64 protein-coding genes, 2 pseudogenes and 1 riboswitch (2 of these 67 only partly in view) are annotated in these 55,973 nt (G+C 45.4%); of the genes and pseudogenes, 22 read left to right on the forward strand and 44 right to left on the reverse strand.

The genetic code is table 11. The features are described 5' to 3' along the window. Both G3255_RS20310 and G3255_RS16015 read left to right on the forward strand, forming a co-directional pair. A protein-coding gene (locus G3255_RS20310) for a MerR family transcriptional regulator (protein WP_211655383.1) crosses the window boundary here: on the forward strand, positions 1 to 110 show its 3' portion. 637 nt of this gene lie to the left of the window's left edge; 110 of the gene's 747 nt are visible here — the last part of the coding sequence; its start codon lies off the left edge, out of view; the stop codon is at positions 108 to 110. Beyond that, positions 107 to 694, forward strand: a complete 588-nt coding sequence (locus G3255_RS16015) for a VC0807 family protein (RefSeq protein WP_211655384.1) — start codon at positions 107 to 109, stop codon at positions 692 to 694. The genes G3255_RS20310 and G3255_RS16015 overlap by 4 nt, the downstream gene beginning before the upstream one ends. A 165-nt stretch (positions 695 to 859) precedes the next feature. On the opposite strand, the gene G3255_RS16020 is transcribed toward G3255_RS16015, so the two are convergent. From G3255_RS16020 to G3255_RS16085, 14 genes are all read right to left on the reverse strand, one after another. Then, the gene (locus tag G3255_RS16020) at positions 860 to 1,423 is read right to left on the reverse strand and encodes a GNAT family N-acetyltransferase (protein ID WP_211655385.1); all 564 of its coding nucleotides are present in this window, start codon (positions 1,421 to 1,423) and stop codon (positions 860 to 862) included. 51 nt (positions 1,424 to 1,474) lie between these two features. Further along, entirely contained in the window at positions 1,475 to 2,311 is an 837-nt protein-coding gene (gene nikE / locus G3255_RS16025) for a nickel import ATP-binding protein NikE (RefSeq protein ID WP_211655386.1), read from the reverse strand. Positions 2,312 to 2,341: 30 nt separating this feature from the next. Beyond that, positions 2,342 to 3,169, reverse strand: coding sequence for a nickel import ATP-binding protein NikD (gene nikD, locus G3255_RS16030; RefSeq protein WP_211655387.1), 828 nt, complete (start codon positions 3,167 to 3,169; stop codon positions 2,342 to 2,344). Between the two features lie 13 nt (positions 3,170 to 3,182). Beyond that, entirely contained in the window at positions 3,183 to 4,016 is an 834-nt protein-coding gene (nikC, locus tag G3255_RS16035) for a nickel ABC transporter permease subunit NikC (protein WP_442757082.1), read from the reverse strand. Then, positions 4,013 to 4,957 (reverse strand): nickel ABC transporter permease subunit NikB, encoded by a 945-nt coding sequence (gene nikB / locus G3255_RS16040; RefSeq protein ID WP_211655389.1) that lies wholly within the window; start codon positions 4,955 to 4,957, stop codon positions 4,013 to 4,015. Before nikB ends, nikC begins: the two co-directional genes overlap by 4 nt. 18 nt (positions 4,958 to 4,975) lie before the next feature. After that, positions 4,976 to 6,595: a nickel ABC transporter substrate-binding protein gene (nikA, locus tag G3255_RS16045; RefSeq protein WP_211655390.1), complete on the reverse strand. Its 1,620-nt coding sequence runs from the start codon at positions 6,593 to 6,595 to the stop codon at positions 4,976 to 4,978. A gap of 184 nt (positions 6,596 to 6,779) precedes the next feature. Beyond that, entirely contained in the window at positions 6,780 to 7,574 is a 795-nt protein-coding gene (locus tag G3255_RS16050) for an aminoglycoside adenylyltransferase domain-containing protein (protein ID WP_211655391.1), read from the reverse strand. A 29-nt stretch (positions 7,575 to 7,603) separates the two neighbouring features. After that, entirely contained in the window at positions 7,604 to 8,017 is a 414-nt protein-coding gene (locus G3255_RS16055) for a GNAT family N-acetyltransferase (protein ID WP_349291451.1), read from the reverse strand. A 29-nt stretch (positions 8,018 to 8,046) separates the two neighbouring features. After that, a complete protein-coding gene (locus G3255_RS16060; protein ID WP_211655392.1) occupies positions 8,047 to 8,511 on the reverse strand; it encodes a GNAT family N-acetyltransferase in 465 nt (154 codons plus the stop codon). Positions 8,512 to 8,544: 33 nt separating this feature from the next. Further along, complete coding sequence (locus G3255_RS16065; protein WP_211655393.1) at positions 8,545 to 9,039, reverse strand: GNAT family N-acetyltransferase; 495 nt, start codon at positions 9,037 to 9,039, stop codon at positions 8,545 to 8,547. A 56-nt stretch (positions 9,040 to 9,095) separates the two neighbouring features. Further along, on the reverse strand, positions 9,096 to 10,337 hold the full coding sequence (locus G3255_RS16070; RefSeq protein ID WP_211655394.1) for an MFS transporter: 1,242 nt from the start codon (positions 10,335 to 10,337) through the stop codon (positions 9,096 to 9,098). Positions 10,338 to 10,376: 39 nt separating this feature from the next. Continuing rightward, positions 10,377 to 11,084, reverse strand: a complete 708-nt coding sequence (locus G3255_RS16075; protein WP_211655395.1) for a class I SAM-dependent methyltransferase — start codon at positions 11,082 to 11,084, stop codon at positions 10,377 to 10,379. A gap of 31 nt (positions 11,085 to 11,115) precedes the next feature. Beyond that, on the reverse strand, positions 11,116 to 11,592 hold the full coding sequence (locus tag G3255_RS16080; protein ID WP_211655396.1) for a GNAT family N-acetyltransferase: 477 nt from the start codon (positions 11,590 to 11,592) through the stop codon (positions 11,116 to 11,118). A 135-nt stretch (positions 11,593 to 11,727) separates the two neighbouring features. Further along, a complete protein-coding gene (locus tag G3255_RS16085) occupies positions 11,728 to 12,162 on the reverse strand; it encodes an Rrf2 family transcriptional regulator (protein WP_211655397.1) in 435 nt (144 codons plus the stop codon). A gap of 187 nt (positions 12,163 to 12,349) precedes the next feature. Here G3255_RS16085 and G3255_RS16090 point away from each other — a divergent pair, with 187 nt between their 5' ends. Then, entirely contained in the window at positions 12,350 to 13,207 is an 858-nt protein-coding gene (locus G3255_RS16090; protein WP_211655398.1) for an SDR family oxidoreductase, read from the forward strand. Positions 13,208 to 13,261: 54 nt separating this feature from the next. Here the strand turns inward: G3255_RS16090 and G3255_RS16095 are convergent, their stop codons facing one another. From G3255_RS16095 to G3255_RS16135, 9 genes are all read right to left on the reverse strand, one after another. Further along, positions 13,262 to 14,893: a hypothetical protein gene (locus G3255_RS16095; RefSeq protein ID WP_211655399.1), complete on the reverse strand. Its 1,632-nt coding sequence runs from the start codon at positions 14,891 to 14,893 to the stop codon at positions 13,262 to 13,264. Positions 14,894 to 14,920: 27 nt separating this feature from the next. Continuing rightward, entirely contained in the window at positions 14,921 to 15,100 is a 180-nt protein-coding gene (locus G3255_RS16100; protein ID WP_121299001.1) for a hypothetical protein, read from the reverse strand. A 33-nt stretch (positions 15,101 to 15,133) separates the two neighbouring features. Next, complete coding sequence (locus G3255_RS16105) at positions 15,134 to 15,481, reverse strand: ASCH domain-containing protein (RefSeq protein WP_211655400.1); 348 nt, start codon at positions 15,479 to 15,481, stop codon at positions 15,134 to 15,136. Positions 15,482 to 15,542: 61 nt separating this feature from the next. Next, positions 15,543 to 16,967, reverse strand: a complete 1,425-nt coding sequence (locus tag G3255_RS16110) for an anion permease (RefSeq protein ID WP_211655401.1) — start codon at positions 16,965 to 16,967, stop codon at positions 15,543 to 15,545. Between the two features lie 548 nt (positions 16,968 to 17,515). Beyond that, positions 17,516 to 18,361 (reverse strand): DUF2785 domain-containing protein, encoded by an 846-nt coding sequence (locus tag G3255_RS16115; RefSeq protein ID WP_211655402.1) that lies wholly within the window; start codon positions 18,359 to 18,361, stop codon positions 17,516 to 17,518. A 55-nt stretch (positions 18,362 to 18,416) separates the two neighbouring features. Continuing rightward, complete coding sequence (locus tag G3255_RS16120; RefSeq protein WP_211655403.1) at positions 18,417 to 20,012, reverse strand: GNAT family N-acetyltransferase; 1,596 nt, start codon at positions 20,010 to 20,012, stop codon at positions 18,417 to 18,419. Next, positions 20,005 to 20,574, reverse strand: coding sequence for a glycerol-3-phosphate acyltransferase (locus tag G3255_RS16125; RefSeq protein WP_249222354.1), 570 nt, complete (start codon positions 20,572 to 20,574; stop codon positions 20,005 to 20,007). The genes G3255_RS16120 and G3255_RS16125 overlap by 8 nt, the downstream gene beginning before the upstream one ends. A 135-nt stretch (positions 20,575 to 20,709) precedes the next feature. Next, entirely contained in the window at positions 20,710 to 21,258 is a 549-nt protein-coding gene (locus G3255_RS16130) for a GNAT family N-acetyltransferase (protein WP_211655404.1), read from the reverse strand. A 33-nt stretch (positions 21,259 to 21,291) separates the two neighbouring features. Beyond that, complete coding sequence (locus G3255_RS16135; RefSeq protein WP_211655405.1) at positions 21,292 to 21,924, reverse strand: histidine phosphatase family protein; 633 nt, start codon at positions 21,922 to 21,924, stop codon at positions 21,292 to 21,294. A gap of 157 nt (positions 21,925 to 22,081) precedes the next feature. On the opposite strand from G3255_RS16135, the gene G3255_RS16140 reads away from it, so the two are divergent. The 3 genes from G3255_RS16140 (at position 22,082) to G3255_RS16150 (ending at position 24,224) form a co-directional block, all read left to right on the forward strand. Continuing rightward, entirely contained in the window at positions 22,082 to 22,849 is a 768-nt protein-coding gene (locus G3255_RS16140) for an alpha/beta fold hydrolase (protein ID WP_211655406.1), read from the forward strand. 2 nt (positions 22,850 to 22,851) lie between these two features. Beyond that, positions 22,852 to 23,703 carry an alpha/beta fold hydrolase gene (locus tag G3255_RS16145; RefSeq protein WP_211655407.1) on the forward strand — a complete coding sequence of 284 codons (852 nt, stop codon included), beginning with the start codon at positions 22,852 to 22,854 and terminating at the stop codon, positions 23,701 to 23,703. Positions 23,704 to 23,813: 110 nt separating this feature from the next. Continuing rightward, on the forward strand, positions 23,814 to 24,224 hold the full coding sequence (locus G3255_RS16150; RefSeq protein WP_211655408.1) for a GNAT family N-acetyltransferase: 411 nt from the start codon (positions 23,814 to 23,816) through the stop codon (positions 24,222 to 24,224). A gap of 90 nt (positions 24,225 to 24,314) precedes the next feature. Here the strand turns inward: G3255_RS16150 and G3255_RS16155 are convergent, their stop codons facing one another. The 5 genes and pseudogenes from G3255_RS16155 to G3255_RS16175 form a co-directional block, all read right to left on the reverse strand. After that, positions 24,315 to 24,854, reverse strand: coding sequence for a GNAT family N-acetyltransferase (locus tag G3255_RS16155; protein ID WP_211655409.1), 540 nt, complete (start codon positions 24,852 to 24,854; stop codon positions 24,315 to 24,317). Next, positions 24,855 to 26,081 (reverse strand): glycosyltransferase family 2 protein, encoded by a 1,227-nt coding sequence (locus G3255_RS16160; RefSeq protein ID WP_211655410.1) that lies wholly within the window; start codon positions 26,079 to 26,081, stop codon positions 24,855 to 24,857. It lies immediately after the preceding gene. Further along, positions 26,078 to 26,839 (reverse strand): hypothetical protein, encoded by a 762-nt coding sequence (locus G3255_RS16165; protein ID WP_211655411.1) that lies wholly within the window; start codon positions 26,837 to 26,839, stop codon positions 26,078 to 26,080. Before G3255_RS16165 ends, G3255_RS16160 begins: the two co-directional genes overlap by 4 nt. 169 nt (positions 26,840 to 27,008) lie before the next feature. Then, positions 27,009 to 27,104: pseudogene (locus G3255_RS16170) on the reverse strand (zinc-binding dehydrogenase); the annotation flags it as partial. Between the two features lie 39 nt (positions 27,105 to 27,143). Continuing rightward, on the reverse strand, positions 27,144 to 27,656 hold the full coding sequence (locus tag G3255_RS16175) for a GNAT family N-acetyltransferase (protein WP_211655413.1): 513 nt from the start codon (positions 27,654 to 27,656) through the stop codon (positions 27,144 to 27,146). A gap of 257 nt (positions 27,657 to 27,913) precedes the next feature. Between G3255_RS16175 and G3255_RS16180 the strand changes: the two genes are divergently transcribed. From G3255_RS16180 to G3255_RS16195, 4 genes are all read left to right on the forward strand, one after another. Further along, on the forward strand, positions 27,914 to 28,615 hold the full coding sequence (locus tag G3255_RS16180) for a response regulator transcription factor (protein WP_211655414.1): 702 nt from the start codon (positions 27,914 to 27,916) through the stop codon (positions 28,613 to 28,615). After that, on the forward strand, positions 28,612 to 29,559 hold the full coding sequence (locus G3255_RS16185) for a sensor histidine kinase (RefSeq protein ID WP_211655415.1): 948 nt from the start codon (positions 28,612 to 28,614) through the stop codon (positions 29,557 to 29,559). The genes G3255_RS16180 and G3255_RS16185 overlap by 4 nt, the downstream gene beginning before the upstream one ends. Before the next feature lie 70 nt (positions 29,560 to 29,629). Then, the gene (locus G3255_RS16190; RefSeq protein WP_211655416.1) at positions 29,630 to 30,562 is read left to right on the forward strand and encodes an ABC transporter ATP-binding protein; all 933 of its coding nucleotides are present in this window, start codon (positions 29,630 to 29,632) and stop codon (positions 30,560 to 30,562) included. Next, a complete protein-coding gene (locus tag G3255_RS16195; protein ID WP_211655417.1) occupies positions 30,546 to 31,238 on the forward strand; it encodes an ABC transporter permease in 693 nt (230 codons plus the stop codon). Before G3255_RS16190 ends, G3255_RS16195 begins: the two co-directional genes overlap by 17 nt. A 103-nt stretch (positions 31,239 to 31,341) precedes the next feature. Here G3255_RS16195 and G3255_RS16200 read toward each other — a convergent pair whose 3' ends face one another. The 4 genes from G3255_RS16200 to G3255_RS16215 all read right to left on the reverse strand — a co-directional run bounded on the left by G3255_RS16200 (position 31,342) and on the right by G3255_RS16215 (position 34,212). Then, positions 31,342 to 31,788 carry a DUF7878 domain-containing protein gene (locus G3255_RS16200; RefSeq protein ID WP_211655418.1) on the reverse strand — a complete coding sequence of 149 codons (447 nt, stop codon included), beginning with the start codon at positions 31,786 to 31,788 and terminating at the stop codon, positions 31,342 to 31,344. A gap of 38 nt (positions 31,789 to 31,826) precedes the next feature. Continuing rightward, positions 31,827 to 32,174, reverse strand: coding sequence for a cupin domain-containing protein (locus G3255_RS16205; RefSeq protein ID WP_211655419.1), 348 nt, complete (start codon positions 32,172 to 32,174; stop codon positions 31,827 to 31,829). 353 nt (positions 32,175 to 32,527) lie between these two features. Further along, a complete protein-coding gene (locus tag G3255_RS16210) occupies positions 32,528 to 33,094 on the reverse strand; it encodes a GNAT family N-acetyltransferase (RefSeq protein ID WP_211655420.1) in 567 nt (188 codons plus the stop codon). A 20-nt stretch (positions 33,095 to 33,114) separates the two neighbouring features. Beyond that, complete coding sequence (locus tag G3255_RS16215; protein ID WP_211655421.1) at positions 33,115 to 34,212, reverse strand: hypothetical protein; 1,098 nt, start codon at positions 34,210 to 34,212, stop codon at positions 33,115 to 33,117. A gap of 263 nt (positions 34,213 to 34,475) precedes the next feature. Here G3255_RS16215 and G3255_RS16220 point away from each other — a divergent pair, with 263 nt between their 5' ends. Further along, a complete protein-coding gene (locus G3255_RS16220; RefSeq protein WP_211655422.1) occupies positions 34,476 to 35,681 on the forward strand; it encodes an MFS transporter in 1,206 nt (401 codons plus the stop codon). 59 nt (positions 35,682 to 35,740) lie between these two features. On the opposite strand, the gene G3255_RS16225 is transcribed toward G3255_RS16220, so the two are convergent. From G3255_RS16225 to G3255_RS16240, 4 genes are read right to left on the reverse strand one after another with little or no spacing between them, the layout of a single operon-like run. After that, complete coding sequence (locus G3255_RS16225; RefSeq protein ID WP_211655423.1) at positions 35,741 to 36,136, reverse strand: hypothetical protein; 396 nt, start codon at positions 36,134 to 36,136, stop codon at positions 35,741 to 35,743. A gap of 38 nt (positions 36,137 to 36,174) precedes the next feature. Next, complete coding sequence (locus G3255_RS16230; RefSeq protein WP_211655424.1) at positions 36,175 to 36,636, reverse strand: NUDIX domain-containing protein; 462 nt, start codon at positions 36,634 to 36,636, stop codon at positions 36,175 to 36,177. Next, positions 36,626 to 37,279: a zinc dependent phospholipase C family protein gene (locus tag G3255_RS16235; protein WP_211655425.1), complete on the reverse strand. Its 654-nt coding sequence runs from the start codon at positions 37,277 to 37,279 to the stop codon at positions 36,626 to 36,628. Before G3255_RS16235 ends, G3255_RS16230 begins: the two co-directional genes overlap by 11 nt. A gap of 22 nt (positions 37,280 to 37,301) precedes the next feature. Continuing rightward, on the reverse strand, positions 37,302 to 37,970 hold the full coding sequence (locus tag G3255_RS16240; RefSeq protein WP_211655426.1) for an aspartate/glutamate racemase family protein: 669 nt from the start codon (positions 37,968 to 37,970) through the stop codon (positions 37,302 to 37,304). A 25-nt stretch (positions 37,971 to 37,995) separates the two neighbouring features. Here G3255_RS16240 and G3255_RS20120 point away from each other — a divergent pair. Together G3255_RS20120 and G3255_RS16245 are read left to right on the forward strand one after the other, a co-directional pair. Next, positions 37,996 to 38,283, forward strand: a pseudogene (locus G3255_RS20120) (helix-turn-helix domain-containing protein); the annotation flags it as partial. Then, positions 38,280 to 39,344, forward strand: coding sequence for an IS3 family transposase (locus G3255_RS16245; protein ID WP_249222146.1), 1,065 nt, complete (start codon positions 38,280 to 38,282; stop codon positions 39,342 to 39,344). The pseudogene G3255_RS20120 and the gene G3255_RS16245, both read left to right, overlap by 4 nt. 101 nt (positions 39,345 to 39,445) lie before the next feature. Here the strand turns inward: G3255_RS16245 and G3255_RS16250 are convergent, their stop codons facing one another. From G3255_RS16250 to G3255_RS16265, 4 genes are read right to left on the reverse strand one after another with little or no spacing between them, the layout of a single operon-like run. Further along, positions 39,446 to 40,447, reverse strand: coding sequence for a S66 family peptidase (locus tag G3255_RS16250; protein WP_211655428.1), 1,002 nt, complete (start codon positions 40,445 to 40,447; stop codon positions 39,446 to 39,448). Positions 40,448 to 40,476: 29 nt separating this feature from the next. Beyond that, on the reverse strand, positions 40,477 to 40,977 hold the full coding sequence (locus G3255_RS16255) for a kinase (RefSeq protein WP_211655977.1): 501 nt from the start codon (positions 40,975 to 40,977) through the stop codon (positions 40,477 to 40,479). Between the two features lie 5 nt (positions 40,978 to 40,982). Further along, a complete protein-coding gene (locus G3255_RS16260; RefSeq protein ID WP_211655429.1) occupies positions 40,983 to 41,897 on the reverse strand; it encodes an alpha/beta fold hydrolase in 915 nt (304 codons plus the stop codon). 53 nt (positions 41,898 to 41,950) lie between these two features. Further along, positions 41,951 to 42,712 (reverse strand): Nif3-like dinuclear metal center hexameric protein, encoded by a 762-nt coding sequence (locus tag G3255_RS16265; RefSeq protein WP_211655430.1) that lies wholly within the window; start codon positions 42,710 to 42,712, stop codon positions 41,951 to 41,953. 145 nt (positions 42,713 to 42,857) lie between these two features. Between G3255_RS16265 and G3255_RS16270 the strand changes: the two genes are divergently transcribed. The 3 genes from G3255_RS16270 (at position 42,858) to G3255_RS16280 (ending at position 45,620) form a co-directional block, all read left to right on the forward strand. After that, a complete protein-coding gene (locus tag G3255_RS16270; protein WP_121299031.1) occupies positions 42,858 to 43,181 on the forward strand; it encodes an ArsR/SmtB family transcription factor in 324 nt (107 codons plus the stop codon). A 106-nt stretch (positions 43,182 to 43,287) separates the two neighbouring features. Next, entirely contained in the window at positions 43,288 to 44,520 is a 1,233-nt protein-coding gene (locus tag G3255_RS16275; protein ID WP_211655431.1) for an MFS transporter, read from the forward strand. A 254-nt stretch (positions 44,521 to 44,774) separates the two neighbouring features. Further along, positions 44,775 to 45,620 carry a GAF domain-containing protein gene (locus G3255_RS16280; protein WP_211655432.1) on the forward strand — a complete coding sequence of 282 codons (846 nt, stop codon included), beginning with the start codon at positions 44,775 to 44,777 and terminating at the stop codon, positions 45,618 to 45,620. Positions 45,621 to 45,708: 88 nt separating this feature from the next. Here G3255_RS16280 and G3255_RS16285 read toward each other — a convergent pair whose 3' ends face one another. After that, complete coding sequence (locus G3255_RS16285; RefSeq protein WP_211655433.1) at positions 45,709 to 46,548, reverse strand: aldo/keto reductase; 840 nt, start codon at positions 46,546 to 46,548, stop codon at positions 45,709 to 45,711. Between the two features lie 450 nt (positions 46,549 to 46,998). Here G3255_RS16285 and G3255_RS16290 point away from each other — a divergent pair, with 450 nt between their 5' ends. Both G3255_RS16290 and G3255_RS16295 read left to right on the forward strand, forming a co-directional pair. Then, complete coding sequence (locus tag G3255_RS16290) at positions 46,999 to 49,431, forward strand: EAL domain-containing protein (protein WP_349291452.1); 2,433 nt, start codon at positions 46,999 to 47,001, stop codon at positions 49,429 to 49,431. A 133-nt stretch (positions 49,432 to 49,564) separates the two neighbouring features. Further along, positions 49,565 to 49,870 (forward strand): hypothetical protein, encoded by a 306-nt coding sequence (locus G3255_RS16295; protein ID WP_211655434.1) that lies wholly within the window; start codon positions 49,565 to 49,567, stop codon positions 49,868 to 49,870. A gap of 353 nt (positions 49,871 to 50,223) precedes the next feature. On the opposite strand, the gene G3255_RS16300 is transcribed toward G3255_RS16295, so the two are convergent. Both G3255_RS16300 and G3255_RS16305 read right to left on the reverse strand, forming a co-directional pair. Then, positions 50,224 to 51,228 (reverse strand): anti-sigma factor, encoded by a 1,005-nt coding sequence (locus G3255_RS16300; RefSeq protein WP_211655435.1) that lies wholly within the window; start codon positions 51,226 to 51,228, stop codon positions 50,224 to 50,226. Next, positions 51,212 to 51,742 (reverse strand): sigma-70 family RNA polymerase sigma factor, encoded by a 531-nt coding sequence (locus tag G3255_RS16305; protein WP_211655436.1) that lies wholly within the window; start codon positions 51,740 to 51,742, stop codon positions 51,212 to 51,214. The genes G3255_RS16300 and G3255_RS16305 overlap by 17 nt, the downstream gene beginning before the upstream one ends. A 193-nt stretch (positions 51,743 to 51,935) precedes the next feature. Next, positions 51,936 to 52,084, forward strand: a riboswitch (cyclic di-AMP (ydaO/yuaA leader). A gap of 72 nt (positions 52,085 to 52,156) precedes the next feature. On the opposite strand from G3255_RS16305, the gene G3255_RS16310 reads away from it, so the two are divergent. Both G3255_RS16310 and G3255_RS16315 read left to right on the forward strand, forming a co-directional pair. Next, complete coding sequence (locus G3255_RS16310) at positions 52,157 to 52,822, forward strand: potassium channel family protein (protein ID WP_211655437.1); 666 nt, start codon at positions 52,157 to 52,159, stop codon at positions 52,820 to 52,822. Between the two features lies 1 nt (position 52,823). Continuing rightward, positions 52,824 to 54,155 (forward strand): TrkH family potassium uptake protein, encoded by a 1,332-nt coding sequence (locus tag G3255_RS16315; protein ID WP_211655438.1) that lies wholly within the window; start codon positions 52,824 to 52,826, stop codon positions 54,153 to 54,155. 105 nt (positions 54,156 to 54,260) lie between these two features. On the opposite strand, the gene G3255_RS16320 is transcribed toward G3255_RS16315, so the two are convergent. Beyond that, complete coding sequence (locus tag G3255_RS16320; RefSeq protein WP_211655439.1) at positions 54,261 to 54,815, reverse strand: TetR/AcrR family transcriptional regulator; 555 nt, start codon at positions 54,813 to 54,815, stop codon at positions 54,261 to 54,263. A 137-nt stretch (positions 54,816 to 54,952) separates the two neighbouring features. Here G3255_RS16320 and G3255_RS16325 point away from each other — a divergent pair, with 137 nt between their 5' ends. Both G3255_RS16325 and G3255_RS16330 read left to right on the forward strand, forming a co-directional pair. After that, positions 54,953 to 55,858 carry an ABC transporter ATP-binding protein gene (locus tag G3255_RS16325; RefSeq protein ID WP_211655440.1) on the forward strand — a complete coding sequence of 302 codons (906 nt, stop codon included), beginning with the start codon at positions 54,953 to 54,955 and terminating at the stop codon, positions 55,856 to 55,858. Next, positions 55,851 to 55,973, forward strand: the start of a protein-coding gene (locus G3255_RS16330; RefSeq protein ID WP_211655441.1) for an ABC transporter permease subunit. The gene runs 660 nt beyond the window's last position; 123 of the gene's 783 nt are visible here — the first part of the coding sequence; its start codon is at positions 55,851 to 55,853; the stop codon falls past the right edge of the window. The genes G3255_RS16325 and G3255_RS16330 overlap by 8 nt, the downstream gene beginning before the upstream one ends.

The raw sequence follows: 55,973 nt of genomic DNA on the forward strand, positions 1-55,973 counted from the left end.
ATAAGACGAAAAAACCGCACCAACGGGTCTTTTCCTACGAACCTGAGGTTATTCTCTTTATTGAGCAGGCTATCAAACATTACAACCAGCAATTGGAGAGCTTGATATGAAAAAATTCATTCTGCTCGACCTGATTTGCTACGTCGCACTGCCTTACTTTATCTGGACCTATGGACGTGAGCCGTTAGGAGATTATTATGCCATGCTGTTCTCAACCGTTCCAGGCTTTCTCTATACAATCTACCGCTTTTCAAAAGAGCGGCAATTTAATATTGCAGGGCTCTCCATTCTGCTTTCGCTATTCCTTGGAACTATGGTGAATTTGTTGTCTGGAAGCGCTGAAAATCTACTTTGGAATCAAGTGTATTTAGGTTATGCCTTTGGACTGGTTTACTTGATTTCCATAATGCTGAAAAAGCCACTGGCACTTCAATTTGCAGTTGATTTTGTTTACTTGCAAGGGATGCCAAAAAACAAAAGCAAAGCCCTGTTCTCGAAAAAACCCATCTTCCTTTGGTTTCAATTACTGACGGGCCTTTTCTTCTTTACCAGCCTGTTTCAAAACTCGTTTAAAGCATGGCTGATCCACTCATATGGTGTCGATGGCTATGGTGAAATGTTGCTTTACTTAAAGGCAAGCGGTTGGTTTTTTTACGGACTAAGCATCGCAGGATTTTTTTCTTATTGGCCATAAAATTAACAACCAACCCGAGCAGGCTGACATCCCCGATATGCCATTGAATTCACAAGAAAGCTTGCAGGTCGAAAAAAGTGCACTTGGTACACAACATCAAAAATAAAAGTAAAAAAAACCGGTGAGGAAAATCCAGCCACCGGTGTTTTTGTGTTCATTCTGTTTTTATATCCTGTCCAGATTTCCTATATCCGCGAGATACACTTCAAAATCTTCTTTCCGAAAAACATGCAAAATGCATGGCTGTTTTTCTTTGTTCTCAAGCGCTTGATGCTCTTCCGGAAATTCACCTTCTACATTCAGGCTGATAAAAGGCAGTTTTTCCTGCGCTTTTTGAGAGCGGATGTTCACCGTTCTTGCCCCTGCAAAAACACGCGATAATCCCAGTTCTTCAAAGGCGATTTTCAATATCTCGACTTTGGATGCTTCGTTAAACCCTTGCCCCCAGTATTCCTGGCCGATCCAGGTCCCGATATGGCAAGATTTTTTGGCGTGGTCGATGAACATCAAATCCGTCAGGCCGACCAGCTGGGCGTGCTCATTTAAAATGACGCGCGCTATTCGTGTGCCTGCTTTTTCTTCTTCCCTCACCAGACGGCTGAAGCGGATTGTATCGTCCAGTGTCCCATCCGGCAAACCTAAAGCGTCTTTTACCCCCGGCACCGAGGATAAGCGGAAAATTTCTTCGCAAAATTCGTCTTTATGCGCAACCAATTTCACTTTCTTCATAATCCATCCCCCTACATTCGTGCAAAACTTCTCTAAGGCCTTTCTACGGGTTCATCTTGAGAAAAGTTTCTTGGCTTCTTTTGGCGCAGCCGCATTGCGGTAGCGCGGATGTTCAGGAAGCATGGCGTCTACCAGGCTCTTCACTGCAGGCTGCTGAGAAGTAAACACCTCGTCTTTGTCATGAAACACTCCTGCAATTTGCCCCTTGTCCATGATGGCCATCGTGTCTGAAATGGAATAGGCAGCGCGGATATCGTGTGTAATAAATAGATAAGAAAGGCCATGCATCGTTTTCAAGTCCTGCAATAAATTCAAAATGGTCGTTTGGGTCACCATGTCCAAACTGCTGACGGATTCGTCCAACACGATCATCTTCGGCTTCAACGCAAGGGCTCTTGCAATATTGATGCGCTGCAATTGCCCGCCGCTGAACTCGCGCGGGTATTTTTTCATGTCGCTGCTGCTAAGCCCAACTTGCTCCAATAAATCTGCAATGGCCCGGTTCTGCTCGCCGGCGGACAGCTTTTCGTAATTCTCCAAGGGTTCTGCAATGATTTTCTCAGCCGTCAGGCGCGGATTTACGGAAGAATAGCTATCTTGGAACACCACTTGTAAATTCCTGCGCATTTGCTGGCGGCTTTTGGCATCCATGGCGTATACATCTTGCCCTTGAAAAATCACTTGTCCTTGTTGCGGCTTTTCAAGGCCCAGAATAACTTTTCCGAGCGTACTTTTGCCGGCTCCGCTTGATCCGAGCAGTCCCAGGCACGTCCCTTCTTCTATCGATAATGAGATCCCGGAAAGAACGGGCTTCACGTCCTGCTTGCGCCAGAAAGAGCGGGAGGCGCCGTATGAATGGGTAATATCCTTAACTTCCAATAAACTCATCTATGGCTTCCTCCTTCTTTCAGTCATGAGTTAGATGACGAGCCGGTTCAAGGCTTCGTTGCCTGAAAACATCGGTCTCGCCTGCAGCAATTTCTTGGTGTACTCATGCTGCGGACGATCGAATAAGTCGCACACTTCCGCTTGTTCCACGATTTCTCCGCGTCGCATGACTGCTACTTCATCCGCAAGTTGTGAAATCACGCCCAAGTCATGGGAAATCAGCAGAATCGCTGTCCCGCATTCTGTCCGCAACCGGTCCAGCTCTTTCAATACTTGCAGCTGATTGGTTACATCAAGTGCGGTTGTCGGTTCATCGGCAATGACGACAGCCGGGCGCAAAGACATGGAGATCGCGATCATGACCCGTTGCAGCATGCCGCCGCTCAATTGAAATGGATATTTTTTCATCAGTTTAGCCGGTTCTTCTAAATTCATGCTCTCCAGTGAAGCGATTGCCAATTCGACTGCTTGTTTTTTTCCAAGCCCTGTATGTGTACGGATCGTTTCGACAAATTGATTGCCGATTGTGTAGACCGGCGTAAAAGCGTTCATGGGGTTTTGCATGATAAAGCCGATTTCCTTGCCGCGAATCGTACGCATCGCTTTCGTCGCCAAACCATTCAGCTCCTGGCCATTCAATTGGATGCTTCCTTGGACTTGCATTGCCCGCTGGTCCAATAATTGCATCAAAGCCATGGAAGTGACCGTCTTGCCGCTTCCGCTTTCCCCAATCAGTCCGAGCACTTTGCCCGGTTTTAATTCCAAATTCACGTTCCGCACCAACGGAAGAGCCCCTCGGCTGGATTTGGCAGCGATATTCAAGTTGTCGACTTGCAGAACATTCGGTTGTGTATGCATACGTCTTCTCCTTTCAGTAGCGCCGTTTGACGCCGAACTGCTCTGATAACGATTCACCAATGACATTGAACGAAATGACCACGAATAAAATCATCAATCCCGGATACAGCATCAGTTCCAGATTGCTTCTCATAAAGCTGGTGCCTTCGTGAATCATCGCGCCCCATTCCGGTGTAGGCGGCTGGATGCCGAGCCCAAGAAACGATAAGGCTGAAATGTCCATAATGGCCCAGCCCATCTCAAGCGTGCCCATGACCATGATCGGCGGCAGTACATTCGGTACGAGATGGCGCCTGATGATTTTCCAATTGGACGACCCGCTGATGCGCGCCGCTGTAATGAAGTTCTGTTCTTTCATCGAGACGACCATGCCGCGGATCATACGGGCGTAATACACCCACTGCACCATCATCAACGCCACGACCACTTGCCATAGCCCCGGCCCAAGAAGGCCGACGATTCCCAATACCAATACCAAATTCGGAAAAGCCATGACGCCGTCGCAAAAGCGCATCAATAAGGTATCGATCCAGCCGCCGCGATAGCCTGCCAAAGTTCCAACGACCAGCCCGATGCCGAGCGATGCCACAAAAATTAAAGTTGCAAACCCAAGCGACACGCGGGCTCCGAACAACAACCGGGACAAATTGCAGCGTCCGAGCTGATCGGTGCCGAGCGGATATTCGAGAGATGGCGGCATGAGTTTAAGTGCCAAGTTTACTTGTATCGGATCATTCGGGGCGATCCACGGCGCCAGGATGCTGACGAGGAAGAACACCACCAAAATGCCTGAGCAAATCGCGAATGGCCATTTGCCTTTTAATGCAGTTCGTATACGTGCCATCAAAATTGCGTCCTACCTTCCCGTGAAATGCGCGGATCCAAATACAGTTGGATGATATCCACGATCAAATTGCAGACGATGAACAAGCATGCAGCGAGTACAACATAGCTTTGAATCACCGGAATGTCCCGGTTAAAAATAGCTTCGATGAAAAACCGTCCGAAGCCCGGCCAGGAAAAGACTTGCTCGACAATAATCGTCCCCGTGAGCAATTTCCCCAAATTCATCCCAAGTCCCGTCAGCATCGGAGAGATGGAAATTCTCAATACGTGCTTGACCATGATGCCTTTTTCCTTTAAGCCGCGCGTTCTGCCATATAAAACATAGGCCTCTTCCAATTCCTCCAGCACACTTGCTCGCAACAGCCGTGTATAAATGGCGATCAAAGCAAGTGACAGCGTAATGCTAGGCAAAACGAAGTGTTGCCATGTCCCCCGGCCTTCAACCGGAAACAAGTCCAGTTTGACGGCAAAGAAGAAAATCAATACATAGCCAAGCCAGAACTGCGGAATCGATGCGCCTAAATAGGAAAGCAGCCGGCTGAAATGATCCAGCCAGCTGTTCTTATAGACCGCTGATAAAAATCCGAGCGGCACACTTACAATGATAGCGACTAAAATACTGCTGAAGGCCAGTTGAAGCGTTGCCGGCAGCCGCGTCGCGATTTCCTGCCATACCGGCGTGTTCGTTACGTAAGAGTTGCCAAAGTCAAACCGCACGATATCTGCGACCGTCTGAAAATATTGGACAATCAGCGGCCGGTCCAAGCCGAATTCCTGGCGCTTTTCAGTCAGCAATTCTTCTGTCGGATGAATATTGGAAGCCGCCAGATACGCTTGTGCGGGATCTACCGGCGACAAGCGCACCAACACGAACATCAAGAAAATCGCAAAAAGAATAATTGGAACAACCGCAAAAAGCCGTTTTATGAGATAGATGACCATTGGATTGCCCTCCTGTTATCACTTACTTACTGAAATATCATTGAATGGATGTTCGTCGCGGTTGGCCGGAAATTCAAAGGACTCGATATCGTTTTGATAGGCCACCGTCTTTTTCATATAGGAAATCGGAATGAAGACCGATTGTTCCTGCAAAGTCGTTAAAATAGTGCCATATAATTCCTGGCGTTTCGTTTCATCGGTAGAAGCCAACGCTTCGCGCACCTGCTCGTCCAGTTCGGTTTTCATCGGCAGATTGGAATGCGCTTCTGCCACGCCCCAGCCGTCTTCAGCGACGACATTGATCATGGAATGCGGATCATAAGGAGCCCCGTAGTTGTACCAGAAATCCAAATCGAAGTTGCCCGCTTTGCGGCGCTCGATTTGCTCGGTCAATTCCAAGCCTGCAATGTTCAGCTTGACGCCGATCGCTGACCATTCCGCCTGAAGCGTTTCGGCCATTGCTTTTTGAATCGGGTCGGTCTTGTCGTAGATCAATTCCAGTTCGAGCGGCTGTCCGTCTTTTTCACGGACAGCGCCGCCGGACTCCAGTTTCCAACCAGCTTCGTCCAAATAAGAAGCCGCTTTTTCCACGTCATATTCGATTGCTTCGATATCTTCTTGCGCATATGGGAAATTGGATGACAGAATCGAATCCGCTTTTTCTTCAAGGCCAAGCGTGATGCCTTCGACCATCGCTTGTTTATTGAACCCATGATGGAGCGCCAAGCGCACATTCAAATCAGACAGTTTTTCGCTCGTTGAATTCACAAGCATCGTTCTCGTCGCCACCGGATCGGATAGATCAGTCGTGTATTCACCGGTTTCTTTCAAATAATTGAACGAATCCATGCTGACGACGCCTTCACCGTAAATCAAGTCAAGCTCGCCTTTTTCAAAAGCAAGGACGCGCGTTTCCGCATCCGGAATGATTTTGATGGTCACTTCTTCTAATTCCGGACTTTCTCCCCAGTAATCGGGATTGCGTTTGAAAACCGCATATTCATCTGTTTTATACTCGTCCAATACCCAAGGCCCGGTCCCTACTGGTTCTGTGATTCCTTTGGATGTATCGCCATCTTCCGGGAAGCCCGCTTCGCCAAGCATCCGCACCGGGCGCACGACCGCTAAATCCTGCAAAGCCGGGTAATACGCTTGTGTCAGCACCATTTTGAATGTCAGTTCATCCACGACTTCGATCTTGTCGAGCACGTTGATGACGCCAAGCCAGCTGTGGGAATTTTTATTGGCCAGGACTGCATCAAAATTCTTTTTCACCACTTCTGAAGTGAGCGATGAGCCATCCGTAAACTTGACGCCTTCGCGCAGATTGAATGTATATTCACGGCCGTCTTCCGACACTGTCCATGACTCGGCCAAGTGGGGTTTCACTTCTCCGCCTTCTTCGTAGCTGACAAGCGGCTCGTAAATCATCGATTGAGTGATCAATTGTGACGGATTATAGACATGTGGATTCATCGGACCGATATCACGCGGCCAAGACATCGTAATGGAATTCGGGTTATCGGTTTCTGCATCAGCCGAACCCGCAGCATTGTCATCCGAGCAAGCGGACAAGGCAAGCGCTGCACAAGCGGCCAGTGCTAAAAACAAGTTCTTTTTGCTGTTATGTATTTTCATGGGTAATGTATTCCTCTCTCATTTCAATTACTGATAATGATTCTCAATTTCACTCCTGTAAATATAATAATATATCGGCAGTTTGTCAATGCGCATTTGAATTAATATGCACCTTAAACAGCCGTTCTGTTCGCCGGCAATGAAAAATCCCTCCAATTATAAGGAAGGATTTCGAAAAGGTTATTTAATCTGGAGCGTTCAGTAGCGTTTCAACTTCATTTCGCAAATAGTCTCGCACTGCCGATAAATCTTTTTTCACAAAATCTGCTTCCGGACGATCCGATTGATAAGCTTCTGCTGCTTGCTGAATAACTGCCGTGAACTGTTCCGGTAAATTCTCCTGTCCCCATCTCCCCGCCTCTTGCTTCGAGGAAACTTTGCCTTCTTTTACATACCAATACACACGAACTAAATTCAATGTGCAATACACTGGCTTTTCGTGAATATTTTCCAAGCAGTCTTCATAGTCTTCCAAAATAGAAGCCAAGTAGTCCTGTTGGGGGATACTCGGAAAAACTTCTTCAATCGGACGCCCCGCCAGGCAAATGCCGCGATGCTTTAAAATCATGAAATGCGCAGCCAAATCGCCATCGGTCTTTTCTTCATTATTTATGTACTTGTTTAACTCAGTCTCATAGCGCTCACGCCAATACTCACTGAAATGAAAATCATACGGCGTTGGGTGACTCCAGCTTTCTAATTGCTCGAGAGTCAATGAACTGATCTCAATTGGGAAAGGCTTGCTGGATTTCTCGAGAAAGAAATGCGCCAATTGCTGCTTATGATGCATAGATAAGGGCCGCTCTGTCACCAACAGCAAGTCGATATCGCTTCTGTGTGGATTGAACCCGCCCATTGCCAGGGAACCGTGCAAATACATCCCCACTGGCGGTTGTTCGATCATATCGTTTACCCCGTCCATCAAATCAGCTATAAAATTTTTTAACTCCTGCGGGCAATTGCTCCAATCATAACTCATTCGAATCGCTTCCTTTTATAGAGACATTCTTAAAATTTCACCTTATATACACAGCGGAATCGTTCAACTCCTGGATACTTCTCCCCTAAACTGGCAATAGAAAATCCATAGTTTCTGTAAAACTCCACTGCTTGCCGATCGGTTTCAGCAAGGATTTGATCCGGTTGATACAGCTGGCAGATTGCATCGATCATTCCACTGGCAATATTTTTCCCACGCAGTTCAGGTAACACGGCGATATGCCGGATTTCGCAATTGCCTTCTTCCAATAACGCAATCCCGATGCAAGCAAAAAATTCATCTGCAGCCGCTTCACCGTACAGGTTGAGGTTTGGAGAAGCCATGTATTTCTCATACTCCCGCTCTACTTTTTCAGCAGAAGTGGCATAAGACAATAGCTTGTTTACGGAAGGATGCATTTTGTTCGAATCAATTTCTCTCACATCCTCACCTCCCGCTTCTTAGTTTTTCGTCAACCATTCAATTCCATTTTCACAAAATCGAAATGTCCGCCATTCGTTGCCTGCACGAATGACTCGACTTTCCTGAATCCAAGCTTTTCGTATAGCTTGATAGCCCGCTTATTGAAATCCGCTACGGACAAAGTGATTTTTTGCGGATGGTAATTGCTTTTGGCAAAGTCTAATCCGGCCTTCAAAAACGCAGAACCTTGTCCGCGGCCGGTCAAATCCGGCTTCATGCCGAACCCGATATCCAGCGTCTCTTGATCTGCTAGCCGGAAACTGTAGAAACCCACGGCTTCGTTATCCTGAAAGACTATAAAATAATTGTCCGCGCGTTTTTCGGGATCCAAAAACTCCTCCAAATCTTCAGGATCTGCATCCATATCGTAAAAGGAATATTCCCCGTCGTACCGCCAGTTTCCGGCAATGTCCTGCGCTTGTTCTTGCGTCATTTTTTGGAATATGTAGTCCATTGTTTCTCACCTCTTTGCATTAAATCGATTATTTTATGTAGACCAGCGTATTTTATGTTCTTGTTCGCCAAGCTTTTTCAATCCCGCTTTTTCCAATACGCGGATGGAAGCCTGATTATCGCTATCACAACTCGCGATGATCCTTTTGATGCCTGTTTGCGTTAACCCCCACGAGATGATCGCCTGCGCCATTTCCGTCGCATATCCATATCCTTGGTAAGCCGGTACAATGCTATAGCCCAGCTCCAACTCTTCCGGATTGTCCGTACTTCGCCTGAAACCCATGTCTCCCATAATGATTTGATCTTGTTGATGAACAATCAAACTCTCCCACTCATTTTCTTCAGGATACTGGCGATAGCGCTGAATTTTGAAAGGAATAATTTCTTTATAGTCATCGGACGGATAGTCATCAATGACTTGATAACCCGCAGCTTGTTCTAACTCACGCTCATTTACCAGCGCAGCTTTCATCATTTCTACGGTGAAAGTGATGAGCATCAATCTATCTGTCTTTATATGAGACATGTTCAATCTCCTTCCCTTTATCCTTTATTAGCATCCTTGAACGCAGATACATTCCATTAGACATACACTTCATTCGTAGCATCATCTTCTTCAAAGTACTTAGAGTTCTCGCGATTCTTCACAAAGAAGGCGAGTATGACAGCCCCGGCAAGCATCACGAGCGCTAAAGCGACAATCGTTATCCGCAATGAAATGAAGTCAGCGAATACACCGACAGCCAATAGAAAGACAATCTGCAGCACGCTTTGGAACAGCTGAAAAATACTGGTGATGCGCCCCATCAGCGCCACCGGAATATTGTTCTGATAGAACGTGGCGAGTCCAGCGTTCATGAAGACGATAAAAAATCCCAGAATCAAAAAACCGGCCATGACCGAGGCAAAGGACCAAGAAAACGCATAGATCACGTAGCCAATAGTTGTCATGAGTAAGCCATAGACCATCATGGACTTCAATGAAATTTTAGACGAAAAAACCGAAAGCAAAATACCGCCGGTCACCGACCCGATGCCGGTGAGGCTGATCAACAAGCTATAGTCGAGTTCCGACAAGCCGATCACCTGCTGGGTGAAAACCACTTCCTGGGCATCCATCGCGAACGAGAAAATCAGGACAGCGGTAAAACCCAGATAGATGAAAGTGACGTATTTATTTCGTGTGATAAAATCGCTCACGACTGTAAAATCGCTGATGACTTGGGAAACGGTCAATGCTGGAGTAGAGGTCCGATCGATGTCTTCCACTTGAGGAAGCCTTGTGACCAATAACGCTGCTAGAACAAAGAACAGGGCATTGATCCACAAGGTCACCTCGAGCGAACTCGCCAGAATCAGCACACCGCCGATTGCCGGCCCGATAATGAACGCACCGGAAGATGTAAAGGAGCGAATCGAGTTGAAACGTTTGCGCTTCGGTTTCGGCACAAGCATCGCGATATACGTCACAGAGGAAGGGCCGAAAAAGGATTTCGCGATACTCAAGAAAACGAGGAAAATATAAACGACGAATACATTCGGTGCAAACGGAATCAACGCGATGAACCCGGCCCGCAGCAGATATGTAGAAATGATGATTGCTTTTTTGCTTCGGTAATCGATAAAACTGCCCGTCCAAAACTTCGTCAGGATATTGACGATGGGCCCTACAATCCAAAGTCCAGCGACAGCCGCGGCCGACCCTGTCATCTGATAGACGATGATATTGATCGCCACCAAATAGATGAAATCCCCGATTCCGGCGATTCCGAGTGACAGCAATAATAAAGATGGATTTTTCCAACCTCCCCATGTTCCACTCAAATCCCTTCCCCCTTTCCGCTAAAAATTTTTGTGTGAACATTATTGTTTCCGTGCTTTTACAATCAGAAAGTTCGGCGCTTTCATCAAGCGTTCATAGCGTTCAACATCCAACTCTTTGAATTTTTCTGTCGGCTTGGGTTCGATGACATCTTCCATCGAGAAATGCTGAAGTGTTGTCGCTAAGATGTCGCCAAGTGGCCTTCTGAAAAACGGGACTTTGTAGACTTTGCCTGCCTTTTTCCATTTGTCCACAATCAGTTCGGTAGAAAAATAATTCATTTCCCGAGATAGTTTGATATCGGTGAACGGATGATGAACCGAGAACAGCAGGGTGCCTCCAGGTTTTAATATGTGCTGAAACTCTTTGAACGTGAAATCCCAGTCTTCTATGTAATGGAGGGTCAACGAGCTGACGATATAGTCGAAAATCCCATCTTCAAAAGGCAAAGTAGACGCCAAATCCAAACAGATGACATCCGCTTTATCTCCGATCCTTCTCTTAGTCGCAGCGGCCATTTCCGGACTCATATCCACAGCGGTTACTTGTGCTCCTCTATCTACCAATTGTTCTGTGTACCAACCCGCTGCGCATCCGGCATCCAATATTCTTTTTTCGCTTAAATCCTTTGGCAGCTGAGCCAGCATAGCCGGCCTTTCGTATTCGCTATTGTATAAGTTTTCCGCGTCTACCGAATGTTCGTATGCGCCGGCGAGACTGTTAAAGGTTTCTTTGATTTTGTCTTTCATGAGTCACCTCTCTCCATCTTAATTCTGCAGTTTACTCAATACGGATTTCCATTTTTCTTGCCTGATTGTTCATCCCCATAGATTTGTAGAAATTAATAGCATCTTCGTTAAATTCCCAAACTCCAAGTTCCAATGTAGCCGCGTCATTTTCATTCGCAAACTCCATGGCTTGTTGAAATAATTTTCTCCCGAGACCATGAGACCTGTATCGTTCATTCACGCCCAAATCCTCCATGAAGAGATACTTTCTTTTTGTAATAGTCGCCCGGTTCGGTGATTCGTTGATCCTCAGAATTGTAAATCCGATAATTTCGGTTTTGTTTTCAATAACATAAATGACCCCTTCATCCGATTCAACGAGTTGAGCAAAGTATTGCTTGTCCAATGTCTTTTCAGCCTCTTTATAAATATCCGGTCTTCCATTCACATGGAAAGCATGAACTTCTTTATGTATAGCCTGCAGCTTTTCATAATCACTAATTTTAGCTTCTCTCATTGTATATTCCACACTCATCACTCCTTATTATCTTAAAAATTATTATACCAATAATTCCCACAAAATATTTTAAATAATTGAATGTTATGTCTTTCAAAATCTCTCTAAGCTTATCCATAAAAAAAGACATCCGCTTGGAATGTCTTTTCACTGAATATGTTCTTTCGCCTCAATATCTTTCACGATGTCCTCAAGCGTCAGGTTCTGGAACACTTTTTCCATCGCCGACTGGGCGGCCATGAAGATCGGCTCGATGGTGCTTTGGATATTTTTGCCGACTACGCAATCGGGATGCGGCTTGTCGTGGATGCTGAATAATTCGTTCTCCTCGACCACGTTCACTGCCTTGTAAATATCAAATAGCGTAATCTCCGATAACTCTCTCGACAGTTTAGCGCCCGCCACCCCTGGCTGCACGTCGATTAATCCTGCTTTTTTCAGCATTCCCATAATCTTTCTGATGACCGCTGCATTGGTATTGACACTGCCGGCGATAAATTCGGAAGATGAGGCGGTTTCTTTATTTAAATCAATTAACGCCAGTATGTGGATTCCGACGGAAAATCGACTGCTGATTGACATGTTGAGCCCTCCATTGCTTATTTATGTTGAATTTCACATGATGTAATTGTTCCGGTTACAAGTAATTGTATCAAATTTCGAGCTGAAAATATATTAAATTCAACCTGTTGACAAGATGGTTACAAGTGAATAAACTAAACATGTAATCAATTCAGTTACAACAACAAATGAACAGGAGGAATTATTGATGAAAATTTTGGTGACAGGGGCTACAGGAAAACTGGGCTCAAAAGTAGTGGCATCTTTATTGAAACAAGTACCTGCTAGCGATCTTGCGGTAAGTGTCCGTAATCCCGAAAAGGCTGAAGACCTGCGCGCTCAAGGCGTAGACGTTCGCCACGGTGATTTCGATGCTCCGGAAACATTGGATCAAGCTTTTCAAGAAATCGACCGCTTATTGATCATATCAACTGACGGTGACAACGAAACAAGAATCCGCCAGCACGAGAATGCGGTTCACGCCGCTGAGCGCGCAGGCGTTAAATTTATCGCCTATACGAGCCTCGCCAATGCGACAGAAAGCCAAAACCTGATGGCTCCGCCGCACGTAGCCACAGAAGCGGCCATCATCAAAACGGGTATCCCTTATACATTCCTTCGCAATAATTGGTATTTGGAAAACGAACTGGGCAGCATTCAAGCTGTAGAAGCAGGCGCGCCTTGGGTCACTTCGGCTGGTGAAGGAAAAGTCGGCTGGGCTTTACAGCAGGATTATGCCGACGCAGCTGTCGCCGTATTGACTGGCAGCGGCCATGAAAACAAAACTTACGAACTTTCAGGTCCCTTGTTAACACAGGAACAACTAGCTTCAGCACTTGGTGACGTGTTGGATAAACCAGTTTCAGTTAAGCAAGTAAGCGACGAAGAATACGCAGAAGTCATGAAGGGTGCCGGCGTGCCGGACTTCGCCATCCCAATTGTCGTCGGCATCCAGGAAAGCATCCGCAACGGTTCGCTCGAAGTCGCAAACAGCGATTTTGAACAAGTGCTTGGCCGCCCGCTAACACCGATCAACGATGGCCTCGCACAGCTGGTTTCAAAATAAAAAACAATACAAAAAACGGAGCTGATCTTGTCGATCGGCTCCGTTTCTTATTTATTATTGTTGAGCTGCCAGCTCGGCTTCAAACTGTTCTTTCAACTCGATCAATGCTGTTCTGTTTGCTGAGAGATCTTCAGGGTATCTTGCTAAAACGACATCGATCAAGTTCGCTTTTTCCCTTGGAGAGAATCCCCCAGTCACAGCATGCTCGCCTTCTAACACACCGTAGTAGCCTTTGAGTGGCTGGCCAATTTCAACCTGGTTTGCTAACTCCGATACTTCGGCAAAGACCTTTTCGCTCCAAGCACGCTCCCATTCTCCAGCTGAATCAACACCCATTTTTGCATATTTCACTGCTTCGGAAACGTCTGTAAACAATAAATCCTGAGTAATGTAACTATAAGAATTTGATAAACCTGTCATGCCCTCTGGATTGACGAGCCTCAGCTCATTCTGTCGATAAAGGTTCGTATTGTCGTAGTCTCCTATCTCCCTATACAGGCTCGCAATCCGATGGTTGACCGTTTCTAAATTAGGAGCAGTTTCTGCGATTTCCAGAAAAATCTCCAATGCTTCTTCTGGCTTCCCTTGCTGCTGTGCTAACAAATCTGCCCTTTTCCATAAATCACTCAGCTGTTCAAAACTGGCAAAAAACTTAGCCTCGTAACTTTCTAGAGTTTTTCCGGTCACTTTTTTAAAACTTGATTCAAACGTAGAATGTTCCATTTCCGCAAAAATTCTCAGAAGAATATCTTCTCCCTTCCCATTTACCAAGAATTCTACAAAAGCACGGCTTTGAGTATAAGGACTATAGGGATCGGACAAATGATTTTCCCAGCCACCCGGGTGCTCCAGTTTTTCAAAGGCAGCATATTTAATCGGGTAATCCGGATCAAATGGCAGTGCCTGATCTTTTTCCGACAAATAAGTAGCTACGCCTTCCGCAAACCAAACAGGAATTTCAGTACTATACATCCCCTGCTCCTCCGCGATGCTGTAAAACAAATGATGCGTGTATTCATGGATGACCGCAACCTTGTCGATCGGCAGAGGCAAATGAATCGTCTGATCGTGTTCTTTGTAAAACCCGCTGTACTCCGCCTCAATCGTTTCCCGAATCGGCATGTCGAGATTCTCTCCATAGAGAACGAAAGAAACTGGGGCATCGGTTTCACCGCCCAGCTCACGCTCCAATTGCGGATGATTGGTTTCTACAAGGTCCACCAACTGTTCCATTTCTTCTAATGGTTCGCTTCCCGGCGCAAAATAGAATGTGATTCCATTGATTTCTTTTGAGTCCAGTGTGGCTAAATCAATGGAACCGTCTTCTCCTGTAATCAGTCGCTGGTAATAAGCTAATTTCTCTCCAGGCGTCAGCTCCGTTGCTTCCGTCATATCGTACTCAACATCATAGAGCAGAAAGTTTGTACCGAATAAAAAGAGCGTAAAAATCCAGAAGAGAATGGAAGAAGCTATCAGAAAGACCGCATCTGTCAAACTTTTTCTGCCATCACCCGCTTTTGTAATCCAGACAATCGCCAACACAATGCCCGCGATCACGAACGCGCTTGCGGCAAGCCAAGCAATCAAGCTTTGCCCTACATCCAAATACAACAGCAAAACCCCGAATCCCGCCGTCAACAAAAACAAACCGAGGAAGCTCAAAATAATATTTTTAACTATGTGCATAAGTCACCTCTATTTAAATCGAGCATCCTAATTTGATTTCTTCGTAGGTTTTGGTAAGAAAAAGGCGCTGCTTCCCATAAACCAACCACCTGCTACAGCCAGCGCAGTCCCAACGGCCACCGCAAAAGTGGATAAGTATGTGGATATATACATACCTGCCATAAGCATTATTGAACCTGTGGAAAACATAATCATGGTTTTTGTCATTTCTTACAGCTCCTTCACAGCTTATCCACCGTTTTAAGAAGAAAGCAGCTCGATTTTAATCGCCAAGCTGCCCCATTCCTGTTCACGCGTTGGTGAATAGAGGGTGTGGATGGATTCCACCCGTTTTTCAATATTGTTATCCACAAATCCGAATTTTTCAGCGGGAATGTCTTCAAACATTTCCCGAAACGTCGGATATGTGCATAACTTTGTGATTTTCACCGTTAGTTTTTCGTCTTCGCCGGGCAGTTTCGTGAATTCTATCGTGTCGTTCTCTTTCAATTTCCGCCTCTTTGGATCATGAAGCCGGACTTCTACCGTTTTCTTTCCGGACTGGATTGCCCGGAAAGGTTCCTCGTAAAGTTTCATTTTGTGCTCCATTGCCATCCTCCAAAGTCATCGTTCGTATTAGTAGAAAAAAGTTCGAGAAATTTCTACTTTATTACCAAAGTCCAAGCGCTTTCCACCACAGGCCGCCTGCACCAAACCAGACCACAATGTGGATGAGGGAAATGATGAACCCAAGGCTCCACCATTTTTTCTGACTGACATAGCCGCTTCCGAAAAAGACCGGAGCCGGGCCAGCACCATAATGCGTCAAGCAGCTGAACAAGTTCGAGAAGAACGCGAGAATCAGTGCGGACAATAGCGGTGGTGCGCCCGAAGCGACGATGACCGACAAGAACGCCGCATACATCGCGCTGACGTGAGCTGTGTTGCTGGCAAAGAAGTAATGAGAGTAAAAATAGACAATCGCCAGGATTACTAAGGTCATCATCCAAGATAGTTGGCCAACTGCATCCCCCATCAAGTTGCTAAACCAAGGAATCATGCCTAATTCGTTCAAATACGTCGCCATCATGACGAGCACTGAGAACCAGACGAGCGTATCCCAGGCACCTTGTTCTTTCTTGATATCCGACCAGGTCAATACGCCGCTGAGCAGCAGCACACAAAGCCCGACGAACGCACTGGTCGTCGCACTGATACCGAAGTTTCCGCCAAAAATCCATAGCGATAACAGCAGGACGAAGACGCCGATCATATAGCGTTCTTCTTTTTTCATCGGTCCCATTTCCTTCAATTTCTCTACCGCAATCGCAGAGGCTTCCGGTGTTTCCTTTAATTCAGGCGGATACAATTTGTAAATAACAAAAGGAATGAGCGCCAAACTGATCAAACCAGGCACTAATGCGGCGAGCGCCCAACCGCCCCAAGTGATTGTCACTCCTGTGATTTCCTGTGTAATCTGGACAGCGAGCGGGTTCGCGGCCATGGCCGTGACGAACATCGCCGAAGTGATCATATCTCCTTGGAAAGAGACCTTGACCAAAAATGCCCCAATGCGCCGCTCCGTGCCGTCTCCGACTCTCGATTCGTATGTTTCAGAAAGCGAGCGAATGATCGGGAAAATGATTCCGCCGGCCCGTGCGGTATTCGATGGCATGGCTGGCGCCAAGATCAAATCACTCAGCAGCATCGAATACGACAAGCCGAGCGTTTTCTTGCCGAACAGCCGGACAAACAGATAAGAAACCCGTGTCCCCAAGCCGGTTTTGATAAATCCTCGTGAAATGAAGAAAGCAATGACAATCAACCAAATTGTCGTGTTTTGAAATCCGCTTAACGATTGTTCCAAGGTAAGGATTTGGGTTAGCGCAATCATTGTCAGCGCAAGAATCGCCGTGCTTCCCATCGGTATCGGTTTGATCACCAATGCCACAATCGTCGCCACAAATATACTGAACAAATGCCAGGCATCCGTTTCCAATCCAGAAGGTGCCGGAATGAACCAGATAACCGCCCCGATAGCGACACAAATCAAGAGCAACTTCCAGTTCACTTCTCCTTTTTTTTGAGTATTCATCCTACTTCTCCTTTTTAAATACTGTATTTTATGCAAGGAGGATTATACGCCTTTCGGGCTGTTGAATGAATATATCCGCTCGGCTGTTTTCTGTCGATCTGGAACAGGAATACGCTTACTTTTACCCGGCAATTGCCCTCAACCCCGGAACGGCGGGAACGGCATTTAACTGCTTTCATTTTAGTGCAATTTTGACTTTTTGTTCACAAAAAATTGTATGCGCTATCAAGGTTAATAAGCTGCTATTGTGGACAGCCACTTAACCATTCGTTCACCGGCTCTCACTCATGAAACCATCAGTTTCTGATCTTTTTCTGTTCAATCTAGAGATAATGACAAATAACATAGCTATTAGATTGGCCAAAAACATGATGATGTAATAGATGTGCGTGTTCCCTTCTAGTAGATAAGTGCCGTATCTTAACGTATTAATCGCTAGGACAATGACTAAGAAGATATGGGTTTTTTTATTCACGATCGGACTCCTTCCATTATTCTATTTACGGGAGTGTACAAGGATTAGTTCCCAAAACCGCATTAAGGAGTCTTTAAATTTCTGACAGGCAAGCCCCTATACTTCTTTGGAGCGGTAGTAAGTCAGGGTCATTATCAATCTCCACATAGAAACTTTTTAGGAATTTCTTGCAGTTGGCGTATAGACACCAATAGTTTTCTTCTGCTAGTTGGTCTTTTTGCTTTTCCAATTCCACAGGAATATTTTCTACGAAGCCTTGTATCACTTCGTATGGCAATCCCTGCTTTAACGTTTCCAATAGTGGAATCAGAATCCTTTCTTCTTCGTCGTGAATATAGATATAGTCTGTTATAAATATTTTTCCCCATAAGACATTTGCTAGCTCTACATAATCATCAGCTGTGATTTTTTTATTTTTAATGAGTTCATCAATGGCATCCGCAATATGGGCGATACTATGCGCCCAGCCTTTATCAACGACAAATCCCCTCAAGTCTTTTTCGAGAGTTATATAGGAAATTAATTGATCCTTCACTTCGAAAATTGACTCTCTTGAAAGAAAATCTTTCTGGTTATCTGCGTGCAGAATGAGCGCTATTAATAAACTGGTGAACGACCTCGTAAAAACGCTGTCTGTTCCGGATTCGCCTATCCCTTTGAACAGCATTTGCTCGTTTAAACAAGACTTGAGCATCTCGCTCAATACATCTGCTTCTATTTCATCTCCTAAAACCAGCTCACAGAACGTACCGTATATTAGGCCATCGCGTAGTTCATTATCCGGGGAACCGATATGCACCATCATTGATTTTATTAGAATTGATTTATTTTCTTCTCTCCATTTTCTCTTTTCAGTATCTCTCAATACTTGTTTTAGCAGATCCGCTTTTAATGGATCTACATTACTCAAGATGGCCATGGCTACACTCCGTTTTCATTGTGCTCAGAATATTTTCCTTAGAAATATGTATAGCTTATATTTTTTGCGCCTCCATGAATATTTCTCTTAATTCAGCTACAGCTTGTTTGACGTGTTGGTGGTCCAAGTGACCCATCAAAGCTAGTTGAACCCAGTTCCGCTTCAATAAATAATCGCTCTCGTAGCTAATTTCGATTCCTTTAGCTTTCAGCGCATCGCCCACAGCCCGGGCGTCTATTCCGCTTGGCAAGGCAATCGTTAGGATGCCAGACAAATACCGGTCATTCCCCAAAACTTCTAAGCCGGCATCTCTCAGCCCGTTTCGGATTTCCGTTGCGAGGAGAGTGTCTGAAAAGCGGTGATGGTCAAGTGCTGCGCGAAGCGCGGCTACGCTATTCGAAGAATGGGTGAACGGCACCGTGCCGCTTTTTTCATATAAGCCCAAATCCAAATATGCCGGCAAATTAGCATCGGGAGAAACAGTATTATTGTGAAAAACCATCGCAAGTCCAGGGTATGATCCTAATCCTTTTCCGCTAACGGCACTCGCCATGTAAACATTCGACAAGTCCAACTGGACCGTCCCCAAACTGCTGCAAGCATCCAGGCACAATCGAATCTCCTCTTTCTCACACAATGACTTCAGTTCTTCAAGTGGATAAAGATAGCCCGTCGAGGTTTCGCAATGCACCGTCCACAACCAGCGAATCTCCGGATGCTGTTTCAATAGCTCTTTCACTTCATTTACAGAAAACGGTTCATTCCATCGTTTTCGGCTATGAATAAATTCCAACTGCCAGCGCATTGCTTGTTTTGCCAAGCGTTGGCCAAACTCTCCATTAGATAAAATAAGTCCTTTGCCACCAACTCTAGTAAGTTGCCCTGCAATAAGATCATTCGCCATTGTTCCTGTGCCAATAGCAATTTGAACATTGCGCGCACTCGTTAATCGCTTTAACTCTGACTGCAAAGAACGAATCTCATTGCAAAAAACTTCTGACCGATGCGATATAGCCGGCTGTGTCCAGGCTTCCTGAACTTTTGGATGCATTGATACCGGCCCTGGCAAAAGACGAATCGAAAACGCTTGTTTATTCTCTTGTATCATTTGATCAAAAAGTTTTCCTGCAGAAGTGAAATATTTTTTTGTTAAAAGCATAGGCTGGTACTTAGCATTTTCAGTGCCAATGAGGGGTCCAAACGGCTTAAAGCCTATGTGCTGATATAATCGCGCCTGCCGCACTGTCCCTGAAATGAGTACGCAATCGTATCCTTGCTGTAAACAAGAACCTACGACTTGCTGAAGAAGACCGAAAAAAATCCGTTTCCCCCGATACTCTTCCCGCACGGACAGCAAGCGAACTTCACATGGTTTTGTATCATCTGGCAAATAGCTGTCTACAGTACCGAGTTTTTCATCTAGAGAAAATGGGCGGATTCCACGGATCGCTACCATCCCAATTAAACGGCTGTCCTGTTTTGCAATCCAATAGGTGTTCTCTTCATGAAAACGGTCCACAAGTCTTTTATCTTCGCTCTTACTATGCTGGGGGATTTCCTCCACGAACGTTTCATAATTCAACCGGTGGATTTGTTCCATCTCTTCTTCAGAATCTGCAATTTTGTAGTAGATAGAAGATTTTTCATTCATTGAAGACACTCCTTTTATGCGCAAAAATCACAATAATAAGCATAAAACTGAAGAAACAGGCTAGTTGCCATTCAGTTTGTATAAAAAGAAGGACAGGCGCCGGAATTAGGGCAAGCAAGCCCGCGTTTGTAAAACTGACTTTTAACAGCTTTGCAGTGATTAAAATAAACAACGAAAACGGAAGAGCAACCGGAACAATGACTAAAACAGATGCCAAATAGACGACTATCCCTTTTCCGCCCTTGTATCCCAATTGAATAGGCCAAATATGCCCAATCAGAACGAATAATGCGAGTATGCCAATCATCCAAGAAGAAAACGAAAGCATAAAGCCTGCAGCCAAAGGAATGACGGTTTTGATTGTATCGATTAATAAGGCACCGACAAACGCGCCTTTTCCAAATACGCGCCCAGCATTCCGTGCACCTGCAGTAGTACTGCCTAATTCCCTGATGTCTTTTCTAAAATGAATTTTATCGATGTAATATGCACCGTTTAGCGTTCCACATATGTATGCACCAATTAGCAATGGGACAATCAGCAAACACTTCATCCCTTTCATCACGTCTTAAAAAACGTCCATTTCTTCCCCTATTTGAAATGAAGAAAAATTGGACAATCTTATAAGATAGACTTTTTCATAAGATTTCCTTCTTTCAACATATTTATTCATCAGTTCTTTAAAGAAAACCAGCGTTTACTTTTCCCACTCTTCTCGCAGCATTCCCATCTTGATGGCGTCGAAGTATTGCCCTTCTACCATTCGCGCTTTTCGGATGCGCGCCTCTTCTTTCATGCCGATCTTTTCGGCAACTTTCATCATTCTTTCATTACCTGACCAAGTCGACATTCCGAGCCTGTGCAAGTCCGTCGATTCAAAAAGGAAATCGATCCATAAGGTATAGGCTTCTCGGCCGTAACCGCCGTTCCAATAATTTTTATCATAGATGACGATTCCTGTTTCGAGCCAATTCGTGTTCTGGTCCACCCAATATGCTCCTACGTACCCGATCACTTTTTCGTCTGCCATAATCATAAGAGATGTCGGAACACCCACAGCAATCTCCTCATCACTGAGCCATTTTTCCCTGTGCTGTTCTTTGCTCATATGTTCTTCAGGAATATACGGCCCATTCCACTTTTTCGCTTCCTGCTCTTTTTCCTCGAACCGCCAAAAATATAATTCATCCAAGTTCTCTGCTGTATTTTCGATTAACTTAATTTTTCTTCCTTTAATTTCAACCATTTTTTTAATCTACCTTTCTAAATCCGCTTGACCTTAAAGCTTCAATCTCTCACCGTTATTTTCTTTATGTAACGTACAGCCCTCCAAGCTTACTCGATAGCCTGTGTCATCGACTTCTACGATAGTGAGGCTGGTGTCCTCAATATACGGCGGTGCCCAGAAGTGTTCGATTTCTGTGTCGTTGAAAATCATGAATAGCGCTTTGATGACGACCGAATGCGTGACGATCAAGACGTTGCCAGAAGAATGTTTCGCTTCGATTTCTTTTAAAGCCGTCCGGATTCTCTCGATTAATTCAGGGAACGATTCACCGCCGCTCGGATTATACGATGCCGGTTCATTCCAAAATGTATGAAAGCTTGCTTGATCCCGTGCTTTAATGGCTGATACATTGTGGCCTTCCCACTCACCCATATTGATTTCCTTCAACTTGGGATCAAATACAATCTCAGTTGACTTGTTTCCACGAACCAGTTCCGCAGTATGTTGTGCTCTGCCACTCGGACTCGCATAAATTACATCTATATCGACTGGCTCCATTCTTTCACTTAGCCATAATGCATTTTGAATTCCTTTGGCTGTCAAAGGTGAATCCTGCCATCCTTGCATTTTCTTTTCAATATTCCACTGTGTTTCTCCGTGCCTCGTAATGTAGAGTCTTAGCATTTGCCCACCTCGTATGTTTTGTAAATTAACTGCTCCTCTTACTATATCCAATTATTGTATATACATCCAACCAATTTACAGAATATTGTAGTATAATTAGGGAAATATTTTTTCAAGTACTAATCAGATGAATTGTTCGATGAAATGGAGGAAGTATATGACGAAGCAGATGGAAGACGCACGCGTTGATATTGGAGGAATTCAGCTTTATTGCAAAGTGTTGGGGGAAGGTACGAACGGTCCTGTAATTGTTTTCGATTCAGGGTATGGGGTGCCCACGAGGAGATGGAATAGCATCAAAGCGGAAGTCTCTTCATTTTCTAAACTGCTCATCTACGACAGAGCTGGCCTTGGGCGCAGTACTGCAGACGCCCGGCCGCACCATAGCCTTCAAAATGTTGCGAATCTGCGCAGCTTGCTTCAAGAAAAGGAAATAAAACCTCCATATATACTAGTCGGCCATTCTTTCGGCGGCTTGAATGTCCGCCTTTACGCAAGCATGTATCCGGACGAAATAGCAGGACTGATTCTTTTGGATTCATGCCACGAAGATCAAAATAAGCTCATGGCCGATGAATTATCTCCTGACATGCAAGCTGATTATTACGGCCAGTTTGGCGCAGAAGGCACTTTAGCGGAATTTGAAGAAAGCTTGGAGCAAGTGCGGAAATACAAAACACTCGGCGACATCCCATTAACCGTCGTGACCGGCGGCAAACAGCCTGACCATACTGAAGAGTCCTGGAATCACTGGATGAGTTTCCAAAAAGATTTAGCCAGTTTGAGCACCAATAGCCGTCACGTCATACTGGAAGATGCGGGACATTCCGTTCATATCGATAATCCCAAAGCGGTCGTCAGTGAAATTCGAGAGATGGTGAACTCCCTGAAGGGTCCAACCCATCTTCTGAAAAGAAATTCTTAACTATGGGCAAATTTCAAAATTCGATTCAAAAGGGAACAGTGAACTATCATGAATTCGGGAATCCCGATCAGCCGACTGTTCTTTGCCTGCATGGCCTTGGCGGAAATGGGCTTTACAGTTTTGGAGAGCTTATTCCCTATCTGTGTGAGGACTTTCATGTCATTATTTTGGACAATCCAGGCCATGGAAAAACGGCTCCTTTGCCGAAAGAAGACGATTATTTATTTTCAAATTTGGCCGCTTGGGTCGATCAAGTAGTCGACAGGATTATTGATGGCCCGTTCTATATCATGGGACATTCTTGGGGAGCAGATATCGCTCTTCATTACACCCGCTATTATCCAGACAATGTAGCCGGCTTGATCTTGTTGGATGGCGCGTTTACATTTCCTCACAACCAGCCAGAAATGAGCTTCGATTATGCTTATACAGGTTGGAATGATTATATGGACCGTTCAATATTTAATAGCGAAGCAGAAATCTTTGAGGAATACCGGATATATGCGAAACAGTGGGATGTCCAGAAAGAGCGTTATGCCGCTTCGCTTTTCACCAAGAGACCAGATGGAAAATTCGAGCTTATCGTTTCGAAGTTTAGTGTGCTCGCCATCGTCAAAGCCTTTTTCAAAGAGCCTTTCAGAGAAGCATATCCATTCATAAAGGCGCCCACTTTGTTGATACACGCTGCACATCCCGAAAGCTTGGAGCAAGCCAGAATCGAGGGGGTTCGCCAGCTCTCTGAACATATCGAAAACCTATCCGTGCAGTCCTTAGAAAATGCAATGCACATGATTCAATGGGACGAACCCGAAATGACTTCGCACTCCATTATCCAATGGCTAAACCAGAAATAGCCGTAACCCGTTTAACTCAGCGCAAATATTCTTTTGTTGAGAGGAGGTATAAGACAGTGGAAAAATTGCGTTCACACTCTTCAAAATAATAATTTTGAGGAGGAAACATAATGGCCATTACATTTAAAGAACAAAAGCAAATCCCACGTGAACAGTTGAAAGCACTTTACGAAGATGCGGAATGGTATGCCTACACGAAGGATATGGATGAGCTGGAACGAGCCCTGTCCTGCTCGTTGTATGTATTGTCTGCATGGGAAAAAGAAAGATTAGTTGGGCTAATCCGTGTAGTCGGTGATGGGCTCACGATTGTTTATATTCAGGACATTCTCATTTTAACGAGTCACCAAAACAACGGAATTGCTTCAGATCTTATGCACCAAACCTTGCATAAATTCAGCGGAGTGCGCCAAAAAGTACTATTAACGGAAGAAGCGCCGAATGTTCGTCATTTCTACGAAAAGAACAGATTTCGTTCATGTGATGTAGGGACGCTCGTAGCCTTTGCTAAAATGGATTAATGTGAATTTGAAATAAGAAAAAGCGCATTCGATTTTACCGAATGCGCTTTTTGTTGATGATATGAGAATGTCTAATGTGCAAGTCAAAACCTATTTTCCCTGCCCATCCCATTCATTTTCTAAAACACTATAAAGAAGTGAATCTCTCCATTTCCCCTTTACCCACAAAGTTTCTCTCATGTGCCCTTCGAACAACAGACCTGCTTTTTCCAGGACTTTTCGGGAACCGATATTTTCAGGTGCACATGTGGCGTAAATTCGGTGAAAATTCAATTTATCAAAACCAAAACAAATGAGCTTTTCGGCAACTTCTGTGGCGATTCCCCTGCCCCAATAATCAGGATTAATGATATAGCCGATTTCAGCGGTCCTGTTCTCAAAGCTTTTGATAGTGAGTTCCCCAGCACCGATCATTGCGTCGTCTTCTGTATAAACTACAGCAAACGTAAACCGTGTTCTCGGAACTTTTTTTTCGTCTGCAAGAACTTGATCGACGTACTCGATGGTCTCTTCTACCGAATTCGGGCCCCATTGCTGTGTTCGGCAAACTGTTTCCTGAGAGGCATATTTATGTACGCCTTCCCAATCGCTTTTTTTAAATTCTCTTAATTGAATCGAGTTGCTCACCATTTACCCCACTCCCTTAAAACGCTTCGTTTTGTCCCATGCAATCGTGTTGCCGCGAAGACGGCTCCAGATGTAGACCGTCACGCTGCGAAGCAATAGGATAATGAATAATTGGGCATACGTGAAATACATGATGAAGATGAAGAATACGTTCTTAGGCGATACATTCCTGTCCACAACCAATGCGCTTAATAACTGGGCTGTGTAAACGATATAGCTCATAAACCACAGCATCAATAATGGGGCTTCCATATTCGGCAACTCCATCCCCAGAACACTCATGATGAAAAAGATATCCGAGAATAGAAGAACGACCACGAAAACCAAATAGGTTAGTACATGCTGCAGGCTCAAGAAAAAAGTCATTCCACGCCAATGGGACAAGTCCTTAAATGACTTCTCCAGCAAATATATATTCCCTGTAAGCCAACGTGTACGCTGCTTGATAAACGTCATCAATTTTTCTGGCTCTTGTTCCCATGTTTTTGATTCTGGCACTACTGGTAACAAATAGCCTTTTGCGTGGAGCCGAACCGTCAACTCTGCATCTTCTGCTAGAGCATTGACGTCATAGCCACCCAATTCTTCCAATACACTTCTGCGAAGCAGCATATTCGTGCCAGCCAGGGATCCGAGTTTCAAAAACTGCCAGCGCCCGCATTGCATCAATAATTGAAACACTTGAAACTCCAAACCGATCATTCGGGTCAGCGTATTTATGTGCGCGTTTTTGGTTTTGACATAACCTACCGCTCCGGCGGCTTTCTTAGTTTGTTCTGCGACTTCTACCAATAATTCCACTGCGTCGGGTTCTGGTTCGTTATCTGCATCGTATACCACAAAGTAATCCGACTGTGAAATGCTCAGCCCATAATTCAATACACGGGATTTTCCAGAAGGAGAACTGACGGGTACAGGAATGTAATGGATTCTGGAAAACACTTCCGCGAATTCCTGTGCAATCTCTGCAGTCTCGTCTTTCGAATTGTCATCCAGTACGTAGATATCCAATTGGCCGCTATACTGCAACCTAGCCATTGCCCGCAAGGTATCTTCCATGACAATGCCTTCATTATGCGCAGGGATCAACACGGCGACGCTTGGATAATCTGACAGCTTTTGCGGCTTTTTGAATCGCATTCGGTACCAAACTCCAGAGATGGTCAAAATTGAATAAAAAATCAACAGCATCCAAAAGAACAGCATGATGAGTAAAATCACGTGTGTCATGATCTTGCCCCCAACAACTCATTCAACTGCTCGGCATCTTTAATGTGGACTTGTTCGAATCGATAAGGAGGTGTGATGAAATTCAGTTCGGTTTGGCTTTTTTCCCGGAAGCGCTCCATGACAATGTCTGCGCCTTCTTGATGGGTATCTTTTAAAAGAAAGTAGATGATGCCAAAGTCGCTGGAAACTAAATCGTATTTTTGCCGAATGGATTGGAGGGCTGCTTTTTCAAGCATCTCCTGCATATTCTGTTTTGTTCTCTTTTTGGAAGATTCAAGCTCAACCTTCAGGAAATAGGATTCCTTTCCATTTCGGGCCGTCGATTTTAACAGCCACTCTGCTTGATCTTTAAACTCAGTCATTGTGAGGATTTGAGATCCCTGTCTGTATTTTTGGAGCAATTGGACCTGATGTTGCAAATCCGAATTTTGATAACCTATTTTTTTCACAGCGTTCATCAGCATCCAAAAAATCAAATGGAAACTGGTGAACAGCAAATGGCTGTACATGTATTGCACTTGCATGCCCTCAGGCAACGACTGGCCGAATGAGGTTACTGTTAAATAAGCCCCGTATAATAAAACCATCGTAATCGCATATAAAAAAATATAGCGCTCGCTAAGAATGGACATGAAGACGAGCGATAACAGCCCCACCGCAATCAGCTCAAGATAATTGGGCACTGCAAAATAGGCCACCAGCCAGCCATTCAAAAGCAATGCTAAAATAAGTGCCGTCAAAACAAAATTCTTTGTCATGTGGATTTCCTTTCCAGCACAAGCAGCCAAACCTTGTACTTATACACAGCTTACTAATTTTGTGCCGATTTATCTATATATGAACTCTCTTAAAAGAACCCTTTTTCACTAATCATTAGATAAAAAAAGAAACTCTTTTCTATATATTGAAAAGAGTTTCAAACTGCCTTTATTTCATTCGGACGATGACTTTTCCTTTTGCTCTCCCCGTTTCAAGATAATCGAGTGCTTGCAATACATCTTCAAAATCAAACACTTTATCGATGTTTAGAAGAGAACTCTCATTCAAGCTGGAGGAGCGAAATCATCTTTTTCCCGCTTCCCACAAATAATGCACAAAGCGCATATTCTGGCCATCCATTTTGAATTCCTCTTCGCTAACGTCTACTTCTTTAAATCCGTTTTTCGTCAGTATTTTTTGGGAAGCTCCATTGACAGTCGTCGTTTTTCCGTGTATTTGCTTCAACCCCAAATCGGCATTTAGCAACAGGTTCAAGGCCCGGTTTCCTATCCCTTTCCCTCCGTATTTCGCCCCAATCCGAAATCCGATTTCTGCCGTTTGATTGTTCCTGTCTATATCCACTAAGTTGATTCTTCCCAGAATGTCTCCTGAATCGTTCTTAATCAGGTAGAAGTTTGCAAAGCTTTCTTGTTGTTCTTTCAATAACTCCTCATGCCTCGAAAGAAAATTTTCGAAGACGTAGAAATCATCTCCACGGCTCGGCACCAGCCGCTCGAAAAACTCCCGATTCTCCAATTCAAACTGGAACAATCCGGCCGCATCCTGTTGTTGGAGCAAGTGCAACGTGATTTCCATAAGCTTCCCTCCTGCTGATTGGTCATTAGCCTGATTATACCTAAAAAATCTATTTCGCCAGAAGATAACTGGATTCCCGCACCTTGTTCAATACCATTTGCAAGCAGAATCGCATTCTATTTTCACGCTGGAATGAGTAGATCGATATTTTTGAGATGGAAAATGTTTATAATGATGGAAAGGAACCAAAAATTCTCAATTTCACAGGAACTGTTAAATTCCTTCAGATAATACTTGAATAGAAAGAAGTGATGGCGATGAATGAAGCGATTTTGCTGGTAGAAGACGATCATCAAATTCATGAAATGGTATTGAACCATATGAAAAAAGAAGGGTATGCCGTGACGTCCGCATTTGATGGCGACGAAGCATTGCGCTTGTTCTCAACAGGACCCTTCGATTTGGTTATTCTGGATTTGATGCTGCCGACTGCGAACGGTTTGGATGTTTTGCAGCTCATGCGCAACGACAGCACCTTGCCGATCTTGATCATGTCGGCAAAAGGCAGCGACTTGGATAAAGCTTTGGGACTCGGATTTGGGGCGGATGACTATATCGCCAAACCGTTTTCGTTGATTGAAATGACGGCACGGGTCAAAGCGGCTTTGCGCCGTTCGAAGCAATACAGCCAAAGCGCGCCGGACCAGCCGGAACAAATTGTGAGAATGGATGGCCTGGAGATCCATTTGGCTAATTTCACGGTCATCAAGAACGGGCGAGAACTGAGTTTAACTGCGAAAGAATTTCAGATTCTGTCCCTGCTCGCGACCAATCCCAATCGTGTTTTTACTAAAGGCCAATTGTTCGAAAGCATCTGGAAAGAGGCCTATTACGGGGATGACAATGTCATCAATGTCCACATCCGGCGTCTCAGAGGAAAAATCGAAGAAGATCCGTCTTCGCCAAAATACATAAAAACCATTTGGGGCATCGGCTATAAAATCGAGGCAGCGAAATGATTTATGTGTCTGCAGTCCTCGCGCTCCTTTTGACAGTTGTTAGCTATCGCTATTACAAAATCAAACAGACGATCACGAAAGATCTCCCCTATATTTCAAACAAGCTGGACGATATCATCGAAAAACAATCGACGGAAAGGCTGCTGGTCCGGACCGAAGAACAGTCGTTGAGGGAGTTGCTCGTCAGCATCAATTCCTTGCTTGATTACCACCAGGAATACATTGCGGATGGCACACGCTTACGGATGTCGATGAACCGCATGCTGTCCAATGTTTCCCACGATTTGAAAACGCCCTTGACGGTAGTGCTCGGCTACATCGAAACGATTCAGCACGACAATAGATACACGGACGAAGAACGAGAACAGCTGCTTTCGAAGGTCAACGGCAAAGTGATGGAAGTCAGCCACCTCATCAGTAAATTCTTCGATTTGGCGAAGCTGGAATCGAATGATTGGCCCATTGAAATGAAAAACATCAATGCCAGTGAAATTTGCCGCGAAGCCATTCTCGGCTATTACGACACCTTAAGTTCCACAGGTTTTGAAGTTCTTATCGACATTCCGGAAGAAGCGGTTTTCATCGAAGCCGACCGGGACGCCTTGATGCGTGTCTTGGAAAATTTATTGTCCAATGCGATCCGCTACGGCAAAGACGGAAAAGTCTTAGGCCTTTCACTGCGGCAGGAAAAGAATGACGTCATCATGGAAGTCTGGGACCGAGGCAAAGGCATTAACGACAAAGACGTCCATCAGATTTTCGAACGCCTGTACACTTTGGAAGATGCCAGAAGTTCTTCGGCGGAAGGCAGCGGGCTTGGATTAACGATCGCCAAACGATTGGTCGAACGAATGAAAGGCAGCATCCGCTTCACTAGTGTGCCTTTCAACAAGACCGTATTTGCCGTTACTTTCAAAAACTCAGGAAACGTAAGGAATTCGTAAGGATTTAGTAAGTGGGGCGACAGAAGCGTTTGATAAAGTGATTCTAAGAAGGAAGAGAGGAGAATGCAACATGACTCATATTCTTAGAACGCATCAGTTGACCAAAGCGTATAACGGCGAAGAAGTAGTGTCTGGCGTTGACATGAATGTCCGCCACGGGGAAATTTACGGATTTCTGGGGCCGAACGGTGCCGGGAAAACGACGATCATGAAAATGATCACCAATTTAGTGAAGCCTTCCGGAGGAGAAATTGAACTGTTCGGCGAGAAAGTGCATGACACTTCGTATGAATTATTGAAAAGAATGGGCAGCATCATTGAATACCCCATCTTTTTCGAAAAGCTGACCGCCAGAAAAAACCTGGAACTGCATTGTGAATACATGGGCTATTACGATAAACAAGCGATTCCCGAGACATTGGCCTTGGTCAATTTAGTGAATGTGGAGAACAAGCCCGTGAAGGATTTTTCGCTCGGCATGAAGCAGCGGCTTGGCATTGCGCGTGCCGTCATCACAAAACCGGAAATTCTCATTTTGGACGAACCGGTAAATGGCCTGGATCCTGTCGGCATGCATGAACTCCGCGAATTGTTTGTGAAACTGAGCCGTCAATACGGCATTACTTTGTTGATTTCAAGCCACAACTTATCGGAAATCGAGCAAATCGCCGACACAATTGGCGTCATCCGCAAAGGCCAGCTGATCAAAGAAGCGTCGATGGAAGAAATCCGCAATACCCACGCCAATCACATCGAGCTGGTCGTGAAAGATTATCCAAAAGCAGCGTTCATTTTGGAAAATAAATTAAAGGCACGGAATTTCCGTGTCAGGGAAGATAAAAGCATCATCAATATTTACGACGACATTTCCCAGAATGATATTTTCCAGTCCATGATGCAAAACCAAGTGGAAATCGAATCGCTCAACCATAAAAAACAGCCTCTTGAAGATTACTTCCTTCAATTGATAGAAGGAGAGGGTTCGTATGCTAAATCTAATTAAACTGGAATTGAAAAGAATGAATTTGGTGGGTGTAGCTGTCACGTTCGTGCTGATCAACGCGGCGATTGTCGGCATGTTGATGCTGCTCGGCATCGAACCGGAAGCAGTCACTGAATTTTTATCCAGCTCTGATGACCTTCGCGTAATCATTGAACTCTTTGTCATTGCAGCCTTTGTCATCTATGCTTCTGTCCTACTGTCACAGATCATTGTTGAGGAATTCAAAAACAAGACCATTTCGTTTCTCTTCATGTATCCGATCAGCCGAAAAAAGCTATTGTTCGCTAAGTTGATCATTGTCAGCGTACTCACTTTTTTTTTCGTCATAGCTTCGACATTGATCGTCTACTACAGCTTTTTAGCTTTCAATAAGCTGTATGCCTTTACGCCGGTTGAGCTGGGACTGGCTTTGCCTTCTGGCTACCTCTTGCATTTAGTCGTGCTTGCCATAGCCTGCTCCGGAATGTCGTTGATTCCGCTATTCTTCGGCATGAGGAAATACTCCGTTCCCGCTACGATCGTTTCAGGAATCGCCATCGTTGCCTTGCTGTCGTCATCGGTGAATACGAACGATACAAACCTGTTTTCTGTTACCGCCGTTCCTGTTTTCCTCGGCCTGCTTGGCTTTCTCATCGCTTACTTTGTGGTTGGGCGTGCTGTGAAACAGGATTTTTAAAGAAACTGATTTTATTTTGAAATAAATAAAGAGACCAATTAAAGGAATTCTACCTTGATTGGTCTTTTAAAATGTTTTTTTATAACCAGTCCTGTTAAACCTACTACAGGTTAATGAAATCCGAGTACCGGATATTGAAGCGTGTAACTAATATTTCTTCGAATGCCGTTAAATATCGATCGACTGCCTTCAATAGAACATCAGTGCTGATAATGCTTTCATGGTTAAATTCTTGCCATATAGAAAATAGTTTCCATGCACTTTCGTTTTCCTTAATAAGAGCTAAGATAGGCCCTTCTCTTTCATCATGTTCCATTGTGAAGTAATAAAAGCTGTGGATTGCACTGGAATCTTTTGTACGCCACTCTTTCAAACTCACTGCGAACTCCAATAATGCAAGCGATGGTTCCCTAAAGAAGCAGGAATGATCGACGCTAATTCTCAACTCTCCCTCTACATCAAGCAATAGTTTTCCATTTCTTTGGCGAAGTAATTTTTGCTCCAGCCTTAATGAAGGATCTAATTCAAAATCGATAACTAGAACGGCCATGTGGACACTCCTTTGAGTTGTTGAAAACATGAAACTAATTATGCCATATGCATTAGGGGAGATAGCTTCTCGCTCTCGATAACGATAGCCATCAAACCTGTGTCTGTCTTTGTTTCATGCCATTCTCCCTTGTTCCAGAACACCGCATCGCCAGTCTCGACTTTGAAATATTCTTCTTGCTCACCACGAACAAGCCCTTCTCCGCTCACGATTAAAAGTAACTGGGGGCTCACTGCTTGGTGATACCCGACTACTCCATCTCCTCCTAAATGCATGCAGCCGATGTGAGCGGGCTGTGCCGTTTGAGTAATTCGGGACATGATGAAATCTGAGTTGAACTTTGAAATCTGTTTGCCATTGTTTTTATCGAATTTGAAAAGCTCCATTTTGCTCCCCTTTCAGATGCTTATAGCGACAAAATTCTTACTGAGAATTCAACTATCTTAAAGGACTTATAATAGACCTTATTCAGGTTTTATTTATAGGTTACTCGAAAAACCTTCCATTACCACTCTTCCCCAGTATAGAAAGCTCATAATCAAAAAAACTGTACCGAATGTGGTAATTGTTCTTGGTAATTTTTTATGGCTATATATGAGTGCTACACCTATAAGGATATGGATAACGGCAAATATGAAAAGGTCGATACCTTCTCCCTCCTTACGTTTTTTATTATTGTGATACAATCGGGCTTTTCAATCGCTACCTAAGTTATGGCAATAGACGTAGCTTAGGATTTTTATAATGAAATATCTTTATTAGCACTTTTGGTTCCTTCATCAGCCAATAGTGAAAAGATAAACGCATCATGGGAGCGGTTGTTCTGATAGAGATAAGCCCTTAGCCTGCCTTCTTTTTCGAATCCTAATTTTTGCAGCAAAGCGATGGATGCACCGTTTTCAGGAAATGTAACTGCACCCAAGCGGAATAATCCGAGTTGGCCGAAACAATACGCCAAAACTTCTTTGACGGCTTCGGAGACATAGCCTTTGTTCCAATAGGACGGATGCAGCTCAAAACCGATTTCCGCTTTTTTGCCTTTGAGATTCAAATTGTTCAACCCGACTGTTCCGATGAAAGCCCCCGTTTCTTTCACGACGATGCCCCAGCGGATTCCCCTGCCGCTTTCGAAGGTCTGCCTGAACGACTCGATTATGCTCTCAGCCTCATCCAGTTCATTTAAGCTGCTCATGCCGTAATACTTCGCCACTTCGTCTCTCGACATGATGTCGAAGAAGCTCTTGGCGTGATGTTTTTCGATCTGTACGAGTTCCAGTCTATCTGTAGCCATTTCCTGAAAATCCATAACAGTGCCCCTTCCTCTATTTAATGTGTGATTTCGCTCTTCAGTGCTTTTGCGAGATTCTTGATTTCCGATGCAGCCAGCGCTTTCAGTTCCCCTGCCAATGTCGCAAGCCTATCTTCAATCTGCTTTTTGTCACCGTAGCGGATGCGTGCTTCTTCCAGCAGCTTCCCAGTCAATAAATGAAAATGGCTGTAGCCGGTTTCCAGCAGCTGCAGTAATTGTTCGCCCCTGACTTCAGCCTGAACCCGCTTGTCGCCGGCGCTATAACCGTCCAGGAATCCATCGGCAATACCCTTTAAATTGTCCGCGCAATCGGCAAAGCGGTGCTTTCCATAACGCTCGGTATCCGACAGTGCGATAAAGAATGTTTCGTAAAGATTCATGAAGTTCCCGGCCATTCCTCTTGGGTAATAAATATTTGGAAACGGATCGATCAGGCAAATTTGCGTGCCGTTTATCAATATATTTTCTGGTGAAGCATCTTGATTGCTGAGGCGCGCCTGGATGAATCCCCGCTCTCGGAGCTCCACTGCCAAGTTCAGCGCATCATTCACCGCAGCGTCCTGAAATTCAGGGCGCGCCTCGCTGAGTTCCCGGTAATCCGACAACTGCTCTTCACTTTCTTCTTTCAAAAAACGGCGGACGTCTCCGGTGATGCTGCCTCTCAGCCCGCTTTCCTCTGTCCAATGCAAGTAGCCAAAACCGTCCAAGCCGTGCGGGATTTCTTCTGTTTTCCGGTAAATCTCACCGAGTGCCTTTCCGGTCTCAACCGCTTGCGCTCGCGACAGGTCATGCAGATCGATATGCTTTCCAGCGAACGACTCGAGCGTATAGCTTAATTGTTCAGAAACGTGGAACTCGAAAAACTCCGGTGCCGCACCTTTTACTGCCTCATTAACCGAGCGGTAGTAAAGTTCTGTCGCTGCGTATTCTGCGGTCAATTCTTCTTCGTCGAATTCAGCCGGCTTGCCATATATAACGTCCTTTGGAATCCGCAACACCAGTTCACGGCCATCTTTTTCGACTTTCCATGCATGATGCCAGGCCCCTTCCCCTAAAAATTCCGGAGACTTTACTGCTGCGTGACGAACGGCTGCTTGTAACTTCGCTTTATTCATATGATGACCTGCTTTCCATTTCAAAGATTTCCCGTACTATTTTTTTCGCTATATAAGCTTTGCTTCTACTATATCCAATATTTTCTTTCGCCGCCATTTGTTTTCCAATTATTTAGAGTATAATGAAATCAATCCATCCTGAAGATAAATTCCCCAAGCTTTATCTTCCTTACGAAAGGAACATCCGGCGTGACGATCAGTCCAATTTAAGTTATCCCCTGCAGTAGAAGTCATTTACGAAATTGACTCTTGGGGGATTTATCATGAAACTGAATAGAAATTTTAAATTATTGCTGACGGGTCAGTCGCTTGCGAATATCGGCGACGTGCTCTATATTGTCAGCATCATTTACTTGATTTTTGAATTGACCGGTTCCGCCACGGCTGCTGCAATGGTGCCGTTTGTCATCACCAGTTCGATGTTCGTCTCGAATACTTTAACGCCGCTACTCATGCAGCGCTTTGATTTAAAATGGCTGCTTGCAGGATCGCAACTGGGCAAGACCGGCTTGTTGATTGCCTTGGCATTGTTTCTGCCGCAGTTAAACCCGGCCAATTTTATTGTGCTGTTTTTATTGATCAGTTTGGTGGCGCTTTTGGATGGCTGCGCCAATCCGGTGACACAGGCCTTGATTCCCAATTACGTGAAAAACGAACAGCTGTTGAAAGCGAACGGCATCACCGAGACCGTTACGCAGCTGATCCAAACGGCGATGTGGTTTATCGGCAGTTCCTTATTGATTTGGCTGGCCGCCATCGAACTGGTCTGGCTGACAGCGGGATTGTTCCTGCTTTCAAGTTTGTTGTTGAGCGGCTTGGATAGAGTCGACAGCGCCCCGCCAGAACCTCAAAATAAATGGCGCCAAATTACCAAAGGCTGGCAGACCGTCTCAAAAACGCCGGTATTAAAACGCATCGCTTTGATGGAAATGCTCGAGACCATTGCCGGCGCCGTGTGGATCGCCGCTATTTTGTATGTATTCGTCAGCGAAGCGCTCGCAGTCGATGAGAAATGGTGGGGCTTTATCAACGGTTCGTTCTTTATCGGCTTGATCGCAGGGAGCCTCATTTGCCTGCGCTTTACCGAATGGGTCGAACGCAATCTCAGCCGCTTCATCCTAGCCGGCGCGATTTTCAGCAGCGTAGCGACTGTCCTGTTCGGCTTGAACAGCATGCCGCTCGTCGCGCTCGGCTTATCCGTACTGGTCGGCGTCTTCAGCCAGTTGAAAAACATCCCGCAGCAGACCGTTGTACAGACGAGCGTGCCCAAAGAGCAATTGCCGACAGTGTTCACGACACTCGGGGCAATCGGCATGGGCACATTCGGCGTTTCTTCGCTATTGATGGGGATAATGGCCGACCTGTTCGGCATCCGCTCGGTCTTTGTCTTGTCTAGCCTTTTGCTCGCTATCGCCAGTTGGATCGCTTACCGTGGCCGCAGCTCCTTTCAACGCATGGTCCAGCAATAAATAAATACACGAAAAAGGGACAGCCGGAAGATGTCGGCTGTCCCTTTTCATTGTTAAATTTAATCTGTCAGGCTAAATCCCATAATATGATCCGAAAAAACGGCATAGCTTTCATATTCAATGACATTTTCAGGGTTCGCAAATGGCACGATCTTGACGTCATTCAAAACGATCATCCCGGAGATATTGGTGACATTGCTGTCTTTGATTAATGGAAAGATCGTATCTTCTGATTTAAGAATGGCAGAATCCAGTAATGGAAGATTTTCTATATCAGGTGTTTGTGTGCTTATTTCTTTGGCAATGATCAACGCACTAGAAGTAGTGATCTGGATTGCTCTCTTTTTCTCCGTATCTTTCTGCAGTTCCTCGAGATGTACTTGCGCAATCACGATCCATAGTTTCTTCATATCATGAACGGAATTCAATTCATGGCCTTTTAAAGTAATCGTCAAAACTAATCCCCCTCTATCATTTTTGTTCTTAGACTCCGCTAGTTAAACGCCCCCAAGTAAACCGAATTTCCCCCACCACTTTCAAACTCTTGGATCCAGCGCCGGATGCCTTTCGGATAGAGCCGATGCTCCAATAAGTCCTCGATCTTCACCCATTCAAAGCCGGTTTGCTGCGTGTCGGGATTCGACGGTGCGGCCGATTGCAAGTCACCCTGCAAAAGGCATTCAAAATAATATTCAATCCGGTGAACGCCGTTATCGGTCTCGGCATATTCGTGGCGCTCGCCTATGTATTCGCGGATATGGATCAAGCTTTTCACTTCGACAGCACAGCCGATTTCTTCGATGCATTCACGTACGGCTGCTTCCGGCAAAGTTTCGGCGAGCTCCTGGCCACCGCCGGGAAATAGGTAATAGCTGCCCTGTGCGTCTTCATTGGTCGTCAGCAACACTTTGCCGTCTTTGACAATGATCGCTTTCGCGGAATTTCTAATGGCCAATGTGTCTACTCCCTTGCCGTTCCTGCATCCCAAGAGACAGACATACGCGGACTGCCTGTTCTGTCGCGGACTTGATATAGCCGGTAATTTCTTCAACTGTGTATATCTCCAAATCCTTACTGGAAAATACTTTTGTTGAGTGGAAGTCACCGAGCGTTTCTTCGGTGAACTTTCGTAAGTTATTGATTTCAATTTCTTCTATAAGAGTCTCAGGAAGTTCGGCGGATGCCAGTTGTTGTTCTAGTCCTGCGCAATCAAATTGGTTAACGAGCATGCCGTTAAGCTTCCTGAAATCCGCATGCCATTTCTCCAGCACTGACGGGTCGGCATCGATGCGATTTTTCATGTCTTTTTTAAAATAAATGTCTTTCATCCACACATCGTCCGCCACTAAATGCACGACGTACCCGAGAATGAATTCGTCCTGTATCTCTTTCCGATATTTCTCTATGAAGGCTTCATAATGTACACGTCTCGTCCCATCGTCTACGCTGCCTTCGTAATAATGAGACTTGGTCTTTTGCTCTCTGCCGTGAACTGCATCCGGTGCAATGCCACCCAGCAGAAACCGCGGCCGGTCGGAAATCTCGATTCTTTCCGCCACGTGCTCAGCAATAATCAAATGCATCATGCGTGATCCCATGTCGGCTCCCCCCTTTTTACTTTTAGTTGTCCAGCGCTTCTTTCACCGCCGCTTTGACGTGGATCTTCGCCGTATCAAACAGCGGCACTTCTGCATCTTCATCGTGAATTAACAAACCGATTTCTGTACATCCAAGAATGATTCCTTGTGCCCCGCGATCGATGAGGTTTTGGATGGCTTGTTGATATTTCACTTTTGACGAATCGTTGATTTTCCCTAGGCATAATTCATCAAAAATGATTTCGTTAATCATGTCGCGTTCTGCAGCTTCCGGAATCAACACTTCAATGCCTCTTTCGGCAATGCGTTCTTTGTAGAAATCTTGCTCCATCGTATACTTGGTCCCGAGCAACCCTATCGTATGGAGATGGTTTACTTGGATCTCTTTTGCGGTTGCGTCTGCGATATGCAAAACAGGCACCGAAACAGCTTCTTCTATAGAAGAAATCACTTTGTGCATCGTGTTCGTGCACAATACAATCAGCTGTGCACCGCCTTTTTCAAGCGAACGGGCAACGTCCGCCAATCGCTCGCCTGCTTCTTGCCATTTTCCTTGTGACTGAAAGCGTTCAATTTCCTCGAAGTCGACACTGTACATCAGGCATTCAGCCGAATGGAGGCCACCCAAACGTTGTTTCACTTGTTCATTAAGCAGCCGATAATTGAACTGCACCGAAATTGTTAGACACAACTAACAATGGAGGTGCAGTTTTTCTATGACAAAATTTACGTTTGAAACCAAAATACAGTCTGTTCAGGAGTATTTGAGTGGGCATGAATCGCAAAAAGAGATTGCCGAGCGCTATGGCGTTAATCGCCAAGTGCTCCAACAATGGATTGACCTCTACAGGCATCATGGCGAGGAGGGGTTGTGGAAACGGTATACAAACTATACAGCCGAGTTTAAAATGGACGTACTTACCTTTATGAACGACACTGGGGCGTCCTTTTGTGAAACCGCTGCGGTTTTCAATATCCCTTCTAGAACCACGATCATGAAATGGAAGAAAGTAGTGGATCAAAATGGAGTGGACGCCCTCATTCCAAAGAAAAAGGGGCGTCCAGCCATGAAAGAGAAACTGAAGAAAACCGTACTGCCAAAAGAGTCGAACGAAACACTCGAGGAAGAAGTCGAACGGCTGCGCATGGAGAATGCGTATCTAAAAAAGTTGAATGCCTTAGTGAAGGAAAAGGAACGCTCACAACGCAACTCAAAGCTCAGGTAATCTATGAGCTAAGGCATGATTTTAAGGTCGTCGACCTCATCCAGGTGGCATCTATTCCGAGAAGCACCTATTATTATTGGATGAAACATCAGGAACGCCCCGATAAATACAAAGAGACAAAAGAGATGATTTCCCTCATCTTCCACGAGCACAAAGGACGTTATGGCCATCGTAATATCCAGATTGAATTAGGTAAAAGAGGCATCCGGCTTAATCCGAAAACCGTTCTGAAGTTGATGAAAGCCATCGGACTTACCTGCCAGGTAAGAATGAAGAAATACCGTTCCTACCGAGGCAATGCCGGGAAGGTGGCATCGAATGTGTTGAACCGGGATTTCACGGCCGAGAAACCGAATCAGAAGTGGGTGACCGATGTGACGGAGTTTTCCCTTTTCGGGCAGAAACTTTATCTTTCCCCCGTTTTGGACCTGTTCAACAGTGAAATTATTGCCTACACGGTCCAGAGCCGACCGACGTATGACTTGGTTTCCACAATGCTCGATCAGGCTTTTGAGCGTCTGGATCCTGGCGAAGAGCTCGTCCTCCATTCTGATCAAGGATGGCATTATCAGATGGCAAAATACCAAAAAGCATTGGCGAATCGAACCATCACTCAAAGCATGTCCCGTAAGGGGAACTGCCTGGATAACGCCGTTATCGAGAACTTTTTCGGTATTCTCAAGACGGAGCTCCTGTATCTTCAGGAATTTGAAAGTATAGACCACTTCCGCCAGGAACTGGATGATTATATGGTGTATTACAACCAGAAACGAATGAAGGCCAAATTAAAAAACATGAGTCCGGTTGAATACCGAACTCATGTCGAGCAAGCTGCTTAATTTTTTGTCTAACTTTTTTGGGTCAGTTCATAATATTCCGCTGACGATTCCCAGCTCATCCCGCCGATCAACCCGATAGTTTTCATCGTCTTCCCCCTCAATTAACGAATCCATTGCTCCGTGATTTCAACTCGTTTTTCGGTCGCATCCAATGTGACGGTTTTGCCGATCGGCATCGTCAGCATCGGTTGGGTGTGTGCGCAGTCAAACTCGGCAAGAATTGGCAACTCGCGATCTCCCAGCACTTCCAGCAAAATCTCGTATGGTTTTCTCCCCGTTCCTTGATCATCAAATAGTTCATGCTTGCCTAAAATGATTCCCGCTGCTTTGTCAAAAATGCCATTGAGCTTCAGCAAATTAAAGTTTTTCTCCACGACGGCGGCCGTTTTCATCGTATCTTCCAACAACAAAATATCGCCGTTTTCAATCACCGGCATATAGGGGCTCCCCATGATGCCGGCCATCGTATTGACATTTCCGCCGACCAGGCGTCCCGTCACGCTGCCCTTTGTTACGCTCACCCACTCGTTGTTGCGCAGTTCCTTGTCCTGTGTCTTTTCTTCCCAGTTGACCGGTTCATCCGTCCAGTACGGCGGCAATTCCACTGCATACGGAAGGGCTTGCTCATGCATCAATGCTTTTTCAAAATAATCATATGTATAATCCACGAACGGTTCGTGTTCACCAAAAGACGGCACCAGCGCCGGACCGTAAAACACCGGTATGCCGGTCTTGGCATAAATGGCGAGCAGCACAGCCGTCGCGTCCGAGTAGCCGATCATGATTTTCGGATCTTTTTTAAACGCTTCGTAATCGATATACGGCAACAGCGCATTGGAATTCGTCCCGCCGATTGTCGACATGATGCAGCGGACGTCCGGGTTGCGGATCAGTTCATTCAGCTCTTGTGCCCGCTCCTGTATCGTGCCCGATCGGTAGAAATCCCGTTTACCCGTCAAGCTGCCCTCCACGATTTCAAAGCCTTTGGATTCCAGAAAATCTTTTGCCCGTTTGAAGCGCACTGGCGAATTAAAGGTAATCGGAGACGACGGGGAATAAATCCCGATCTTGTCCCCTGCTTTTAATCGATTGAATATAGTCATGTACTTGCTCCTTTGCTTTTATTGACTCTCTAATGCTCTTCAACCTGGCTGCAAATCAATTCGACGATCGCTTGCTCGGACATTGCCTCTGTCAGCAATTGTTCACCAGGCATACCCAAATCGTCTTTCGGAGTCCACCAAGCCCGCAATGATTCTTCCCCGAAGTCCTGAGATTGAGGACGCATATTATGGCGCTCCAGCGTTTTTTCAAAGGGCACATCAAAATAGTAGATCAATGCATCGCCGTCATAAAACCGGATCAAGTCGAGCAACAATCCCCCGTAACGCTGCTTCATGAAGATTCCTTCCAAAATGACGATGCGGCATTTGCCTTTGCCGTATTCCGTGATCTGCCGGATCAACTCTGTCGATAGGTTGCCATCCCGGTCCTGCACTTTCAGCATGTCACGGCGAACCACGTCTTGCGACACCAATAAGGTGCCCCGTCCGAAATGATCTTGCAGGCGTTTCGCTATCGTCGTTTTGCCGCTTGCTGAATTTCCCCTCAACACGATGAGTGTTGTTTCCAATGTAATCACGCTCTCTTCGGTCCTGTGTTCCAGGGGATTTGGGTTAATTTTTGTGCCATCGCAATGACCAAGTCTGGCCGGTCGAGATGAATCATATGGCCAGCACCCTTCGCAAAAAACAGTTCACTGTTTTCGGACAGGGCGGATTGCTCCTGGATCAATGTATGCCATAGATGTTCTTGCGCCCTCAGTTCTGCCCCTGGCCATCCTTCTTCCACGCCTTGCTCCACGGCATAGTCCATATCACGGCCGATGACTATAAGCGGAATGCCTGAAAGCGTGCCTAAGCTCTTGATGATCTTGGCGTCCGCTCTCCAGTTTTCGACTTCGGACTTCATGGCTTTGTATAAATTGGGTTTTTGCTGAAATTCGATTAACCGTTGTTGTATAGGGCGCGGCAATTTTTTCTGGTTTTCGCTCAACATGGGGCGAATCATTTTTTTCAATTCACTTTCATCCAGTTCGGCGAATTTGCCGCACTCCTCCAACCATTTATCATCAGAAGCATCTTCTGCTAAATCCGGAAGTTCGTCGAGTTTTTCCAGGCTATCCGACGTGGAATCCACTAACAGCAGCCCGCCGACTTGCTGCGGATAGAGTTTTGAAAAATGCTGCGCACATAAACCGCCGTACGAATGGCCAATCAGCACAACCGGCTCCGTCACTTCCAATACTTCCAAAAGATTCTTGGCATCTCGTGCCGCAGCGGCTGTCGTACGCGGCTCTGTTCCCAATTCACTCGCGCCAAGCCCAGCGCGATGGAATAAGATGACTTTATGAGTTTCACATAAAATTTCTGTTACGTTGAACCATTCTTCAAATGAACAACCCATGCCTGTCATGATGAGAATCGGCGTGCCAGTCCCGCCTTTTTGCAGCACTTCCATCGGCCGGCCGTTAAGGTGCACAAGGCTTTTCATCCTTTTCTCTCCTTCTATTGAAAGAATCCGCCGAACCGCAACTGTCTCAGTCCTCAATGATTCAACTCAAAATGCGCTTCTTTCAACTCTGCAATCTCGACATCCGGGTTCATTTCAGCGATTTTCTCAGCTAAGCTTGCCACGCCGAAAATCTCTGTGAAGGTGTGGCTGCCGACCAGTAAATTAATGCCGGCGAACTGCGCATACTGGATGGTGTAGAGCGTGGCTTCTCCGGTGACATATGTATCGCACCCTCTTTCGGCCGCTTCGCGGATCAATGCAGAGGGATGGCCCGCTCCGGTCAAGACGCCGATCCGTTTGACGGGCTGGGCATTATTTTTCCAAGCACGCACTGGTTCGTTTAAAGCACCGCGCATTCTTTCAGCCAACTGCTCAAACTCAACAGGAGCAGCGAATTCCGCGATGCCAGGAAGTTCGCCATCCGCTTCGCTGTAGGTAGAGTAGGCGGTGATTTCGTCCACTTCCAATTGTTTCATCAATGAGGTGCAGGTGCCAAATTCCACGAAATCCAGTGGTGCGTGGATCCAGAAATGGCTGATGTTATGCGCTTTCAGCTTATCGACGCACGCTTTTCTCAATCCGTAGATGAAATCCCAAGCGTCATGATGTGTCACCATCAAATCCACGCCTTGTTTGATGGCCATTTCCACCGTTTCAAGAGATAAATTGGTCGCATAGCCAATCTTGTGGATTTCTTTATCCGTTGTGGTTGTAAAACCGTATTCATCGTCTTCTTTCAGCAATTCCTCCCCGAACAATTGCTGGATCGCTTTTTCAAAATCATTTAATTTCATCTTAAATGCCCCACTATTCTGTTTTTTCTTGATTTTACCATATAAAGATCCTTTCATAATATTGGCAATTCGATTTATTAAAGAAAAGATCATGTTGAAACGCTTTGTTTTGACATATCGAATAGTATCGATATAAGATAGGCCCATGGAAAATTTAAATGTTATCGATGTATTTAAAGCGTTGTCGAATGAAACCCGTTTGAACATTTTAAAATGGCTGCGGGAGCCGGAGAAGAATTTCCCTGCACAGCAAGCGCATTTGCCCAAGGAGGTCAGTATCGAAGGCGGCGTCTGTGTCGGCGATATTCAAGAAAAGGTGAATTTGTCCCAATCCACCGTCTCGCATTATTTATCGCTCATGCAAAAAGCTGGATTGCTCGAGGCTGTTCGTTACGGGCAGTGGACGTATTACAGGCGCAATGAAGAGACATTAGCGAAGGTCGCAAAATTCATCAATGAAGAAATTTGAGACCGGGCTCGTCTCTTTTTTTGATTTCTTATATCGATAATATTAGATATTTCTATATTACAATAAACTGATTTTCCCAATGAATTACATAGAGGAGTAGATTATTATGGAAACAACTTCACCACAAGAATTATTCACTACTAAACAGAAGGTATTGGCGTTCACCTTAACCTTATTGACCTTCGTTATGGGCACAAGCGAATTTGTCATTGTCGGCCTGCTCGCGGAAGTATCGGCTGACTTGAATATCAGCTTGGCGGTTGCGGGGACGCTCGTGTCTGGATTTGCGATCGCTTATGCCATCGGAACTCCTTTTTTGACCGCCTTTGTCAGCCGCTTCCCCAAATATCCACTGATGCTGACCTTGATCTCCATCTTCACCGCCGGCAACATCCTCAGCGCCTTATCCGGGTCGTATGAATTGTTGATTTTCTCGCGCATTATTACAGCTGTGGTCAGTGGCGTCTTGGTCGCTTTATCGATGAGCATCGCCAGCGACATCATGCCGGAAAATAAAAAAGGCCCGATCATTGCGCTTATTTTCGCCGGCTTCACCATTTCCAATGTCATCGGCGTCCCGCTCGGCACATTGATCGGCCAGCTCGGCAATTGGCAGCTGACGTTTTGGTTCACGACCTTGCTCGGCCTTATCAGCTTAGTGATGGCCATCTTCATCCTGCCACGCAAATTGAAGGTCGTTAAAGCTTCTGCTAAAGACCAGCTCGGGTTATTGGCGAATCCACGGATGATTTTGGCTTTCTTTATCCCGACCTTTTCGATCGCCGGCACTTATACAATCTACACATATATCACACCAATCTTGGAAGACGGCATGGGCATCCCGACACGCTACGTGAGTGCCGTCCTGCTCGCATACGGCGCTTTCTCCATTCTCAGCAATGTATTGGCTGGCAAAATCGCCGGCCGTAACGGCGTCAGCAAGTTGCGCTATGTATTTATCGTCCAAGCGGTTATTTTAGCTTCTCTTTATTTCACGATGGGCACGACTTTCGCAGGGCTCGTCAGCCTCATGCTAATGGCCATCATGATTTATGCGATGAATGCCACCATCCAAATGTATTTTATGAACTTGGCTACGGTCTATTCGCCCGCAGCCAAAGATTTCGCTTCTTCGCTGACGCCTGTCGCTGTGAATATCGGCATCGCGCTCGGTGCGACACTCGGCGGATACGTGGTCGCACAGGGCGGCTATATCCATCTGTCCTGGGTCGGCGCATTATGTGCTTTGCTTGCATCAGGGCTTGCGTTTCTTAGTACCCGCTTGGACCGGGCGGATGATTTTTCTACAGCACGCGCGAAAGCTGGCCTCGAGCAGTAAACGAGGCAGCGCTTGACGAAATTCAGCTCTGTGGCCGTGTTCATTTTTTCGGAGTGCGAAATGTTTCTCTTGACCGCAATTCCTGATTTCTATAGCCTTAATGGCAGAAACACGAGGGGCTGCCCTACTGACTGGACGATTAAACTGGAGTTTTTATGAAAACTTGAACGACATCAAGTTGCACGTAAAGGAAATGACTCTATACATCAAAGATGACTGGCAGGGTCCCCCCAGGATATGGGGAGGAACGAAAGATGAACAACAAACAGAGAATGTCTACACATGATTCATTAAAAGCCGTTTCCTATAAATTATTCCAAGTGATCAGTGATGAACTGGACGTCAATACTGCTTATGTGACGCAGCGCGGACCGACGGCGATGAAAGTAATCAGCTCATTCAATAAAGACCATTACATCATTCCCGAAGGCTATGCCGTGGAATACGACGGCACATATTGCCGCCTGATCATCCAAAGCGACCACGAAGCGATGCGCACAAAGAACCTCGGCTCCTTCACGTTAACAAAAGATTTGGAAGTGACCGAAGAACTCGAAGTAAAAGGCTTTCTCGGCGTGACGCTGCGTGATTTTTACGGCGAGGTGTTCGGCACCTTATGCGTCATGGACAAAGAAGAAAAAGATTTTAGCGATAAAGACATCCATTTCCTCAAGCAAATGGCGGAAGTGCTATCATATGTCATCCATTTGGACACTACGCTAGGAGACATCGAGTTGTTGAGCGTGCCAATCATCCCGATCAAAAAGGGGTTGGCGATTCTATCACTTCAAGGGAATATCAATGAATCACGGTCCCAGAAAATCATGGAAGACACTTTGCATTATGCGGCCGACAAAGGCATCCATTCGTTTGTCATCGACTTGTCGCAATTGATGCTGCTGGAAAACCAGTTCCCGGACGTCTTGAAGAATTTGGTGTCAGGCTTGAACGTCATGGGCGTACAAGTCATGATGACCGGCCTCCCGCCTTGGCTCGTGCAAATGTCAGGTGTCAGCGAACACTTGTCACAGTTGAAAACCGAGTATGTCGCCGACATTGAATCGGCGTTGAATAAAATCGGCTATACGCTGGAAAAATAAAAGGAAGAGAAAAGCTCAAGGGCTTTTCTCTTCCTTTTGTTATGTCTGGAGAGACAAACACTCACCTAATGTCAGTGTCTATTTTTCTTTAAAAATCGAAATTGTCCGGATCCGGGCCGACGCGGCGATCTTCGTTCAATGCCGAAATCTGTTTCATGTCTTCCTCCGTCAATTCAAAATCGAACACTTGGGAGTTTTCAACAATGCGCCCTTCATTGGTCGATTTCGGAATGGTCACGACGCCATTTTGCAGATTCCAACGCAGGATGACTTGGGCGACCGATTTATCGTACTTCGCTGCGATTTCTTTCAGCTCCGGCTGTTCGAGCGCTTCGCCAGCCATGAGCGGCGACCAGGATTCCGCCTGGATGTCGTGTTCGCGGCAGAACGCGAGCAACTTCTCTTGCGTCAAGCGCGGGTGATACTCGATTTGGTTGACGACCGGCTTGATGTCCGCGTCTTCCATCAGGTCTTCTAGATGATGGATCTGGAAATTGCTGACGCCTATTGCTATGACCTGGCCGTCCATATAGAGATGCTCGAGCGCTTTCCATGCCTCTTTATATTTGCCTTCAACGGGCCAGTGGAGCAAGTACAAGTCCAGGTACTCCAGCCCCAATTTCTTCAGGCTCGTCCCGTAAGCTTGGATACCGGACGTATAGCCGAAATCGTCGTTCCATAGTTTTGACGTGATGAACAAGTCTTCCCTCGAGATCCCTGCCGCTTTGATTCCCTGGCGGATCCCTTCTCCGACGCTTTCCTCGTTTCCGTAAATGGCGGCGGTATCGATGCTGCGGTAGCCGTTGACGATTGCGGTTTTGACGGCTTCAGTCGCCTCAGGGCCGTTTTCTACTCGGAATACGCCCAGGCCAAGCCAAGGCATTTCGCTTCCGTTATTTAAAGTGACAGTAGCTTGTAAGTTTTTCATGAATGGTATCCTCCTATATTCTTAACTAAAGCAATAAACTTACTATACCCGCTCCCAGGTAAAACTATCGCACTCGAATAAAAACGTAGAATTTTAATCGTATAGATTTAGTTAGCTTTAAATTTTTATTATTTAAAAATAACTTTTAATTTCACCTCTCTATCACAGTGAAGTTTTATGAATCATACATAGTTTCATTTCGAGACAATTGTGGTATTCTAATGGAAAATAGCTTTATTTGGATATTATTAATGTCAAATGGACCTCTAAATAATGTAATTATCTATTTTACATATATCTTATGACCTTTGAAAATATTGGATTTTTTAGTTGTTTATTAACATTACTCTGTGTTTTGAAGAATTCCAAACCGTTTCAGCCATTTTAAAGCTGGGGATCCGTTTCTATTAAGTTAATAGCATTCATCCCTCAATACATTAAAGAAAGAGCGTGAGTCCCATAACAGATCTCGTCAGTTCGTATAACCTTCCTCTCGTCGCCCTTTCCATTCTGGTTGCCGTCTTCTCGGCTTCCGTCGCACTCGATATCAGCAGCCGCTTGAAATATGCCAAAAACGTATCGCATTTGCGTTGGATTACAGCGGGTGCTTTTATTCTGGGACTCGGCATCTGGTCGATGCATTTCATCGGCATGCTGGCGTTTCATCTGCCGGTCGAAGTCTCCTATCATTTCGGCCTGGTTTTATTGTCGATCGTACCGGCAGTCATTTCTTGTGCAATCGCCTTCTATCTCATCAGCAAGCCCTCCGTCAATTGGCGAAACTTATTTACCGGAGCTTTCTTCATCAGCGCCGGAATCGTGTCGATGCATTATCTCGGCATGGACGCCATGCGCATGGATGCGATGATTTCCTACGACCCAGTCATGTGGGCTTTGTCGGCACTCATTGCCTTTGCCGCATCGTTTATCGGCTTGGCGTTGCTGTTCTACATCCCGAATGTACCGAGATTTCATTGGCGCAAGCTGGCTGGTGCGGTTTTAATCGGGCTCGCGGTTTCAGGGATGCATTATACCGGCATGGCTGCGGCCGATTTCTCGCAAATGGACCACTCAGTTGTTGGGCAAAGCGCGCCATTTTCAGTTAACGGTACGCTTCTCGCCTATGGCATCGGTGGCGGCATGCTAATGCTTTTCGTGCTGACGCTCGCCAGTGTGCGGACTGACCGCCGTCTGGAAATGCAGTCGGAAGAATCCGAGATGAAATTCCAATCCGTCATCGAATCCGCGAAAGATGCGATTATCGTAGCGGATTTCCAAGGCACGATCGTTCAATGGAATCAAGGCGCTGAAACAATTTTTGGCTATAGCAAAAAAGAAATCCTTGGACACAATATCAGCGTCATTGTACCGGACCGCTTTAAAGAAGCACATAATAAAGGCATGGAAGTTTACCGTAAGACGCGCAAGTCAAAAGTTATCGGCAGTACCATCGAATTGACGGGCTGCCGGAAAGACGGCAGTGAATTCCAGCTCGAAATGTCAGTCGGTACATGGGAAACGGAAAAAGGCGTCTTCTTCAGCAGCATTCTCCGGGACATCACCGAACGCAAAGCGTCTGAAGACAAAATCAACGATCTTGTCTATCTGGACCCTTTGACCGGTTTGCCGAACCGTCGTTTGTTCAACGACCGACTCGACTCATTGCTGCGTCAGGCAGATGAACGGGGCTTGAATTTCTCGCTATTCTATATGGACTTGGATAATTTCAAGATGATTAACGACCGCTTCGGGCATTCCATCGGAGATCTCTTTTTGCAAAGTGTCGCCAGCCGCCTGGAGGCTCAAATCACTCCGAAAGATACCCTTTCACGGCTTGGCGGCGATGAATTCATCCTGCTTTTGCCCAATACTGAATACAACAAAGCCGCAGACCGGGCACAGGAACTGATCAACGCCTTGAACGCGCCGTTCCGCTTTGAAAACGAAGAAATCTTCACAAGTGTTTCTGTCGGCATCAGCATGTTCCCCTTTGACGGCGCCGATTCCGAAACCCTGGTCAAGAACGCTGACATCGCGATGTATCAAGCAAAAGAAGGAGGAAAGAACGCTTTCCAATTTTTCACGCGTGAAATGAACGAAACGATCGATCGGAAATCGAAGCTCGCTACCGGCTTGCGCAAGGGCTTGGAGCACGGTGAATTCACCATCCACTATCAACCGCAGATCAGCTTGAAAACCGAACAAATCATTGGTGTCGAAGCGTTGCTGCGGTGGAATCACCCCGAATGGGGAATGATTTCGCCTGCAGAATTCATCCCCATCGCCGAAGAAACCGGAAGCATCACGAAAATCGGCGAATTCGTCTTGGAAGAAGCGTGCCGCCAAAATAAATACTGGCAGGATATAGGGCTCGCCCCGTTCCGTGTCGCAGTCAATATTTCCGCGCGCCAGTTTGCGCAAAAGGATTTAACTGAAATCGTCAGCACCGTCTTGAAAAAAACCGGTTTGGCCGCACAGTACTTGGAATTAGAACTGACGGAGACAATTATCCAAAATGCAGACAGCGCCATCACCACCATGGAAGAACTGGCAGCGCTCGGCGTCCATTTATCGATTGACGATTTCGGCACCGGCTATTCCTCACTCAGCTATTTGAAGCTATTCCCGATCGACAGCTTGAAGATTGACCAGCATTTCACCCGCAATATCAAAAGCGACTCCAAAGATGCGGCACTCGTCAAAACCATCATCCGCATGGCGCATGACCTGGAATTGAACGTCATCGCAGAAGGCGTCGAAACCGCAGAACAGCTAGAGTTCTTGAAAACCGAGCAATGCAACCAGGCGCAAGGCTATTACTTCAACCGCCCGCTGCCGGCGCAGGAAATCGAGGATATTTACTATACGACGAAACCGGCTTGATGATTTATGTCCTTTTAACAGAGCAGCTTGCTGGCGAGAAAATTATAGGAACTCCCCCATTTGCCTAATCTCTGCTCTTTAAATAATCCACTTTTTCGCAAAGTGCGCACATTTCGAATAGGGGGATATAAACATGAAAACCCTGACGTTTATGTTGGTGATTGCCCTTCTAGCCATTGGCGGGTATTTGCATTTGGAGCACAAGGCGAATGAAACGGCGGCTTTCAACCACGCAAAAGAGTATGTCATCGATCATTACAACGAAGACGATAATTTATTTCATGGCGGAACAAGATACGATTATGGGAGAGGCAATTATTTTGTCATTGTCCAAAACCTACAAGATAAGAAATATTATTTGGAAGTAAAAATTGATAGCGACCGCTTTTTGGTATCAATTTCGGACAACTCATCTGAAATTGTGAATTCTAAACAATGACCGACCTTCAAAGGGGAAATAATTGATGGCAAGTGACCAGAAATCATTTAAGCCCAATGCAAAAATCGAGTATCCCTTGTACGGCCTTTATATCTTTATGATGATAGTGTCATTTTATTGGAGGGAATTATTCCCGTTTACGTTCCTTGTCCCTGCAGGAATTTTTTTAATCAGGAGTTTCCAATCCTTTCAGATGAACAATACGAAAGAAATGTATGGCTTCTTGTTGATGGGCGCTATTTTTTTCATAAGTGTTTTCGTCGCAAAGCCGTAAAAAATTTACTGACATTATCCAAAAAAGAAGCGAGGAGTTGCTGCATATGGCAGTGTCTCCTCGCTTCTTTTCAATGTGTTTACTCTTCTTCCCAATTCCACAATTCCACTTGTCCCAATTGCTCACCGGCCACTACAGCTTCCTCTTCGAGCTTCAATAATTCTTTGACCGGTCCAGTGACCACAGCGCCGTATACCGTAAAGCCATTTTTCTCTATATAATCATGGCGTTCATTCAAATAATCCAGACCCAAAAATCTTTCGTAATAAGAGGCCGACTTTTCTTCGAGCAAAGTTTCCATATTAGCCATCATCATCTGTTTGCTGTCTTGTATGGTCTCAGAATCAAGCCGGTAGATAGAAGAAAAAGATCGGAAATCATCGGAAGCGCTTTGCCCTCCTGTCAGGCCGAAGACAGTGTTCACGGATAGATCGTCACCGCCGCCTCCCCAACTGCCTGGCGTGAACGTTTCAAATTCACCCGTATGCAGCGGCATCCACAAAACGTCGATATCATAAGGTTCCAATTGCGCGATCAACTCTTCAGGTGTCATGAAGCGATCTGTTGAAAAGGCTAATTCCGCCACGGTGCCTTCGTGCAGCTTGTCCAATGTGCCCCAAACGTCGGGCTGGCCGTAAGCTTTCAGTGAATTGCCGTTGCGCGGGTCTTCCGGATAGAAAAAGAAAAAACGATCGAGTTCATCCCTCGAAGGGGTTTGGTACTCGATAGACGATAGGCTGTTTGCTAAGCGCTTCGTCACTTGCGCTTGCCCTACAACCATTTCCTTCTTGCCCACTGTCCTGACCAAAGGATAGGAAAATGCACTGGTGCCTAAGGGAGAAACTTCTTCTTCTTCGAACCCAAATGCCCCGCGGACATTGGGCACCGTCCAATCCAATGCGAGCTTCGTATAATAATCATTCTCCTCTGCCACTTGCATCCCGTCGGTAATAAATGCTAAAGCGATCATATAAGCACCGTAGATTAGCACTCCAATCATTAATATACGGAGAATCCGCACCGTTAACACAAAACGGGATTTCTTTAGTATTTTCTTTTCCAAGGCTTCATTCCATTCTGTCATCGTGCCACCCTTTCTGTTGTGCAATGGTCTCCAGTTTTTTTCGTGACCGGTACAATGTGACCTTTACTTGTTCTACTGATAAATCCATCGCATTTACTATTTCAGAATAACTAAATTCTGCCACTTCTCTCAAATAAAGAATCGTCCGGTAATGTTCCGGCAAATAATCGAACAGCATATTCAAGTCGTCCCGTTGCTCTTGCGCCAAAGCTGTATCTTCCGGCAATCCGTATGGGCTGATCATTTCTTCAGCCGGCTTGAATCTATTTATGAACGGAATGCTTTCCCTTCTCTTGCGTTTGCGCCATTCATCAATATAAATATTACGCGCCACCTTGAAAAGCCACGCCCGCGCTTGTTCTCCTTGATAGGTATGAAGTGAGATAGTTGCCCTGACAAATGTTTCTTGGGTCAGATCTTCGGCCAGATGGGAAGAACCTGATAACTTCCAAAGAAAATAATAAAGGGGTTTTGAATACAGTTTAAAAAGCTGTTCCAGCTGCTGGTTTTTCATCTTCTCCCCCTTTATCGACTTCTACTGTTTACACGTTTACCTTTCATTAATGTTACAGTTTTCCTGAAATAATTTGTAAAAAGAATTCCATCACTCTTCCTGTAACTGGATAAAATTATTTTATTTCGGTACACAAAATTGTGTTGACTTTTCCAGATAGAGGCGTATATTTTAGCTTGTACAACAGAATCCACCTTTTATATCGCTGAGACAGAATGAATTTCTGTGCGGGGGAACCAATTCGATCGCCACTTGATCTCGGGGTGAATCTTCATTTTGAAGAAGGGGTACTCTCCATCCCTAATCCGACAGCTAACCTCGTAAGCGTAGCAAAGAGAGAAAAGGTCTATCTCAGACCGTTTCTTTGAAATGGTTTTTTTGTGTTCAAATTTAAGGGAAAAGAGTGGAAGAGAAATGAGATGGAACAAGAAGCAGTTCGCAGTGATCGGATTAGGAAGATTCGGGGGCAGCATTTGCAAAGAACTGCATCAAATGGGTCACGATGTACTGGCAATAGACCGCGACGAGAAAAAAGTAGTGGAGTTCGCGGCGTTTTCTTCCCACGCACTTCAATTGGACTCGACCAACGAGTCAGCTCTGAAGCAATCGGGCATTACCAATTATGAAAATGTTATCGTTGCAATCGGCGAAGATATCCAATCGAGCATCCTGACGACACTCGTTTTGAAGGATCTGCAAATTCCTAAAGTGTACGTTAAAGCCCAAAACCATTACCACCAGAAAGTGTTGATGAAGATCGGCGTGGAGCAAGTCGTTCAACCGGAGATTGAAATGGGCAAAAAAATGGCTGAACATCTAGGGTCTCAAAAAATCATCGATTCGATCGACCTTTCTGCAGACTATAGCATTACCGAATTAATGGCCACGCCGAAAGTTAACCGGAAGTCTCTGCATGATCTGAAGATCCGCTTGAAATTCGGCGTGACCGTCCTCGCCATTAAACGTGGGGAGAAATTGAATGTTTCCCCGTTGCCAGATGACATCTTGCAGGCAGGAGATGTTTTGACGGTGCTTGGAACAAAGAAAGATATCCACCAATTCGACCGGGCAGGTTTATAAAATGAAACGATCCACCTTATTTAAAAAAATTAAAATATCACCGCCTCAAATTCTAACGATGATCTTCCTGGTGGCGATTTTATTTGGCACCATCTTGTTGTATTTGCCGATCTCCACAGTTGAGCCGATTTCATGGATTGATGCGTTGTTCACCGCTACGTCTGCGACAACGGTGACCGGGCTGGTCGTTGTCAGTACCGGCAATGATTTCACGGTGTTCGGGCAATCCGTCATCATGGTCCTCATGCAGATCGGCGGGCTCGGCCTCATGACCTTCGCCATTTTGGTCGTTTTGCTGCTGGGCAAAAAAATTGGCCTGCGGGGACGGATTTTGATCCAGCAGTCGTTCAACCAGTATTCACTTGGCGGCATGATCCGCCTCGTGCAGGTTCTGCTGTTTTTCGCATTCGGCATTGAGTTATTGGCCACTGCGATTTTAGCGGTTCGTTGGGTTCCGGAATACGGCTGGACATACGGGCTTTTCACCAGCGCTTTCCACGCTGTTTCCGCATTCAATAATGCAGGATTCTCTCTATGGGATGACAGCCTAAGTGCCTATGTCGGCGACCCAACAGTCAATATCCTGATCACCCTCTTGTTCATTTCAGGCGGGATCGGCTTTACCGTCTTGTATGATTTGTGGAAAACGAGAAACTTTAAGCAATTGTCCCTCCATTCCAAAGTCATGCTGACGGGGACCTTAGCCGTGAATCTGATCGCAATGCTGTTTTTATTCGTTTCTGAGTACGGCAATATGGAAACCATCGGCGCGCTGCCGCTTGGCGATAAACTATGGGCTTCGTATTTTCAAGCGGTTACCCCACGTACTGCAGGATTCAATTCCATCGACATCGGCAGCATGGAGACCGGCTCGATCGTGCTAATCTCGCTGCTGATGTTCATCGGGGCGGGCAGTGCCTCGACCGGGAGCGGTATCAAGCTTACGACTTTCTTAGTCATTATTTTAGTGACTGCTTCTTATTTGAAAGGGAAAAAAGAAGCGGTCATTTTCAACCGGGCGATCCCTTCCCACTTGCTGGAACGATCTCTGGCGATTGTGTTCATTAGCATGTCCGCTGTTTTCGCCGGCATTCTCATTCTGTCTTATACAGAGCAGGCGCCATTCGAATGGATTATTTTTGAAGCGTTCTCTGCTTTCGGGACAGTTGGGCTGTCGATGGGCTTGACCGGAGAGCTTTCGACCATCGGCAAATTCGTCATTATGATACTGATGTTCATCGGCCGAGTCGGTCCTGTGACGCTGGCATTTGCATTGGCCCGCCAGCACCGGGAACAAATCAGCCATCCGAAAGGCGATATTTTTACAGGTTGATTTTTATCCATATTAAAAGCAGCATCCATACCTTAGGATGCTGCTTTTTCATATGCCTAAACTTCAAGTTTACGTCCCAACAACATAATCTTATAACAGCGGCCACTAATTTTTCATGACCCCTTCACTTGAAAGCCGAGCCAATAACTCCATCAACTCTTCAAGTGGCGGTGCATCTTTTTGGTTAAACCAATAACTCAATACCCCTATCATTGCAGACAATGCATATTCCAGTGTGTAGTCTAATTCAAAATCATCTTTTGCGCCTTGTCCTAACATCGCCTCTTTCATTAAAGGCTTCATACTGCGCTTGGTTTTAGCTTGGAAAGCTGGGTCTCCATGGTCTCCCAACAATACTGCGAGATACTTGCTATGTTGCATATATACCGTGACTAAAGATTCGAACGGAAAAGTAGAACCCGCAGTGGACAATTGCTGAACAGGAAGTTCCTGCAGCTTCGAGATTAAGCTGTTTTCCAGCTGCTCCAATACATCATAGACGTCAGTAAAATATTCATAAAAGGTGGAGCGATTATATCCTGCTTTGACGGTCACTTCCTTCACAGTGATTTTCTCAATTCGTTTCATGCAGTAGATTTCCCAAAAAGCATCCATGAGATTTTGTTTTGTCTGGGTTGTAATCGCTGAGCTCTTGTTCATCTTAGTTCCCCCATTTGGCAAATTAAAAAATCCGACATTCGAGTTAAACTGTCGGTTGATGAAGATACCAGTTCGCCATACACTTATATCATACGACACGTTGTTGGAAAATAAAATAGAATGAGCAGGTGATATTTATGGCGGCAATAGATATTCAACATTTAACGAAGGATTATGGGAATGGGAAAGGAATCTTTGATATCACGATTCAAATCGAAAAAGGACAAGTATATGGATTTTTAGGTCCTAACGGGGCGGGTAAAACGACAACCATCCGTCATTTACTGGGATTCATCAAACCTCAAATCGGCAAGTCCACTATTTTAAATCTAGACTGCTGGGAGGAGCCACAAAAAATTCAGCAGCAACTCGGTTATTTACCGGCCGAAATCGTCTTTCCCGAAAACATGACCGGCACGCAGCTTATTCAACATACGGCTAAGATGCGCGGGATTCATGATAAGGCAGCGGCTAAACAATTGGCCGAGAGATTTGACTGGGATCCTTCTGCCCAAATAAAGCGAATGTCTAAAGGAATGAAACAAAAGCTCGGGATTGTCTGTGCTTTCATGCACGACCCTCAAATCCTCATTCTGGATGAACCGACTACTGGACTTGATCCGCTTATGCAATCGGTATTTGTTGAGCTGATTCATGAGGAAAAACGAAAAGGCAAGAGCATCCTTATGTCCTCTCACCTGTTTGAAGAAGTCGAGGGCACCTGCGACAGTATTGCGATGATCAAACAAGGCAGATTGATTTCAGTAACCGATGCACAAAGTGTTAAGCAATTGGATAAAACCACTTTTCGTATACACTTCCAGAACCTGCTGGATTTCCAGTCTATCCAGCAGGAAAACTTCCTTATTCGCGAAGCACATCCAGAAACGATGCACATCGTAGTCGACATAGAAAATCTTCAACTGAATGCGCTGCTCCGAGCTCTTGCGGACAGAGAAGTTGTCTCAATACACGAAATCAAACATTCATTGGAAGATTCGTTTATGAACTTTTACCACAAGGGAGTTGATTATCATGTTTAATAGCCGTTTATTTGTCCACTTGGCGAAAACCAACTTCAAAACTTTCTTTATCACAGCCGCCGCTCTCTCGGTGCTGATCGGAATCATCATGAGCGTATTTACACCTGAGACAATG

This window comes from Planococcus sp. MSAK28401 (genome assembly GCF_018283455.1).
In the GTDB taxonomy this organism is placed as follows: domain Bacteria; phylum Bacillota; class Bacilli; order Bacillales_A; family Planococcaceae; genus Planococcus; species Planococcus alpniumensis.

Coding starts and splice junctions, on each gene's coding strand:
- G3255_RS16105 (WP_211655400.1), bottom strand. CDS start 15,481: ATGGAGCACAAAATGAAACTTTACGAGGAACCTTTCCGGGCAATCCAG.
- G3255_RS16265 (WP_211655430.1), bottom strand. CDS start 42,712: ATGAAATTAAATGATTTTGAAAAAGCGATCCAGCAATTGTTCGGGGAG.
- G3255_RS16270 (WP_121299031.1), top strand. CDS start 42,858: ATGGAAAATTTAAATGTTATCGATGTATTTAAAGCGTTGTCGAATGAA.
- G3255_RS16305 (WP_211655436.1), bottom strand. CDS start 51,742: ATGAAAAACCAGCAGCTGGAACAGCTTTTTAAACTGTATTCAAAACCC.
- G3255_RS16205 (WP_211655419.1), bottom strand. CDS start 32,174: ATGGAGCTTTTCAAATTCGATAAAAACAATGGCAAACAGATTTCAAAG.
- G3255_RS16100 (WP_121299001.1), bottom strand. CDS start 15,100: ATGACAAAAACCATGATTATGTTTTCCACAGGTTCAATAATGCTTATG.
- G3255_RS16250 (WP_211655428.1), bottom strand. CDS start 40,447: ATGACTATATTCAATCGATTAAAAGCAGGGGACAAGATCGGGATTTAT.
- G3255_RS16215 (WP_211655421.1), bottom strand. CDS start 34,212: ATGAATAAAGCGAAGTTACAAGCAGCCGTTCGTCACGCAGCAGTAAAG.
- G3255_RS16315 (WP_211655438.1), top strand. CDS start 52,824: ATGAAACGATCCACCTTATTTAAAAAAATTAAAATATCACCGCCTCAA.
- G3255_RS16260 (WP_211655429.1), bottom strand. CDS start 41,897: ATGAAAAGCCTTGTGCACCTTAACGGCCGGCCGATGGAAGTGCTGCAA.
- nikB (WP_211655389.1), bottom strand. CDS start 4,957: ATGGTCATCTATCTCATAAAACGGCTTTTTGCGGTTGTTCCAATTATT.
- G3255_RS16015 (WP_211655384.1), top strand. CDS start 107: ATGAAAAAATTCATTCTGCTCGACCTGATTTGCTACGTCGCACTGCCT.
- G3255_RS16090 (WP_211655398.1), top strand. CDS start 12,350: ATGAAAATTTTGGTGACAGGGGCTACAGGAAAACTGGGCTCAAAAGTA.
- G3255_RS16125 (WP_249222354.1), bottom strand. CDS start 20,574: ATGAAAGGGATGAAGTGTTTGCTGATTGTCCCATTGCTAATTGGTGCA.
- G3255_RS16245 (WP_249222146.1), top strand. CDS start 38,280: ATGGAAGAAAGTAGTGGATCAAAATGGAGTGGACGCCCTCATTCCAAA.
- G3255_RS16115 (WP_211655402.1), bottom strand. CDS start 18,361: ATGGCCATCTTGAGTAATGTAGATCCATTAAAAGCGGATCTGCTAAAA.
- G3255_RS16320 (WP_211655439.1), bottom strand. CDS start 54,815: ATGAACAAGAGCTCAGCGATTACAACCCAGACAAAACAAAATCTCATG.
- G3255_RS16085 (WP_211655397.1), bottom strand. CDS start 12,162: ATGTCAATCAGCAGTCGATTTTCCGTCGGAATCCACATACTGGCGTTA.
- G3255_RS16295 (WP_211655434.1), top strand. CDS start 49,565: ATGAAAACCCTGACGTTTATGTTGGTGATTGCCCTTCTAGCCATTGGC.
- G3255_RS16120 (WP_211655403.1), bottom strand. CDS start 20,012: ATGAATGAAAAATCTTCTATCTACTACAAAATTGCAGATTCTGAAGAA.
- G3255_RS16210 (WP_211655420.1), bottom strand. CDS start 33,094: ATGGATTTTCAGGAAATGGCTACAGATAGACTGGAACTCGTACAGATC.
- G3255_RS16190 (WP_211655416.1), top strand. CDS start 29,630: ATGACTCATATTCTTAGAACGCATCAGTTGACCAAAGCGTATAACGGC.
- G3255_RS16195 (WP_211655417.1), top strand. CDS start 30,546: ATGCTAAATCTAATTAAACTGGAATTGAAAAGAATGAATTTGGTGGGT.
- G3255_RS16200 (WP_211655418.1), bottom strand. CDS start 31,788: ATGGCCGTTCTAGTTATCGATTTTGAATTAGATCCTTCATTAAGGCTG.
- G3255_RS16300 (WP_211655435.1), bottom strand. CDS start 51,228: ATGACAGAATGGAATGAAGCCTTGGAAAAGAAAATACTAAAGAAATCC.
- nikA (WP_211655390.1), bottom strand. CDS start 6,595: ATGAAAATACATAACAGCAAAAAGAACTTGTTTTTAGCACTGGCCGCT.
- G3255_RS16150 (WP_211655408.1), top strand. CDS start 23,814: ATGGCCATTACATTTAAAGAACAAAAGCAAATCCCACGTGAACAGTTG.
- G3255_RS16135 (WP_211655405.1), bottom strand. CDS start 21,924: ATGCTAAGACTCTACATTACGAGGCACGGAGAAACACAGTGGAATATT.
- G3255_RS16140 (WP_211655406.1), top strand. CDS start 22,082: ATGACGAAGCAGATGGAAGACGCACGCGTTGATATTGGAGGAATTCAG.
- G3255_RS16185 (WP_211655415.1), top strand. CDS start 28,612: ATGATTTATGTGTCTGCAGTCCTCGCGCTCCTTTTGACAGTTGTTAGC.
- G3255_RS16145 (WP_211655407.1), top strand. CDS start 22,852: ATGGGCAAATTTCAAAATTCGATTCAAAAGGGAACAGTGAACTATCAT.
- G3255_RS16275 (WP_211655431.1), top strand. CDS start 43,288: ATGGAAACAACTTCACCACAAGAATTATTCACTACTAAACAGAAGGTA.
- G3255_RS16280 (WP_211655432.1), top strand. CDS start 44,775: ATGAACAACAAACAGAGAATGTCTACACATGATTCATTAAAAGCCGTT.
- G3255_RS16220 (WP_211655422.1), top strand. CDS start 34,476: ATGAAACTGAATAGAAATTTTAAATTATTGCTGACGGGTCAGTCGCTT.
- G3255_RS16310 (WP_211655437.1), top strand. CDS start 52,157: ATGAGATGGAACAAGAAGCAGTTCGCAGTGATCGGATTAGGAAGATTC.
- G3255_RS16180 (WP_211655414.1), top strand. CDS start 27,914: ATGAATGAAGCGATTTTGCTGGTAGAAGACGATCATCAAATTCATGAA.
- G3255_RS16130 (WP_211655404.1), bottom strand. CDS start 21,258: ATGGTTGAAATTAAAGGAAGAAAAATTAAGTTAATCGAAAATACAGCA.
- G3255_RS16075 (WP_211655395.1), bottom strand. CDS start 11,084: ATGAAAGACAAAATCAAAGAAACCTTTAACAGTCTCGCCGGCGCATAC.
- G3255_RS16235 (WP_211655425.1), bottom strand. CDS start 37,279: ATGGGATCACGCATGATGCATTTGATTATTGCTGAGCACGTGGCGGAA.
- G3255_RS16175 (WP_211655413.1), bottom strand. CDS start 27,656: ATGGAAATCACGTTGCACTTGCTCCAACAACAGGATGCGGCCGGATTG.
- G3255_RS16160 (WP_211655410.1), bottom strand. CDS start 26,081: ATGACACACGTGATTTTACTCATCATGCTGTTCTTTTGGATGCTGTTG.
- G3255_RS16165 (WP_211655411.1), bottom strand. CDS start 26,839: ATGACAAAGAATTTTGTTTTGACGGCACTTATTTTAGCATTGCTTTTG.
- nikE (WP_211655386.1), bottom strand. CDS start 2,311: ATGAGTTTATTGGAAGTTAAGGATATTACCCATTCATACGGCGCCTCC.
- G3255_RS16020 (WP_211655385.1), bottom strand. CDS start 1,423: ATGAAGAAAGTGAAATTGGTTGCGCATAAAGACGAATTTTGCGAAGAA.
- G3255_RS16325 (WP_211655440.1), top strand. CDS start 54,953: ATGGCGGCAATAGATATTCAACATTTAACGAAGGATTATGGGAATGGG.
- G3255_RS16095 (WP_211655399.1), bottom strand. CDS start 14,893: ATGCACATAGTTAAAAATATTATTTTGAGCTTCCTCGGTTTGTTTTTG.
- nikD (WP_211655387.1), bottom strand. CDS start 3,169: ATGCATACACAACCGAATGTTCTGCAAGTCGACAACTTGAATATCGCT.
- G3255_RS16050 (WP_211655391.1), bottom strand. CDS start 7,574: ATGAGTTATGATTGGAGCAATTGCCCGCAGGAGTTAAAAAATTTTATA.
- G3255_RS16285 (WP_211655433.1), bottom strand. CDS start 46,548: ATGAAAAACTTACAAGCTACTGTCACTTTAAATAACGGAAGCGAAATG.
- G3255_RS16155 (WP_211655409.1), bottom strand. CDS start 24,854: ATGGTGAGCAACTCGATTCAATTAAGAGAATTTAAAAAAAGCGATTGG.
- G3255_RS16110 (WP_211655401.1), bottom strand. CDS start 16,967: ATGAATACTCAAAAAAAAGGAGAAGTGAACTGGAAGTTGCTCTTGATT.
- G3255_RS16060 (WP_211655392.1), bottom strand. CDS start 8,511: ATGGACTACATATTCCAAAAAATGACGCAAGAACAAGCGCAGGACATT.
- G3255_RS16065 (WP_211655393.1), bottom strand. CDS start 9,039: ATGTCTCATATAAAGACAGATAGATTGATGCTCATCACTTTCACCGTA.